The organism is Pontiella desulfatans, assembly GCF_900890425.1.
In the GTDB taxonomy this organism is placed as follows: Bacteria; Verrucomicrobiota; Kiritimatiellia; order Kiritimatiellales; family Pontiellaceae; genus Pontiella; species Pontiella desulfatans.
The window spans coordinates 1,210,669-1,268,339 of the sequence record NZ_CAAHFG010000003.1 but is presented as its reverse complement, the minus strand read 5'-3'; the positions used below and the strand labels follow the sequence as shown (position 1 = coordinate 1,268,339).

Annotated in this window: 46 protein-coding genes (2 of these 46 only partly in view); 12 read left to right on the top strand and 34 right to left on the bottom strand. The window is 58.2% G+C overall.

Annotated elements, in window-relative coordinates:
- The 4 genes from E9954_RS25660 to E9954_RS25645 all read right to left on the bottom strand — a co-directional run.
- A protein-coding gene (locus tag E9954_RS25660; protein WP_136082117.1) for a recombinase family protein crosses the window boundary here: on the bottom strand, positions 1-26 show its 5' portion. 1,480 nt of this gene lie to the left of the window's left edge; the window shows 26 of its 1,506 coding nt (coding positions 1-26); its start codon is at positions 24-26; its stop codon lies off the left edge, out of view.
- Positions 27-106: 80 nt separating this feature from the next.
- Positions 107-610, bottom strand: coding sequence for a sigma factor-like helix-turn-helix DNA-binding protein (locus E9954_RS25655; protein WP_136082116.1), 504 nt, complete (start codon positions 608-610; stop codon positions 107-109).
- A gap of 57 nt (positions 611-667) precedes the next feature.
- Positions 668-1,177 carry a hypothetical protein gene (locus E9954_RS25650; protein ID WP_136082115.1) on the bottom strand — a complete coding sequence of 170 codons (510 nt, stop codon included), beginning with the start codon at positions 1,175-1,177 and terminating at the stop codon, positions 668-670.
- On the bottom strand, positions 1,174-2,598 hold the full coding sequence (locus E9954_RS25645) for a tyrosine-type recombinase/integrase (RefSeq protein ID WP_136082114.1): 1,425 nt from the start codon (positions 2,596-2,598) through the stop codon (positions 1,174-1,176). Before E9954_RS25645 ends, E9954_RS25650 begins: the two co-directional genes overlap by 4 nt.
- A 642-nt stretch (positions 2,599-3,240) precedes the next feature.
- Here E9954_RS25645 and E9954_RS25640 point away from each other — a divergent pair.
- The 3 genes from E9954_RS25640 to E9954_RS25630 are packed head-to-tail and all read left to right on the top strand — an operon-like array spanning position 3,241 to position 6,414.
- Entirely contained in the window at positions 3,241-4,698 is a 1,458-nt protein-coding gene (locus E9954_RS25640; protein WP_222847315.1) for a B12-binding domain-containing radical SAM protein, read from the top strand.
- Between the two features lie 58 nt (positions 4,699-4,756).
- Entirely contained in the window at positions 4,757-5,677 is a 921-nt protein-coding gene (locus tag E9954_RS25635) for a sensor histidine kinase (protein ID WP_136082112.1), read from the top strand.
- Entirely contained in the window at positions 5,674-6,414 is a 741-nt protein-coding gene (locus E9954_RS25630) for a response regulator transcription factor (protein ID WP_136082111.1), read from the top strand. The genes E9954_RS25635 and E9954_RS25630 overlap by 4 nt, the downstream gene beginning before the upstream one ends.
- A 94-nt stretch (positions 6,415-6,508) precedes the next feature.
- Here the strand turns inward: E9954_RS25630 and E9954_RS33550 are convergent, their stop codons facing one another.
- The 3 genes from E9954_RS33550 to E9954_RS25620 form a co-directional block, all read right to left on the bottom strand.
- Complete coding sequence (locus tag E9954_RS33550; RefSeq protein ID WP_281281267.1) at positions 6,509-6,634, bottom strand: hypothetical protein; 126 nt, start codon at positions 6,632-6,634, stop codon at positions 6,509-6,511.
- A 107-nt stretch (positions 6,635-6,741) separates the two neighbouring features.
- Entirely contained in the window at positions 6,742-8,208 is a 1,467-nt protein-coding gene (locus tag E9954_RS25625; protein ID WP_136082110.1) for a glycoside hydrolase family 130 protein, read from the bottom strand.
- Positions 8,205-10,496 carry a glycosyltransferase family 4 protein gene (locus E9954_RS25620; RefSeq protein WP_136082109.1) on the bottom strand — a complete coding sequence of 764 codons (2,292 nt, stop codon included), beginning with the start codon at positions 10,494-10,496 and terminating at the stop codon, positions 8,205-8,207. Before E9954_RS25620 ends, E9954_RS25625 begins: the two co-directional genes overlap by 4 nt.
- Before the next feature lie 264 nt (positions 10,497-10,760).
- On the opposite strand from E9954_RS25620, the gene E9954_RS32770 reads away from it, so the two are divergent.
- Positions 10,761-11,030, top strand: a complete 270-nt coding sequence (locus E9954_RS32770; RefSeq protein ID WP_168442601.1) for a hypothetical protein — start codon at positions 10,761-10,763, stop codon at positions 11,028-11,030.
- Positions 11,018-11,113 (top strand): winged helix-turn-helix domain-containing protein, encoded by a 96-nt coding sequence (locus E9954_RS33950; RefSeq protein ID WP_168442600.1) that lies wholly within the window; start codon positions 11,018-11,020, stop codon positions 11,111-11,113. Before E9954_RS32770 ends, E9954_RS33950 begins: the two co-directional genes overlap by 13 nt.
- A 40-nt stretch (positions 11,114-11,153) precedes the next feature.
- Here the strand turns inward: E9954_RS33950 and E9954_RS25610 are convergent, their stop codons facing one another.
- From E9954_RS25610 to clpB, 7 genes are all read right to left on the bottom strand, one after another.
- The gene (locus E9954_RS25610; RefSeq protein WP_136082107.1) at positions 11,154-12,605 is read right to left on the bottom strand and encodes a glycosyl hydrolase family 57; all 1,452 of its coding nucleotides are present in this window, start codon (positions 12,603-12,605) and stop codon (positions 11,154-11,156) included.
- A gap of 28 nt (positions 12,606-12,633) precedes the next feature.
- Positions 12,634-14,292 carry a phosphoenolpyruvate--protein phosphotransferase gene (gene ptsP / locus E9954_RS25605; protein ID WP_136082106.1) on the bottom strand — a complete coding sequence of 553 codons (1,659 nt, stop codon included), beginning with the start codon at positions 14,290-14,292 and terminating at the stop codon, positions 12,634-12,636.
- A gap of 443 nt (positions 14,293-14,735) precedes the next feature.
- Positions 14,736-16,535, bottom strand: a complete 1,800-nt coding sequence (gene aspS, locus E9954_RS25600; RefSeq protein ID WP_136082105.1) for an aspartate--tRNA ligase — start codon at positions 16,533-16,535, stop codon at positions 14,736-14,738.
- A gap of 58 nt (positions 16,536-16,593) precedes the next feature.
- A complete protein-coding gene (hisS, locus tag E9954_RS25595; RefSeq protein ID WP_136082104.1) occupies positions 16,594-17,835 on the bottom strand; it encodes a histidine--tRNA ligase in 1,242 nt (413 codons plus the stop codon).
- 165 nt (positions 17,836-18,000) lie between these two features.
- Complete coding sequence (locus E9954_RS25590) at positions 18,001-18,282, bottom strand: HU family DNA-binding protein (protein ID WP_130594406.1); 282 nt, start codon at positions 18,280-18,282, stop codon at positions 18,001-18,003.
- A gap of 222 nt (positions 18,283-18,504) precedes the next feature.
- Positions 18,505-19,149, bottom strand: coding sequence for an efflux RND transporter periplasmic adaptor subunit (locus E9954_RS25585; protein WP_136082103.1), 645 nt, complete (start codon positions 19,147-19,149; stop codon positions 18,505-18,507).
- 289 nt (positions 19,150-19,438) lie between these two features.
- Positions 19,439-22,018: an ATP-dependent chaperone ClpB gene (gene clpB / locus E9954_RS25580; RefSeq protein WP_136082102.1), complete on the bottom strand. Its 2,580-nt coding sequence runs from the start codon at positions 22,016-22,018 to the stop codon at positions 19,439-19,441.
- A 216-nt stretch (positions 22,019-22,234) separates the two neighbouring features.
- On the opposite strand from clpB, the gene dhiT reads away from it, so the two are divergent.
- From dhiT to E9954_RS25565, 3 genes are read left to right on the top strand one after another with little or no spacing between them, the layout of a single operon-like run.
- A complete protein-coding gene (gene dhiT, locus E9954_RS25575) occupies positions 22,235-22,504 on the top strand; it encodes a type II toxin-antitoxin system toxin DhiT (protein ID WP_136082101.1) in 270 nt (89 codons plus the stop codon).
- 6 nt (positions 22,505-22,510) lie between these two features.
- Positions 22,511-22,756: a DUF2442 domain-containing protein gene (locus E9954_RS25570; RefSeq protein WP_136082100.1), complete on the top strand. Its 246-nt coding sequence runs from the start codon at positions 22,511-22,513 to the stop codon at positions 22,754-22,756.
- Positions 22,757-22,758: 2 nt separating this feature from the next.
- Positions 22,759-23,799, top strand: a complete 1,041-nt coding sequence (locus tag E9954_RS25565) for a sodium:calcium antiporter (protein WP_136082099.1) — start codon at positions 22,759-22,761, stop codon at positions 23,797-23,799.
- Positions 23,800-24,273: 474 nt separating this feature from the next.
- Here E9954_RS25565 and ahcY read toward each other — a convergent pair whose 3' ends face one another.
- Positions 24,274-25,713 (bottom strand): adenosylhomocysteinase, encoded by a 1,440-nt coding sequence (ahcY, locus tag E9954_RS25560; protein ID WP_136082098.1) that lies wholly within the window; start codon positions 25,711-25,713, stop codon positions 24,274-24,276.
- 104 nt (positions 25,714-25,817) lie between these two features.
- Entirely contained in the window at positions 25,818-26,741 is a 924-nt protein-coding gene (locus E9954_RS25555; protein WP_136082097.1) for an ArsR/SmtB family transcription factor, read from the bottom strand.
- Positions 26,742-26,969: 228 nt separating this feature from the next.
- Between E9954_RS25555 and E9954_RS25550 the strand changes: the two genes are divergently transcribed.
- Complete coding sequence (locus E9954_RS25550; protein ID WP_168442599.1) at positions 26,970-27,773, top strand: M50 family metallopeptidase; 804 nt, start codon at positions 26,970-26,972, stop codon at positions 27,771-27,773.
- Here the strand turns inward: E9954_RS25550 and E9954_RS25545 are convergent.
- The 12 genes from E9954_RS25545 to E9954_RS25490 form a co-directional block, all read right to left on the bottom strand.
- On the bottom strand, positions 27,759-28,136 hold the full coding sequence (locus tag E9954_RS25545; RefSeq protein WP_136082095.1) for a hypothetical protein: 378 nt from the start codon (positions 28,134-28,136) through the stop codon (positions 27,759-27,761). The two genes, E9954_RS25550 and E9954_RS25545, sit on opposite strands and share 15 nt — an antisense overlap.
- A 60-nt stretch (positions 28,137-28,196) precedes the next feature.
- Positions 28,197-29,567 carry a 3-deoxy-D-manno-octulosonic acid transferase gene (locus tag E9954_RS25540; RefSeq protein ID WP_136082094.1) on the bottom strand — a complete coding sequence of 457 codons (1,371 nt, stop codon included), beginning with the start codon at positions 29,565-29,567 and terminating at the stop codon, positions 28,197-28,199.
- Between the two features lie 97 nt (positions 29,568-29,664).
- Positions 29,665-30,885 carry an LL-diaminopimelate aminotransferase gene (locus tag E9954_RS25535; protein WP_136082093.1) on the bottom strand — a complete coding sequence of 407 codons (1,221 nt, stop codon included), beginning with the start codon at positions 30,883-30,885 and terminating at the stop codon, positions 29,665-29,667.
- A 13-nt stretch (positions 30,886-30,898) separates the two neighbouring features.
- Positions 30,899-31,246 carry a hypothetical protein gene (locus E9954_RS25530; protein WP_136082092.1) on the bottom strand — a complete coding sequence of 116 codons (348 nt, stop codon included), beginning with the start codon at positions 31,244-31,246 and terminating at the stop codon, positions 30,899-30,901.
- A 93-nt stretch (positions 31,247-31,339) separates the two neighbouring features.
- On the bottom strand, positions 31,340-32,107 hold the full coding sequence (locus E9954_RS25525) for a hypothetical protein (protein ID WP_136082091.1): 768 nt from the start codon (positions 32,105-32,107) through the stop codon (positions 31,340-31,342).
- 87 nt (positions 32,108-32,194) lie between these two features.
- Positions 32,195-33,154, bottom strand: a complete 960-nt coding sequence (locus E9954_RS25520) for a ThuA domain-containing protein (RefSeq protein ID WP_136082090.1) — start codon at positions 33,152-33,154, stop codon at positions 32,195-32,197.
- A gap of 83 nt (positions 33,155-33,237) precedes the next feature.
- A complete protein-coding gene (locus E9954_RS25515) occupies positions 33,238-33,927 on the bottom strand; it encodes a PHP domain-containing protein (protein ID WP_136082089.1) in 690 nt (229 codons plus the stop codon).
- 9 nt (positions 33,928-33,936) lie between these two features.
- Positions 33,937-34,281: an iron-sulfur binding hydrogenase gene (locus E9954_RS25510; RefSeq protein ID WP_136082088.1), complete on the bottom strand. Its 345-nt coding sequence runs from the start codon at positions 34,279-34,281 to the stop codon at positions 33,937-33,939.
- Positions 34,271-35,200, bottom strand: a complete 930-nt coding sequence (locus E9954_RS25505; RefSeq protein ID WP_136082087.1) for a CBS domain-containing protein — start codon at positions 35,198-35,200, stop codon at positions 34,271-34,273. The genes E9954_RS25510 and E9954_RS25505 overlap by 11 nt, the downstream gene beginning before the upstream one ends.
- Positions 35,200-35,538, bottom strand: coding sequence for a hypothetical protein (locus tag E9954_RS25500; RefSeq protein WP_136082086.1), 339 nt, complete (start codon positions 35,536-35,538; stop codon positions 35,200-35,202). Before E9954_RS25500 ends, E9954_RS25505 begins: the two co-directional genes overlap by 1 nt.
- An 83-nt stretch (positions 35,539-35,621) precedes the next feature.
- Entirely contained in the window at positions 35,622-37,133 is a 1,512-nt protein-coding gene (locus E9954_RS25495) for a sulfatase family protein (RefSeq protein WP_136082085.1), read from the bottom strand.
- A 68-nt stretch (positions 37,134-37,201) separates the two neighbouring features.
- Positions 37,202-43,942 carry an alpha-2-macroglobulin family protein gene (locus E9954_RS25490; RefSeq protein WP_136082084.1) on the bottom strand — a complete coding sequence of 2,247 codons (6,741 nt, stop codon included), beginning with the start codon at positions 43,940-43,942 and terminating at the stop codon, positions 37,202-37,204.
- A gap of 124 nt (positions 43,943-44,066) precedes the next feature.
- Between E9954_RS25490 and E9954_RS25485 the strand changes: the two genes are divergently transcribed.
- Positions 44,067-44,741: a YceH family protein gene (locus tag E9954_RS25485; RefSeq protein ID WP_136082083.1), complete on the top strand. Its 675-nt coding sequence runs from the start codon at positions 44,067-44,069 to the stop codon at positions 44,739-44,741.
- A 10-nt stretch (positions 44,742-44,751) separates the two neighbouring features.
- On the opposite strand, the gene E9954_RS25480 is transcribed toward E9954_RS25485, so the two are convergent.
- The 6 genes from E9954_RS25480 to E9954_RS25455 all read right to left on the bottom strand — a co-directional run bounded on the left by E9954_RS25480 (position 44,752) and on the right by E9954_RS25455 (position 54,640).
- Positions 44,752-45,381 (bottom strand): bifunctional 4-hydroxy-2-oxoglutarate aldolase/2-dehydro-3-deoxy-phosphogluconate aldolase, encoded by a 630-nt coding sequence (locus E9954_RS25480; protein ID WP_222847314.1) that lies wholly within the window; start codon positions 45,379-45,381, stop codon positions 44,752-44,754.
- A gap of 53 nt (positions 45,382-45,434) precedes the next feature.
- The gene (locus E9954_RS25475; protein ID WP_136082082.1) at positions 45,435-46,535 is read right to left on the bottom strand and encodes a sugar kinase; all 1,101 of its coding nucleotides are present in this window, start codon (positions 46,533-46,535) and stop codon (positions 45,435-45,437) included.
- A 114-nt stretch (positions 46,536-46,649) separates the two neighbouring features.
- Positions 46,650-47,777 (bottom strand): substrate-binding domain-containing protein, encoded by a 1,128-nt coding sequence (locus tag E9954_RS25470; RefSeq protein ID WP_136082081.1) that lies wholly within the window; start codon positions 47,775-47,777, stop codon positions 46,650-46,652.
- Between the two features lie 56 nt (positions 47,778-47,833).
- Positions 47,834-49,201, bottom strand: a complete 1,368-nt coding sequence (locus E9954_RS25465; protein ID WP_136082080.1) for a hypothetical protein — start codon at positions 49,199-49,201, stop codon at positions 47,834-47,836.
- A 320-nt stretch (positions 49,202-49,521) separates the two neighbouring features.
- Entirely contained in the window at positions 49,522-53,046 is a 3,525-nt protein-coding gene (gene nifJ / locus E9954_RS25460; protein WP_136082079.1) for a pyruvate:ferredoxin (flavodoxin) oxidoreductase, read from the bottom strand.
- A gap of 250 nt (positions 53,047-53,296) precedes the next feature.
- Positions 53,297-54,640 (bottom strand): PEGA domain-containing protein, encoded by a 1,344-nt coding sequence (locus E9954_RS25455; protein WP_136082078.1) that lies wholly within the window; start codon positions 54,638-54,640, stop codon positions 53,297-53,299.
- A 260-nt stretch (positions 54,641-54,900) separates the two neighbouring features.
- Between E9954_RS25455 and E9954_RS25450 the strand changes: the two genes are divergently transcribed.
- A complete protein-coding gene (locus tag E9954_RS25450; protein WP_136082077.1) occupies positions 54,901-55,851 on the top strand; it encodes a PhoH family protein in 951 nt (316 codons plus the stop codon).
- A gap of 22 nt (positions 55,852-55,873) precedes the next feature.
- Positions 55,874-57,671: the 5' portion of an HD family phosphohydrolase gene (locus tag E9954_RS25445; RefSeq protein WP_136082076.1), read on the top strand. The gene runs 506 nt beyond the window's last position; the window shows 1,798 of its 2,304 coding nt (coding positions 1-1,798); its start codon is at positions 55,874-55,876; its stop codon lies beyond the right edge, outside the window.

The following is a 57,671-nucleotide window of genomic DNA, read 5'->3' as shown; positions in this document are numbered from 1 at the left end:
CTCTTTCCAGAGTTGAACCAGTCCATGCCGACGCTCCCTGCCGGGTGAAGAAACCACACCCCTCTACCTATAGGAAAAAAATACAGGCACTTTTGGGGCGGAAATCTTATTTTTCTTCAGAAAAAATTTCCCGGGCCTCCCGCACAAGGGTGTTGATCAGCTCCCGGGCGCGACGCCGGGTGATGCCCGAATCGAGCAATTTATCGAAGAGCGAAAGGATGCGAGTGCGGGGATCGCCTCGCCCCTCACGAGCCACGGCCTCCTTGTGGATCAACTTGCGCAGTCTGCGGAAAGCGCCGCCGACAAGCCGCCCATTCCGAAGCTTGCCCATTAGATGCTGCTGCACCGTTTGCTGGGTGATTCCGAGTTCTTCCGCGATTTCCACCTGCGTGAGACCATCGAGACAATATAGCCGCACCACCTGTTGCTGGCGGCGGGAAAGAAGCACCAGAAAATGAACCGCCACCAACCGCACGATGTGTTCACCCTCCAGCCGTTCCCCCACCTCCTCTGGCGACTCCGCCCATTGCCACAACCGAAAAGCCTCCTGTTCCCATTGCTCCGGGGTAAGATGCTTTTCCTTATAGGGATCTTCCAAGTCATGTGCCATGCACCAGTAGGGTTGGCGAAAAAGCTATGAATCTTCCTCGGAAAGTTTGGAGTTTTTTTAGAGCAGGGACGCCCACTTTAGGGCCGCTCCCACAATCGGGAGTTCCTGCCGGATGCGTGCCTTGACGCCGTCGAGTGTTTTGGAATAGCGCCGCAGCTCGCGAAGGGCGGAAGCCCCCATTTCCGAAGATTGGAAAAGCTCTTTGTCGCGGTCGCTAAAATCGAGGCAGGGCTGAACGGTTGCGCAATCGACCGGATGCCCCAGGTCGTGACTGGACAGCAGTAACCGCGTCGGGCCGGATTTCATAATGCACATGTTTTCAAACCAGAGATCACCGTCATGCAGGGAATCGACTTTCAACAGCTCCAGCAGTTTCTTTTCCTTTGAGAGTAGCGACTTGATTTCTTTGTCGGGCACGGAACAAATGGACAGGTAGATCAGCTTTTCAACCAGCACGGCATAACCCACGGGATAGTCCTTGCAGACCGGCAATCCAAACTTTTTCTGGAGCGTCATCACATATGGAACGCTCTTCCCCACCCTCTTCGCCAGCTCGTTGAGTTTCATGACACTTCCCGCAGAACGGTTGAATCGTACCACTGCTTGGCGCTGGCAATCAACTGAATGGCTTCTTTGAGCTGTTTGCTGTATTTCGGGCTGCGGACGACGCCCAGCAGCTTTAGCGCCTTTTCCAGTTGCTTCGCGGGGCCGGGATCGATCTCGTATTCCATCGGCGGCTCGGCAAGCTGCTTGCCGTTGCCCTGCATCAGCAGTTGGGGCATGGCCTGAACAAGGCGTTCTTTGAAGACATCGTCACCGGGCTGGAAATAGTGCTTGAAGACGACTTCGGTGGTTTTGTGGCCGGTGACCTTCTGCACCAGCTCCAGGGGCACACCGGCAGACAGGGCGAGTGTCACCCAGGTGACGCGGAAGCTGTGGAAGTCGCGGATGGATGCCCGGCGCAGGCCGGTTTCCCGGGCGGCATGCACTTTTCCCTTGATGACGTCGTCCTCGCTATCCTTCTTATCCTTGAATCCGGCAGCCTTGAGTACCTGCCGCACCCGCCAGGTGATGCCGTCGGGATTGTCGCGGTACATGGCGGCCTGCTCGGGAAAGACATACTCGCCCTTTTTCGGCAGTGCGGCCAGCTCGTCGGAGAGCAGCGGGAAGATCGGGATCTTTACCGTCTGTCCGGTTTTGGAGGTCTTGACGGTAAGGAAGCCGTTCCTGAGATCGACATCCTTCCATTGTAGCAGACAGCAGTCACCCCGGCGCATGGCGGTGCAGATGCCGGTGATCATTACAGGCCGAATGAAGTCATGTTCCAGGGATTTTTCGATGATGACCTTCAGCTCTTCCGGCGAGAAGGGTTCGCGGAAAATGGTTTCGGACTCCTTGGACGGGATGCCGTTGAAGGGATTGGGTGCCCCCTCCGGCAACAGCTTCTGGAAGGTGGTACGCAGGAGTTTGAGCGTGTCGTTCCAAGTTTTTGGCGACAGCTTGCGCTCTTCCTCTGCCTGCATGAAGGCCCGGGCCATGTTTTTGGTCACCTGCCCGATGTCCTGGATGTTTTTGTTGTGCCCCATGGCGTAGGCGGCAAAGTTGTCCAGTACGGCGGTGCACTGCTTGACATAGCGCGCGCTGGGCTGGCGCTTGCGGGGGATTCGCCTCCACTCTTTGGAAATGTCCCCAAGGAGGATCGAGCTAAGGGCCTCGCCGGTCTGCATCTCGTAGATTTTTTCAACGATCCTAACGGCATTCTTTTTGCCTTTTGCCTCTGCAACGATCTGATCAAGCTTGGCCTGAGCCGTGGCACGGGATCGCTCGAAGGCCCGGTCGCCCTCGTCACCAGCCTTTAATGAGGCTGGCGGTTCGCCGGCAATCTTGACACCGAGGTTCACGGCATGGCGCTTGCCATTCAGCTTATATGTGCCGTACCAAATCTTGCGCCAACTCCCGTCTCTGCCTTTTCTGATTTCCAAGCCCATAACCGCCTCCTATCCCTTCGATTTGACGGTATGAACCATATTAGAAAAGTACTGACAGCACAAGCCCTAAATACAAACACAAGTACAAACACAACGCTGGTAATTTTCATTTTTTGCCATATTTCTCCGTGTTTTTCGTATTACCATTCAGGCTCATAACCTGAAGGTCCTCGGTTCAAATCCGAGCCCCGCTACCAACTTTGAAGGCCGGAACACACGTTCCGGCCTTTATTTTTGCACCTTTCGTGAGTTCCTCCCATTTTTACAACCTCCGTGAGGACTCCTGACATTTCCTGCTAAAAACTGCTAATCCGGGGAACAAACGGGGAACTTTTTACGGTTAGGCCTCAAAAAGAGAGTATTTACTAAGCATGGTGATACCTCCTACTTAAAGCCGGGAAATCAAATGGGCTTTTCAGAGTACAACCATTCACGGGCTGTCCCCGCAGTGGGTTTGACCACGGAGGCGTCAAAGAAAGCAAAGGGCGGTGCGACTGAAGCGCAGATGGACACGGATGAACGCAGATTTTAATCGTTGGAAAAAATCCCGCCATGACAAAACCATGACATAGCTTCGGCATATTTCAGACGAATAGGAAAAGGAAAGGATTTCCAACCATGAATATTTTAATGATATGCCCAATGTTCCCTGACACATTCTGGAGTTTCAAACATGCCCTCAGTTTCGTCGGCAAGCAAGCCACCTTCCCTCCGCTCGGGCTGCTGACGGTGGCGGGATTGCTGCCTGCGCAATGGGATAGGCGGTTGGTAGACCTGAATGTCCGCAAGCTACGCGAGAGCGACTTGGCCTGGGCAGACTACGCCTTCATCACCGGCATGGTGGTCCAGAAGACGTCCGCCCGCGAGATGGTGGCACGTTGCCATGAAGCCGGCCTGAAGGTTGTGGCCGGCGGTCCGCTCTTCACTATGGAACATGAGGAGTTCGACGATGTCGATCATTTTATCCTGAACGAAGCGGAGATCACCCTGCCGCACTTCCTAAAGGATCTGGCGGAAGGCCGACCCCGGCGCGTCTACTCGACCACGGATTTTGCGGAGCTCGGCGATACCCCCCTCCCCGCGTGGGAACTGGTCGACATGAAGCGCTACCAGGCCATGGAGATCCAGTATTCGCGCGGATGCCCGTTCAACTGCGATTTCTGCAATATCACTTCATTGCTCGGTCGCCGCGTACGAACCAAGAGTACGGAACAGGTCATCGCCGAGCTGGACGCGCTCTACGCCGGCGGCTGGCGACGAGGCAAGGTCTTCTTTGTGGATGACAACTTTATCGGCAACAAGCGGCACCTCAAGTCGGAGCTGCTGCCCCGCCTGATTGCATGGCGGAACGACCGGCCGGGCATCACATTCCAGACCGAGGCGTCGATCAACCTGGCGGATGACCAGGAACTGATGGATCTGATGGTGGCGGCCGGTTTTGATATTGTCTTTATCGGAATCGAAACGCCCGACAACGCCGCTCTGGCCGAGTGCAACAAGACGCAGAACGAGCACCGCGATCTGGTACAGGACGTAAATAAAATCCAACGTGCCGGCCTGCAGGTCCAGGGCGGCTTCATCGTCGGCTTTGACAGCGACAAGCCGTCCGTGTTTCACCGGCAGATCGAGTTCATTCAGAAGAGCGGCATCGTAACGGCCATGGTCGGCCTCCTGCAGGCGCCGCAGGGAACCCAGCTTTATCAACGAATGGAAAAGGCCGGCCGCTTGCGCGGCTCGAGCTCGGGCGACAATGTCGAGGGGACGACCAACATCGTACCGCTGATGGATTTCGACCGGTTGCTCAAGGGCTACAAGACCATTCTGAACCATATCTATGCCCCGCGCCATTATTATGAACGAATCAGAACAATGCTCAGCGAATACCGGCCGCCGAAAGGCGGGTATCTGCCGACCCGCTCCGATCTGATGGCCCTGCTTCGTTCCTTTTACCGGCTGGGGATCCTGGGCAAGGAGCGCGTGCAATACTGGAAGCTCCTGCTCTGGACTTCATTCCATAGGCCTACCCTCTTTCCGCTGGCAGTCACCCTGGCCATCTCAGGCTATCACTGCCGGAAAGTTTGCGAACTGCATGTGCATTGAGCGCCAGCACGATTTCGGGGATTGAAACTCCGGCGGATGTGCTTCAATAATAGGCGCGATGAAGCACTTCAGACTTAACCTGGATCTCACCAGTGTAATCGCCATTCTTGCGGCCGGCGTGCTACTGCCGGTTATGCTCTCGACGGCGGTCGGGATCGTTTCGATCATCCTGGCAAAAGATAGCGATGGCATCATCACGGGAGTGCTGATCATATCGTTCACGGCCACGGCGGCCGGCTGCGGCTTGCTGGCACTGGTGTTTATGGGGAAAAAAGCCCGTCTGGCCCGCCAGCAGGCGGATTTCATCGCAAATGTTTCCCACGAGCTACGCACGCCGCTCAGCGCCATCCGGCTCTACGCCCAGACCCTGGAGTCGGGCAAGCTGGCCGACGATCCCGAACAGACCGCCCAATGCGTCGCAACCATCCTGCGCGAAACCACATGGTTGAATGCACTGATCGACAGGCTGTTGACCTGGCGCGCCGCATCAAAAGACGTGCTGGAACTCTCCCTGGAAACGCAGCCCGTGGCCGAAGCCGTATACGACGCAATTGATCGGTTCAACTCCATGGTTTCGCCCGATGAACTTACCCTCTCGGTTTCCATAGAGACCCGGCGTTGCGTGCGGCATGACGCCAAGGCCCTGAACTCTGTTGTCCTGAACCTGCTCATGAACGCGTACAAATACACCGGCATTCAGAAACAGATCCGTGTCAGCGTACAAGACAGGGACAACCACGTGATGATCGAAGTGCAGGACAACGGAATCGGCCTGACGGCCGCCGAGGCGAAGCACATCTTCCAGCCGTTCTATCGGGCGGTGCGAAGAGACAAAGGAGAAACGGGCGGTGTCGGGCTTGGCCTGGCCATCGCCCGGCACCTGATCGGGCAGCACAACGGCACCCTTTCCGTCGGCAGCCGAAAGGATGAAGGCTCCACCTTCACCATAACCCTTCCCGCCGCGGAGAATATTTCATGAGTAAAGACGCTGCCAACAGCAAAAGCCGCAAGGATACCATCCTGGTTGTCGAAGACGACCGCGCCCTGCGAAATGGCCTGGCGATGAATCTCGAACTTCACGGCTACCATGTACTCACGGCCTCGGACGGAGAAAAGGGCATGCAGCTGGCCTTCGACGCACGGCCGGAACTGATCGTGCTGGACATCATGCTTCCGGGCTGGACCGGGCTGGACATTCTTGAAGAACTCCGGAAGCGGAACGAGAACGTGCCCGTCCTGATCCTGTCGGCCCGCAATACCACCGCGGACAAGGTGACGGGGCTTGATCTTGGCGCAGATGATTACATGGCCAAACCGTTCGATCTTCCCGAGCTCATCGCCCGCATCGAAGTGATGCTGAGAAGGCAACGTTCCGAAGAACGGGACCGGCCGGTCCTGTCGGCCGGAGAACTCACCATCGACCAGGCGGCAAGAACCGTTGAAGTGTGCGGTGCAAACACAAGCCTCTCCGCCAAAGAGTTCGATATTCTGTGCCTGCTCGCCGAGTCGCCCGGGAAGGTATTCTCCCGGGAAACCATCCTTGAACGGGTGTGGGGCTGGGACTACGACGGCACGGCGCGGACGGTCGATAATTTTGTAGCCAGCCTTAGAAAAAAGCTGGAAACAGATCGCCCCGTCCGGGCACGCATATGCACCGTGCCCAGAGTGGGCTACAAGATCGAGGTTCAGCTGCGCGACGGTGCTTCCGAAGACTGAACCGCTTGAGCACCCGTTGCTTTAGTGGAAGTCGTCGTTCCGCAACCTGCCTTTTCATTATGGCTTAAGCTTTGTTGACCGGCAAAGGCCGGTATTACATCGAACTGGAGTTCTTGCTCCGGGCCTTTTCTTTCTTTACCTGCCGTTTTTCCTTGAGGCTCAGCTTGGGTTCCTTCTGTTTTTCCCGCTGGCCTTTATCTTTCTTTCCTTTTTCGCCCATGTCCATTCCTCCGTTGCTATGTTGTGTTCGATGCTGAAGTTCAGCGAAAAACCTCCGCGGCAACATCGTATGAAATCTTTTCTACACGCTGGTTATGCGCTTCTTAATCAACTCACATCGGATTGCAGGGCTTCCAAGAGGTCGTCAACCTGGAGGGTGGCGATGACAGAGGCGGTGTCGCTGAGGGCAAACGGAAGGATAAGTTCGCGCCCGTGAAGCAGGGAACCGCAGCTATAAACCACGTTGGGTACATAGCCTTCCCGTTCATTATCTTCGGGAGAAAGCAGGGGGTGCTTCAGACGTCCGATGACCTGCGTGGGATCGTTCAGGGCGAGCAAGACGGCGCCAATGCAGTATTTACGCATGGGGCCGACCCCATGGGTGATGACCAGCCAGCCGGCTTCTGTTTCGATCGGCGATCCGCAGTTGCCTATTTTTACGGACTCCCACATTTCCGCGGGTCGCAGGATGATTTGGGGATCGTTCCAGTGGTGGGCGCTCTCGGAAAACATGATGAACAGGTTTTCATCATCCTGCCGCGAGAGCATGGCGTAGAGGCCATTGATGCGGCGCGGAAACAACGCCATGCCTTTGTTCTGTACGGCGTTGCCATTCAGCGTCCGGATACGGAAATGCAGGAAATCTTCGGTCTCAATGAGCTGCGGCAGAATATCCCGGCCGTTGTAGGCGGTGTAGGTGGCGTAATACATGGCCGATCCATCGTCATCGACGAAGCGGACAAAACGGGCGTCTTCAATCCCGTTGGTTTCGTTGGAAGAGACGGGAAAGATAATGCGTTCACTTATTGCAATCGCATCTGAAAACCGCAGTTCATAGTTGGAGTCGGCCAGCCATTGGATGTGCTCGAGTGTGCGCTGCAGGTGGCGGGTGGCGGGATTGGCCTCGTGGCGGACGGTGCCGACCTGCTGCTTTAAGTCGCTTCGGGTGAAGTGTTCCCCCAGGGGTTCCATAACGGCGGCGACATATTTATCGTCGAAACCCATTTCCTGAAGTTTGATAATGAAGGATTCCTTCTCATAGCGGGGGTCGGGAACGATCTCCGGAACGGTGACATAGCGGGAAACCGGATCGAGTGTGATATGCCCATCCGATGAAAGCGTACCCGCCCGGAACTCGATGGACGAGATATGACCTTCTCCGGTTGCGCGCAGACTCATGATAAATCGCAGTCCCCCCGCAGGGGCAGCGCTTTGGTCGGGATGCGGCACGATGGAGGGATTGAAGAGGGCGGCAGACTCCAACGCGTATTCACCGGAAAAAAGAGCGCCGATGAGCAGTTGCCGGTTGAGCGAAAGCGGTTTGTTCGGCACCACATGTTTGCGTACTTTCTCGTAGTGGGCATGCAACAGCGATTCAATGTCGAAGTGCCGATCCTGGAATCCTGCACGTATTCCATTCAGCTGCGTGTGGACGTCGTCTTCTGTGAGGGCCAGTGCGCGATGAATGATGGTCTTGATGAGATGAACATTGGATGGGATGAAGGAACGCAGGATGACGCGTGCGCTATCAGGATGCAGTGTGATTTCATGGCGGTAATTCAGAACCGTATTCATCGAGTGGATTCTCCGACTGGGGGTTCGCTGATCAAGTGTTCTGCATAGTTCATTTCGGCGAGGGAAAGGTGAAAGGCCAAGGTGGATTCCGCCCCCTGATTCTCGCTGATACGGTCGGCGTGCAGTCCATCGCTGCAACCGCCGGTTTTGGAATCATACAATGGAATGCCCAGGTCGTTGCGGCCCAGGAACCATTCGAAGGTTCGTTTTGCCTCTGCGGACCACATGGGATCCCGGGTGGCACGAAAGGCTTCATGGCATGCGGAGATCATGGCCTGGGTCTCAACCGGCTGCTGGTCAAAGTCGGCCCGTGCGCCATTGCGTACATAGAAGCCATTGCTGCCGATGGGCCGGAAGCAGCCGGATGGTGCCTTGTGAATCGAAACCAGCCAGCGCAGCGACTTCAAACCGATTTCAAAGGCTTCTTTATTGGGCATCCACTGGCCGCTCAGGATGAGTGCCTGGCATAGACGTGCGTTATCGTAGGTAAGGCCCGGCTCGAACCAGGGCCATTCCTCGGTTGCGCATTGGTGCCAGAGTGTGATGAGTTTTTTGGTTAAGATTTCACGCATCGCGCTGATTTTCGGGTCATCGTTTGAGCGGCGCAGATATTCATGAATTCCAAGCAGAGTGAATGCCCAGGCCCGCGGGGAAGTAAACGATTCGACCACCGACAATCCGCGCTCGAAGAGCTGGGCGGCAAGCCGGCTGTTCCCGTCGTTGCGTGAGCGGCCTGCGCCGGTGCCCATGGCCCACAGCGCACGTCCATGGCTGTCTTCGCTCCCGGCCTCTTCCAGCCACACCCGCCCATGGCTCATAAAATTGCGGAACCGGCCGGTCTTGTAATCCAGGGCGGCCGCACAGAACGCAAGATAGCTGGCGGCAAGATTTTCAAGCGTTTTGATGCAAGAGCGATCCGCAATTTCATCGAGCAGGGTGCAGAGAATATAGGCGCGGGCATTGTCGTCGGTACAGTAGCCTTCGTGAAAGTTCGGCACATTGAAAATGGCATGCTGGAAGATGCCGGTGCCGTCGCTCATGCGCACGAGGTGATCGAGCCGCAGTTCCGGCAGGTCGTAGGGGCGGTTGCCGAGTGTCCATCCTGCAAACGCCGTACGGGGCGAGACCTTCCGGTCCGCGCACGCATGCTGAAACGATTCCAGATAGCGCTGTGCGACAGAAGGCCAGAGCATATCCCGGCCCATTGCATACGCCTCGTGCCGGATTTTTACCAGTCGTTCCGGATCGTTGAGCAGGCCGCATACCCCTTCGGCAATGGCCTGGGGATCCTTAAACGGAACGAGAACCCCGCGCCCTTTCTCCAGCAGTTCCTGTGCATGCCAGTAGGGCGTGGAGACCACCGCTTTTCCCGAGCCGAAGACATAGGCCAGCGTGCCGGACGTAATCTGGGCTTCGTTGAGATAGGGCGTCAGATAGATGTCGGTTGCGCCAATGAACTCCTTCAGGTCATCGAGCGAGACAAAGCGGTTGTAGAAAATGACGTTTTCCTTCACACCGAGATCTTCGGCAAGCCGTTCGAGGCTCAGGCGATAGCGTTCGCCCTCGTGTGCCAACAGGTTCGGGTGCGTGGCGCCCAGGACAAGGTACACCACGTTCGGATGGGTTGGCACAATTTTAGAAAGCGCTTCAATGGCATGTTCAATGCCTTTGCCCGGCCCAATCAGCCCGAACGTAAGAAGGACCTCGCGGCCTTCCACGCCGAATTGCGCTTTGTAGAACGTTGATTCAATAAACGGCAGGTCGGGGATGCCATGCGCGATGATGTCGATCTTGTCATCGGGAATGTCGTAGGTGTCGCGCAGAATCTCCGCGCCCTTCCGGGCCATGACGATCAGCCGATCACTGCGCGCCGCAAGTTCCATCATCACTTTGCGCTGCGAGGAGGTCGGGGTTTGGAGAACCGTGTGCAGGGTGGTCACGACCGGCATGTGCACTTCTTTCAATAACGCCAGTAAATGGCTGCCCGCCGACCCGCCATAGATACCGAATTCATGCTGAACACAGAGCACATCCGCGTTGTTGAAGTTCAGGAAATCCGCCGCGCGCCGATAGGAATCGAGTTCTTTTTCCTGTAGTTCGAAGCGTACACGGGCCGAATAGTCATAGCCTTCTATACGATCATTAACGGCTCCCACGAAACAGTCGGAGTCCGGTGCTGCGGCGGCGATTGCCTCGCAAAGATCATTTGTGAAGGTTGCGATGCCGCACAGCCGGGGCAAATAGTCGCCTAGGAAGGCAATACGTTGTGATTGGGAATCCTCACTCACGGTAAACCTTCTCTCGTTTTGTATAGACACCCTACAACCAATCTCCAAATAGGCAACACATACTTTCTTATCCAAGGTAGCGACGCCACAACAGAACTAAACTGAACGATGGTTCACGTTTGTGCGGTGAATCATAGCCAGCCGCCACGCTGCCGTGGATCTCATGATGCGAGTTTCGCACTTTGATTCCAGTCGGGGGATAACTATACTCCGTGTGTAGCCGACAAAGGATTCGGCCCAGAGAAAAATTCAAGGAAGCATGATATGACACATGTACTGATTCTCTACATCGTTCAGAACAGTGGGCACCATACGGCGGCCCGCTATCTGGAGGCCGCATTCCGCCAGCAGCGCCCTGACATCGAAACACGATGTGTCAACCTTCTGGCACATACGCATCCCAAGTGGGGGAAAACCATCGAACGCACGTACATGACCACCATCCGCCGGACGCCGGAACTGAGGGAAGCACTCTACGACAACTTCTGGGTCGAGCTGCTGACGCGACGGTCGACAACTTCGTGGCCGGCCTGAGGAAGAAACTCGGGACGGGGCGGCACGAACGGGCACAGATACGCACCGTACCCCGGGTTGGCTACAAGCTTGAGGTTCAATAACCCGGCAGTGCTTCCGGGCCTTGAATCACCGGATCACCCCCTATCGACTTCGATGTCCGCCCTGAAAATCGTGCCGAATGATTTCCATGGTACGCCGGCAAAGTTCTTTGCCGTATTCGGTCCAGCGGCCTTCGCCCCAATAGCGGTAGCAACTGGTCTGCGAAATGAGCAGATGGAAGAGCGCGTTGCGGTAGCGTTCTTCACGCGGATCCGTGCCGGCCGCTTTTTCAGCAAACGCGGCGCTGGCTTTTTCCATGGGACCGAGCACATGGTCGTATCCGCGGATCCATGAAATGTTGTTCATCCAGCTGCCGCCTTCCATGTGGAAGCGGTCATTTTCGAGTTGCAGCTCCTTAATGGCCTCTTGCACGCGTTCGGCTCCGGCTCCGATCCCGATTCGGTTCCAGATCTCCTGCTGCATGATCGGTTGAACGGCAGGAAGTGATGCCCTGGTGACTCCGGATTGAAACAGGAGTTCGAGGTATTCAGTTCCGTTCAACGGCGGGGTGTCCGTTCCGCCGGCTTCGGCCATCACCGCCTTAAACTTATCCGGGAACTCGTTCATCATGACGCCGCCATTTTCGCCATCACCGATCTGTGAGACCAGGGGCGGTATACCGATGCCTCTGATTTCGATGGGCGAAAGACCCTGCGCTTCGTAGCGGGGCTGCATTTGCGCCACCAGCTTGGTGTCGCTGCCCTGTGTTTTGATAAGGACTATGATCTCCAGAGCTTCGCCCTCCGAATTGCGTACCACCAGCCGATGGGGCAAATGGGGCCGGCGAACCCCCTCGCCGGTCGTTTCCTCCTCTATGGTATGCTCCTGAACAAGCACCCATTCGTAGCCGCACTCCAGCAGTGTTTTTACAAACTCGTAGGCGACATCGGGATGGTTGGGCAACGCCATTTCGGGCGGAGAAAATCCGCGGACGCGGCTCAGCGCCTCGGCTCCGAAGAGCGAGAGAAAATGCTGTTGCCAGGCTTCGACGTGGAGCCTGAAATCCTGCACGGGTGTAGACGGTATCACGGGATGGCCCCAGCCTGTGCCAAGCCATTCAACACAGTGGCGGTAACGGGGATCGGTCGTGATGTGCCGCAGGGCATCGATTACGTCATCCGCACCCATCTGTTCCAGCCCGTACAACAGGCATCCCGAATAATCGAGCATGATTCTCGGCTCGCAGCCCTGGGTCACCAGTTCCGGGATGAACTCGCCCATGCGCTTGTAACACCAGCGGAACACGGGGGCGTTATGATTGTCTCCACTACCCTGGTGCTCCATCATGTACTGCAGGTGGCCGATCACTCCGGCGGTGCGCAGGTCATCGCCATCCCCGGGCACCAAGGGCTGGTGCATATGGAGGGCGCTGGCGAATCCGCTTCGTATTGAGCGGATATCGATATGGATCTCCCTGGCCGGAACGGGATCGCGCAGGGCCCGGGCGGCCTTGGTTTCTTTTTCCCGCCCGCAGATATCAGGTAGTGGTTTCATGTTTTATCGTGACGAAGATCCCTGTCTTCTACCCTCTTTTATTCGCGGGCTTCCCGCACGTGGATTTTCGGATGGCTTCTTTGACCATCGGAACCAATGCCGGAGCGACGCTCAACGTTCTGATGCCGCACTGCAGAAGCCTGGGAATATGCTCTGGCCGTCCGGCCAGCTCGCCGCACACAGAGAGGGGCATTTCCGGAACGTCTTCGTGCGTGGCCTGCATCAGCCTGAAGATGACATCCGAAGCATCGTCGAAGTACTGCTCCACCGCCGCATTTTCCCGGTCGGCGGCAAACGCATATTGAGTCAGGTCGTTTGTGCCGAAACTCAGGAAGTCCACGTGCGGTGCCAGCTTCCGGGCCGAAAGCGCCGCGGCCGGCGTTTCGATCATGGCTCCGAGCCTGGGCAGCGGAGAGATATCCAGCTCCGCCCCGAGTTCGGTCAGGCACTTCTTCACCACGGCAACATCTTCGGGCAGCGTAACCATGGGCACCAAAACACGAACATCGAATTCCCGGGAGAGTTCCAGTACAGCCCGCAAATGTGTTTTAAGGAGCTCGGGATATTCACGCAGCAAGCGAATGCCCCGGCGACCCAGTGAGGGATTTGATTCCGCCAGAAACCGGATGAAGGGCAAGGGCTTGTCGGCACCGATATCCAGCAGGCGGACAATAACGGGGCGCCCCTTGGCCGCTTCCAGCGTCCAGCGCATTTCGTTGAGGAGCTCATCGGTACCGGGGGGCATAACGCATCCGAGGTAGGCCTGCTCCATGCGGTACAAACCCACGCCTTTTGCCCCATTCAACATGGCTTTCTTAGTGTCCTCGTTGCAGCAGACATTGGCGAGTACGGAGACCGTGATGCCATCCTTTGTAGTCGCCGGGATCGCCGCGCGTTCCCGGGCATAGGCGTAGGAACGTTCTTTGTCCTCAACTTTTTTCCGGAAGATCTCTTTCTGCTGCTCCCGGGGATGGAACGTGACTGTTCCAGTGTCCGCATCCACCAGAGCCCATGCGCCATTGGAAGCGGTGCTCAGCAGGTTGGGGAGTTTCGAAATACACGGCAGGCCCATTTCGCGGGCAAATAGAGCCGCATGAGAGGCGACACTTCCATGTTCCAGAAGAACGGCTGCGATGGAGCGACTTGCGAGAAACACGGTGTCGGATGGCAGCAAACGCGAAACAGCAAGCACACAGCCATGGGGGATCCGATCCAATGGATGAACCGTAATTCCCGCAAGGGCATTACGCAGGCGGATCGCGACATCGTGCATGTCGTCGCTTTTATCCCGCGCAATCTGCGATTCCATCAAGAGAAACCGTTTTTCCCAACGCAGAAACACTGTCTTCACGGCGCTGCCGGCACTGATCAGATTCTCAGCGATCTCCCTTCTCAGTTCCTCCCGCAAGGAAGGATCATTCGCCATGAGCTGATGGGCCTCGAAAACACCGGAAAGCCTTGTATCGATTTCCTTCTCCACACGCGTTGCCAAAGCGAGAAGATCATTCGAAATACTCGCGGTAGCGGCATCAAGCCGCGAAAACTCTTCTTCGACACCGCCTTGGCCTACCGGTTCCGGGGTGTCGATGGGACCGAGGAGAGTGTGCTGCAAATGGATCGCTCCCTCGGCCAGTCCCGGTGATACCGGGATTCCTTCGAGTATCAATGTCTGCGCTTTGTCAGTCATGTGGCCTCCTTTCGCATATGGCCAAGCCGCTCTTTGTCTGAAAACTACTCCAAGGCTAGTTTATTACAATGCTTATTCCCCGGGATTAAAGACGACTTCAAGACGCAGAAAATGAAGCACCCGATGGCAGGATGATTTAAAGGACTACTTGGTTTGTACCCCCCCAACCCCAAACCCCGGCTAAATCTGATTATCTAAACCAAGTCGGAATAACCGCGTGATGCTATGCAAACGCGGGCTGCGCCGGACGAGGTGGCGCGCTGGGGACACCCGCCCTACCCGATGCGGACGAAACGAAGCTGGAAGCATCGTCTACATCCGGTGCGGGTGACTGTATATACGCCAGCAGAGCGGAAAAGGTTACAGTTGGGAGAAAGAACCGCACAGCCACAAAAAAAACCGCCCGGTTCATCGGGCGGTTTTTTGATTTCCGAAGGTTGGAACTATTCCCCGGCTTCTTCGGTTTCCTTTTCAACCTTTTTCGGCAGTTTGATCTGCAGGTGCAGATCGCGGATCTGGTTGAACTCCACCTCGCCGGGGGCGCCCATGAGCAGATCCTGCGCCTTCTGGTTCATCGGGAATGCGATGACCTCGCGAATGTTCGGCTCGTCGGCCAGCAGCATGATGATGCGGTCGACCCCCGGGGCGATGCCGGCGTGCGGCGGCGCGCCATACTGGAAGGCCTTGTAGAGGGCGGGAAACTTGGACTCGACCACGGATTTGTCGTAGCCGGCGATGTCGAACGCCTTGATCATCATTTCCGGGCTGTGGTTACGAACCGCGCCGGAGGAGAGCTCGGTGCCGTTGCAGACGATGTCGTACTGGTAGGCGAGGATTTCGAGCGGGTCCTTGTTGAGCAGGTCGTCCATTCCACCCTGCGGCATGGAGAACGGGTTGTGCGAGAATTCCACCTTGCCTTCGTCGTCGAGTTCGTACATCGGGAAGTCGACGATCCAGCAGAATTTAAATACGCCGGGATCGATGAGTTCGAGACGCTTGCCGAGTTCGTCGCGCACGTGCGCGCCAATGGAAGTGGCTTCCTTGGCCTTATCGGCAATGAAGAACATGACGTCGCCGTCGCCCACGCCGCCGAGTTCCTTGAGTTGCTCCATGGTTTCGTCGGAGAGGAACTTTGCGATCGGGCTCTGGACTTCGCCGTCGATCCAGCGCAGGTAGCCGAGGCCCTTGGAGCCGACGCCCTGGGCAAACTTGATCATGTCGTCGAAGAACTTGCGCGATTTGTCGGCGCAGCCCTTGGCGGCAATGGTCTTGACGACGCCGCCGGAGGCAACCACGCCGGCAAAGGCCTTGAAATCGCAGTTGCGGAACAGCTCGGAGGCATCCTGCATGATGAGCGGGTTGCGCAGGTCGGGTTTGTCGGTTCCGTACAGATCCATTGCTTCCATGTAGGGCAGGCGCTTGAACGGAATATCGTCGATCTTCTTATCGGAAAACTCGCTGAAGATCTGGTGCAGGACTTTTTCGTTCACCTCGAACACGTCGTCCTGGGTGGCGAAGGCCATTTCCATATCGAGCTGGTAGAATTCGCCGGGGGAGCGGTCGGCCCGCGCGTCTTCGTCGCGGAAGCACGGGGCAATCTGGAAATAGCGGTCGAAGCCGGAGGTCATGAGCAGCTGCTTGAACTGCTGCGGGGCCTGCGGCAGCGCGTAGAACTTGCCGGGGTGGACGCGGCTGGGCACGAGATAGTCGCGGGCGCCTTCGGGGGAGCTGTTGGTGAGGATCGGCGTCTGGATTTCCATGAAGCCTTCGCCGGTCATCAGTTGGCGCATGCGGGAAATCACCTTGGAGCGCAGGATAATGTTGTTGTGCAGCGTTTCGCGGCGCAGGTCGAGGAAGCGGTATTCGAGGCGCAGCGTTTCGTTGCACTCTTCTTCCTTGGCCACCTGGAACGGGACCACCTTGGCTTCGCCGAGGGTTTCCATTTCCTTGGCGACCACTTCGATGTCGCCGGTGGCGAGCTTCGGGTTGATGGCATCCGGAATACGGTCGACCACCTGGCCGGTGAAGCAAATGGTGGACTCAACGCGCCAATGCTCGACGCCCTTGTAGAAGGGCTGGGAAGGATCGACCACGATCTGGGTCAGGCCATAGTGGTCGCGCAGGTCGATGAAAACAATGCCGCCGTGGTCGCGGACGCTGTTGACCCAGCCGGAAAGCTTTACGATTTCGTGGACGTTCTCTTTTCTGAGTTCGCCGCAATTGTGTGTTCTATATCTGTGCATGTGATTCTCCTAATTCGTAACGGGTAATGCGTAATGAACAATGCGGATCCTGTATGGATTACGCAGTGCGCAAGACGTCCTCCAAGCTCTGTTCTACCTGCGTTCCTTCGGCCATGTCCTTAACGACAACAATACCCTTTGCAATTTCATCTTCGCCGCGAATGATCACCTTTTCGGCACCGGAGCGGTCGGCCTTGCGCATCTGCGCCTTCATGCTTTTGGCGGCGAGTTCCATGCCGCAGCGGACGCCCTTGGCGCGCAGCCCGGCGGCCAGTTTCATGTTTTCAACCAGGGCCGCTTCGCCGAGCGAAACCAACCAGATGCCGCATGCGGGAGCAAACTGTTCGCCGGTAATGCCGCAGGCTTCCAGCGCCATGATGGCGCGCTCGAAACCCACCGCGAAACCAACGCCGGGAATGGCCTTTTTCCCAAGGGCAATTTCGTAGCGCCCACCGCCCGCCAGCGCATCCTGCGCACCGAGCGCGGAGTGGCTGATTTCCCAGACGGTGTGCACGTAGTAGTCGAGCCCACGGATCAACTTGGGGTTGACCACCACTTCGATGCCCATGGCCGCCAACGCGTCGACCACCTGCTTTAGATAGTTGCGCGAGGAATCGCTCATGAATTCGATGGCCGAGGGAATCTGGTCGACGATCTTCTGGCAGTTTTCGTTTTTGCAGTCGATAACGCGCAGGACGTTTTCGTCGATCCGGCGCTGGCAGTCTTCGCACAGCTCCTTTTCAAACGGACGGAGCGCATCGCGCAGCCCGTCGGCGACCGGCTTGCGGTCGGAGGGTTCGCCGCGCGTGCTGACCTGGATCTTGGAGCCGGTTAGCCCCCAGGAATCGAGCAGGGCCTTCTGGAGCGCAATGCACTCGGCATCGGCCAGCGGATTCGGTTCGCCGGTGGCTTCGACGCCGAGCTGGTGGAACTGGCGCTTGCGGCCGGCCTGCGGGCGCTCGTAGCGGAACATCGGGGCAATATAGAAGACGCGGGCGCCGAGGCCCTCCTCGCCGCGCCCCGCCAAATGGCGGATGGTTCCAGCCGTGCCTTCCGGCCGCATGGCCAGCTCGTGCTTGCTGGGTTTGAAGGAATACATCTCCTTCTTGACCACGTCGGTGGTGTCGCCGAGCGAGCGCTGGTAGACGGAAAGCTTTTCAAGCACGGGCGTGCGCAACTCTTCGTAGCCGTAGCTGTTGAAGACCGAGCGCGCACGCTCCTCCATCATGCGCCAGAGATAAATCTCCGGCGCCTGGATGTCGGACATGCCCTGCAGGGGCTGGAATTCGTTACTTGCCATTTGATTGAAATCCTAAATTCTAATTTCCAAATCCTAAACAAATCTCAAAAACCAAGCGTCAAAATCAAAAACACTCTGTTTCCTGCCTTTGGAATTTCCAACTTGAATTTGTTTAGTGGTTCGGAATTGGGATTTATCGTTTCCCGCTTGGCGTCGCCAAACGGGTTATTCGCCGGTGATACGCTCGCGCATGATTTTTCCGGGCTTGAACTTAACCACTTTACGGGCCGGAATGGTGACCACGTTTTCAGGCTTGTTCGGATTGCGGCCGATGCGCTGCTTGCGTTCGCGGACTTCGAAAACACCGAAATTGCGGAACTCGACGGTATCGTCGTTTTCGAGGGCTTCCACGATGTAGTCGAGGCTCTTCTGGATAACGGCGTAAACATCCTGCTGGATCAGGCCGGTTTCGTCCGCGATGCGCATTACCAAATCTCTTTTCGTCATTTATATATCTCCTTGAGTTTTAGACGTTTCAATAAAAGGAAAACCGATTTTCCGAAAAATGAACCACGGATATTATTCAGCGGTGTTGATCGGTCAAGCTAATCCGATGATATTTATGGATTTGTGAAACAAACCAGGGTCGAAATCCGTAAAGTCCAAGATCGCCCCACCGGTCTTTGCCCCGTGGGCATTAGCCCAAAAAACCTTCAACCTGCACAGCGCCTAACGCGCCAGAACATGGATCGCCAAAAAGATCCAGAAAGCAAAGAAGCTGAAGATGGCCAGACTTTTGTTGAAGAGGTAGAAATGGTCCTTGGGATCAAGCACCATGATGGTGTCGCCCGCCTTGACCATCGAATGGGTGTGCGCCCTGATTTCCTTGACCTTGCCCTTGGTTGGCGAAAGCAACTCGCCGGCATCCAGGGCCTTTCGCAGCTCGGTCACGCTGGCAAGAGCCACTTCCTCGGCGGACTTGGCTTCGGCGACCCCTGCTTCCAGCTCGGAAATACCATTGTCGGACGCCCCGTTTTTCACGGCGTTTTTATGGGCCATCTGGCGCATGGCAAACTTTTTCTTGGCGGCGGTATAGGTATTCTTGGCCTCTTCGTAATCCGCACTGATGCGGTCGAGCCGCAAGCTGGCCAACACCTGCTTTTCTCCAATGCTATCGCCCTCCTGCACGTTGACCCTGCCCACCGAACCATCCGTTTCGAACGCAACCTCGATGGCCAGGGGATGCTTTTTCAGCACCTTGGGCGAAGGATACCAGGCGTCCTTTACCGCCCAGAGACAGAGGAAAAAGAATATCCCGGCAAGCACGAGGAAATCATTTGTGCCCTTAATGTTGTATCTTCTTTTTGCCGGCATGCCCTGCTCCCACTAAATTCAAAGCGCCTAGGTTTACAAACACCCCAAGACTTGTCCACCATCAAATTGTTAGAACGACACCACGGCCCGGCGGCATTCGGCCCATTGCAGCGGCCTGCCGTTGCAAGGGGTTACACTGGAATCCATTGCGATTCGAGTGTGCCGCGCGAGGTGGCGGTTCATTTTGGGGATGGGTTGGCGCGATGTTTTGACGATTCCTTGCCGGGCTGGATCAAGGTCTGTCGTCAAGCTGCATCGCTGCCCGTGTTTTTTCCCACTACTGCCCCGGTCATTGGTCGATCTTCAGGGCACCGTTCTCCACATCGATATGCGCACTCGCCCCTTCGGACAACTGACCGGAAATGATGGCTCTCGAGATCGGCGTTTCCAGCTGCTGCTGGATGAAACGCTTCAAGGGCCGGGCTCCGTAGACGGGATCATAGCCTTCCCTGGCAATGAAATGCTCGGCGTCCTTGCCGATTTCAAGCCCAATGCCCTGACCGGCCAACCGGCGCCGGAGATCGGCGATCAGCAACTCCACCACACCGGTGATTTCGTCGAGCGTGAGCGGCTTGAAGAGAACCGTTTCATCGATCCGGTTGAGGAACTCCGGACGGAAATGGCTCCTGAGCGCCTTCATCACGCTTTCACGGGCGTCGGCGTCGATATGCCCATCGGAACCAATGCCTTCCAGCAGATGGGTTGAACCAATGTTGCTGGTCATGATGATGATCGTGTTCTTGAAATTGACCGTCCGCCCGTGCGAATCGGTCAGGCGTCCATCTTCCAGGATCTGGAGCAGGACATTGAACACGTCGGGGTGCGCCTTTTCAATTTCATCGAGCAGCACCACCGAATAGGGTTTGCGCCGCACCGCCTCGGTCAGCTGGCCGCCCTCCTCGAAACCGACATAGCCGGGAGGGGCGCCGACCAGGCGCGAAACCGTGTGCTTTTCCATGTATTCGCTCATGTCGATCCGCACCATGTTGGTTTCCGAATCGAACAGCTCCCACGCCAGCGTACGCGCCAGCTCGGTCTTGCCCACCCCGGTCGGCCCGAGGAACAGGAACGAACCGATCGGCCGGTTCGGATTCTTGATTCCGGCACGGGCACGGAGAACGGCATCGGCAACGGCTTGAACCGCCTCGTCCTGGCCGATCACCCGCTCGTGCAAAACATCGTCGAGCTTCAACAGCTTTTCGCGCTCGCCTTCGAGCAGCTTGGTCAACGGAATACCCACCCAACGGGAAATCACCTCGGCAATCTCCTCCTCGGTCACTTCTTCGCGCAACAGGGTTCCTGCCTTACGATCCGCCATTGCGGCTTCGGCCTCCGCCAAATGCTTCACAATGTCCGGAATGGTTCCGTGGCGGAGCTTGGCGACGCGCTCGAGGTCATAGTCCCGCTCCGCCTTTTCGGCCTCCTGCTTGGCTAATTCCAGCCCTTCGCGCAGCTCGCGCACCTTTTCAATTCCGCCCTTCTCGTTTTCCCATTGCGCCTTCATGGCATCGGCGTCGGTGCGCAGGTCGGCCAGTTCCTTTCGCAGCGCCTCCAGACGCTCTTTGCTGGCCTTGTCCTTTTCCTTCTTCAGCGCCGTTTCCTCAATCTCCAGGCGCATCACCTTGCGGGTGATTTCGTCCAGCTCGGTCGGCATCGAGTCGATTTCCGTGCGGATGGTTGCGCAGGCCTCGTCCATCAGGTCGATCGCCTTGTCCGGCAGGAAGCGGTCGGAAATATAGCGGTCCGAAAGCACGGCCGAGGAAACCAATGCCGCATCCTGGATGCGTACGCCGTGGTGCACCTCGAAGCGTTCCTTCAAGCCACGCAGGATCGAAATCGTATCCTCCACGCTCGGAACATCCACCAGCACCGGCTGGAACCGGCGCTCCAGCGCGGAATCCTTTTCAATGTATTTACGGTGTTCGTCGAGCGTCGTGGCGCCAATGCAGTGCAGCTCGCCACGCGCGAGCATCGGCTTGAGCATGTTGCCGGCATCGGACGACCCCTCGGTCCTGCCCGCGCCCACGATCGTATGCAACTCGTCGATAAACAGGATAATCCGCCCCTCGGAAGCCTTGATTTCATGCAGTACGGCCTTCAGGCGCTCCTCGAACTCGCCGCGGTATTTCGCGCCGGCCATCAGCGCCGTCATGTCCAGTGCCCAGATCGACTTTTCCTTCAACCCCTCCGGAACGTCGCCGCGCACGATGCGCTGGGCCAGCCCTTCAACGATCGCGGTCTTGCCCACACCCGGCTCGCCGATCAGCACTGGATTGTTCTTCGTCTTTCGCGAAAGGATCCGGATCACCGAGCGGATCTCGACATCGCGCCCAATCACCGGATCCATCTTGCCGGAACGGGCCACCGCAACGAGATCCTGGCCATATTTCTCCAGCGCCTCGTACTGCCCTTCCGGGTTATCGGACGTCACCCGCTGGTTTCCGCGCACCTTTTCCAACGCCTTCAGCACCGCGTTGCGGTCGATTCCATGATCCTTGAGCAGCCGAACCTCGTCGGCAAAGACCAGCAGCAAATGCTCCACCGAGACAAACTCGTCCTTGAGCTTCCGGGCTTCGTCGGCCGCCTTGACCAACAACTGATTCAAGCGCTGGGTCACATAGACCTTGCCGGCCTCCGTCGCCCCTTGAACACTCGGCCGCTTCTCCAGCTCCTGCTCCAGTTGCGCGGTGACCACCGGCACCGAAGCCCCCATGCTTTCGATCAGGCGAGGAACCAGCCCACCCTCCTGCTCCATCAACGCGAAAAGCACGTGTTCGGCATCCACCTCACGATGACCATACCGCAACGCCTTCACCTGCGCCTGCTGCAGCGCCTCCTGAACCTTCTGGGTCGTCTTGTTCATATCCATAATATGGGCTCCATTAAAAAAATCCAATGGGCCTATTGCACCGACCGTGCCAACGCAAAAACCAACCTTTTTACGCACATCGGAGTTGCCGCTCCCACCAAACCGGGACAATTCGACGGCACACCGCGACAAACTGTCGCAGAACAAAGGATAAGGAATTGATTGCAAACCACACTGTTCAGTAGAGTATTGGGCAAACGCAGGAAGGAGAGTGCCGTGCCAGTCATATCAATGTTTTATGGAATCATCGTCCATATGTATTTCATGGACAACCGACGACATAAGAAGCCTCACATCCATGTCTCATATCAGGAGCAGGAAGCGGTGATTGCCCTCCCCGATGGAGAAACCCTGGAAGGCAACCTGCCTGCCAACAAATTGAAACTGGTTCTGGCTTGGATGGAAATCCACCGCGATGAACTGATGGCCGACTGGGAATTGGCCGCCAAAGGTCAACAACCATATAAGATCGATCCATTGAGATAAGAAAACATGAATCCACGAATCAAAAGCGTCACCCCAACCGACCAATACACCCTTGAACTCGTTTTTACCAATGGAGAGGAAGGCGTCTACGATTGCTCCCCCCTTCTGGACTTTGGTGTTTTCATTGAACTGCAGGACAAAGGCTACTTCAAGCAAGCCTCGGTTCAGTACGGAACGGTGGTCTGGCCACATGAACAGGACATCTGCCCCGACACCCTATATGAAGATTCCAAGAAAACCACTTGCGCCTAACGATGCAATTCTTTGAACAATTGATAGGCACGCAAACCGGACTGGTGCTGGCGTTTGTGGCCACCGCCACCGTGGTGGTTCTGGCCGGTATCCGGCTGAGCATCTATGGCGATGCGCTGGGCGACCGCACCGGGCTGGGCAACGGATTGGTGGGGCTGGTCTTCCTCGCCGGGGTGACCAGCCTGCCGGAACTCGTGGTTTCGCTGACCTCGGTGCTCAACGCAACCGAACTCGCCCAAGGCGCCGACCTGGCGACCGGCAACATGCTGGGTTCGAATGTTTTCAACCTGCTGATCCTGGCCTTCATGGCCCTGCTGTTCCCGGCCAAGTTCAAGCCGCAGGAAATGGACGACCCGCACACGGACTCCGCCCTCTACGGGTTGCTCATGCTGGGCCTTTTTTCGATCGCCTATCTGGCTTCGAACTGGGGCAACTGGCTCGTGCCTGGACTGGACTGCACCGTGCCGGTGCTTGCCCTGCCCGTTGCCTATTCCTTCATTCTGCTGCGCGAGCATAGGCAGCATCAGGAAGCCGACGAGCCGCACCTGCCGCAAGAAACCGAACTCACCCAAACCCCCGCACTCCACTTCTACAGCATACTGCTCGGCCTGTGCGGCTTGATCATCATCGGCGGCATCATCCTTTCCATCCTCGGCTCCCGCATGGCATTGCCTCCGGAACAGGGCGGCTTCGGGATGGAAGCCAGCCTGATCGGCACCCTCTTCCTTGCCATCTCCACCAGCCTGCCGGAACTTGTGATTTCATTCGCCAGCATCCGCATGGGCTTCCTCGACATGGCCGTTGGAAACGTGCTCGGCAGCAACATGTTCAACCTGCTGATCATCTTCGTGGCCGATATCGCCATGCGCAAGGAAAGCCTGCTGGAACACGCCTCGCCGAGCCATTGGACAAGCGTTGCACTCATCCTGCTATTGACCTTCCTCGGCGGCGCCCTGCTCCGCACGCGTTCGCGCAAGGCCGCCACCCCCGTCGCAGTCATCATGATCGGGCTCTACATCGCCGCCATGCTGCTTTTCATGTAGAACGGTGCCCCGCGCTAATGGCATTGACTTAAGGGGCTTTTGCGCTGAAGGCGCTATACATTTTAGCCTTGGACGCAGTCCAAGGTTTGACGGAGCAACAAAAAGAAGTTTGTCCTGAAGGGACAACACAACCGATTGTTTGTGCTGTCCCTTCAGGACAGGTGAATTTGGTAAACGAAACTCATGGGGCGTTGCCCCATGCTAAATTGTATAGCGCTTTCAGCGCATGCGAACGTGCTTAATACCCAATTAAACAGATTTGTTTTTTACCACAGAGGTCACCGAGACACAGAGCAATTGAACATTCCCGCTCCTGTGTGCTTCGTGTCCTCTGTGGTGAGACCATTCAAGTTAAGTTCATATAAGTCAGCACCATTAGTGCCCCGCGCCGTTTCCCGTCCTTGGAGTCGGCAAACGCAAAAGGCCGAAGGCCTGTGAAGACCTTCGACCTTTGACTTTCGCGCATTCGACCGATTAGTAGCGGTAGTGCTCCGGCTTGAACGGACCGTTCTTCGGAATGCCGAGATACTTCGCCTGCTTGGCGGTGAGCACATCCAGCTTCACACCGATCTTTTCGAGATGTAGGCGGGCAACCTCCTCGTCGAGAAACTTCGGCAACGTGTAGACGCCGACCGGATATTTGCCGGGGTTGCAGTAGAGTTCCATCTGCGCCAGCACCTGGTTGGTGAAGCTGTTCGACATCACGAAGCTCGGGTGGCCGGTCGCGCAACCCAGGTTCACCAGGCGGCCTTCGGCCAGCAGGATAATGCTGTTGCCCTTCGGCATCGTGATCTTATCGACCTGCGGCTTGATGTTCGTCCACTTGTATTTCTTCATCTTCTCCACCTGGATCTCGGAATCGAAGTGGCCAATGTTGCAGACGATCGCCATGTCCTTCATCTTCTTCATGTGGCGCTCGGTGATGACATCGCAGTTGCCGGTGGTGGTCACGAAGATGTCGCCGATCAACGCGGCGTCGTCCATGTTCATGACTTCATAGCCTTCCATCGCGGCCTGCAGGGCGCAGATCGGATCGATTTCGGTAACGATCACGCGGGCGCCCTGGCCAACGAGGGACTGCGCACAGCCCTTGCCCACGTCGCCATAACCGGCCACCACGGCAACCTTGCCGGAAAGCATGACGTCGGTCGCACGCATGATGGAGTCGACGAGCGAGTGGCGGCAGCCGTATAGGTTGTCGAACTTGGACTTGGTGACGGAATCGTTGACGTTGAAGGCGGGGAAGAGCAATTCGCCTGCGGCTTCAAGCTGGTAGAGGCGATGAACGCCCGTGGTGGTTTCTTCGGACACGCCGAGGATATCCTTGGCGATGCGCGAGAAACGGGTCGGGTCCTTTTTCAGGGCCTTCTTGAGCTGGGCCAGGAACACGGCTTCCTCTTCGCTGCCCGGCTTCTTGTCGAGAATGGTCGGATCCTTTTCAGCCTTCACACCCAGCTGGACAAACATCGTGGCGTCACCGCCATCGTCGAGAATCACGTTCGGGCCCTTTCCGTTGCCCCAGTCGAGGATACGGTCGGTGTATTCCCAATACTCTTCCAGCGTTTCGCCCTTCACCGCGAAAACCGGCGTGCCCGTCTTGGCAATGGCCGCCGCCGCGTGATCCTGCGTGGAAAAAATATTGCAGCTCGCCCAACGCACCTTGGCGCCGAGTTCCTGCAGGGTTTCGATCAGCATCGCCGTCTGGATCGTCATGTGGAGCGATCCCGTGATGCGCGCGCCCTTCAGCGGCTTTTCCTGGCCATACTTTTCGCGCAACGCCATCAGGCCCGGCATCTCGTATTCAGCCAGCTCCATCTCCTTGCGACCGAAACCGGCCAGCGAGATATCCGCGATCACATAATCCTGCACTTTTTTCTTCGTAGCCTTCTTGGCCGTCTTCTTTTTTGCTGCCATTGGAACTCTCCTGTGTAGTTAATCTTTCAACACCTAGAACGCAAAGATCGAGAAGGAGTACCCCACTGGCTTTGCGCACTTTGCGCTCTTCTGCTAAATAAATACTATTGTTTTTTCCCGACCACGATCAGCACTGAAAGATCGGGGGTCGACCCCGGCAGCGAATCGATCACGCTGGGTTCGAGCCCGGCATGTCCCAGCCACTCCCGGATTTCAATCGGATCAAAGCCAAGCCATTGATCCGCCCACTCCTCGCGCGTCCACTCGTGCTCATGCCGAACAAGGTCGAGGATCACCAGTTGCCCTCCCCGCTTCAGCCCCCGCGATGCGGCACTAATCACCTGCTCCGGATTGGAGGTGTGGTGCAAGGCCTGGCTCAGGAAGATCGCATCGAACTCCGGCTCGTTGAACTCCAGCTCCTCCAGAATGCCGACCCGTAGTTCCAACCGCTCCGAAAGATTGCCCGCGCCCGCCTTTTCCGAAACCAGCTTGAGCATTTTTTCCGATTGGTCGAACGCCACCACCTTTTTGGCAAAGCGGGCCAGCAACAAGGCCAGCGCCCCCTCGCCGCAACCGAGGTCGGCCACCGTCTGCCCGGAAAACCCGGCGGCCAGCCCGGCGGCCAGCGCCTGCCAGCCCCCGCCCGGTTCCGTGAGCGAGCCATAGCGGCCGGCAATTTCATCGAAAAACTCGCGGCTCTTCTTGCGGCGCAGATCCAACACCCGCTCAACGGCGGCCGCATCGCGATTGGCCACCGAAATTTCCTGCAAACGGTCGTTCAGGATCCTCGCAAAAGCCGCATCGCGAAACAGCTCGCCCCGGTTGTAATAGACCGAAGTCCCATCCCGGCGCGCGGCAACCAGCCCCGCTTCGCGCATCGGCTTCAGATGCCGGCTCACGGTCGATTGCGGCATTTCCAGCGCCTGGACAAGCTCCGCCACCGAAAGTTCCGCCTGATCAACCGATCGCAGAATCCGTAAACGGCCCTCGTCCGCCAACGCCTTGAAAATGTCGAGAATGTCACTCATTATCCATATATCCGAATTTCCGGATAAAAGGATAATTACCTCCTCCTGTCAACGTCGATAAGTGAAAATCATACGCACTGTCTCTCACAGTTCGCGAACTGTCGTTAACTTTTCACCCCTGCGCAGGCGTGCAACACCCCTCCCCATCGCGTAAAACATGGAGGATTCGGCTTGTTTTTGAACCCGGAAGCCATGACCGTGTCGAATTCACGAAATTCAAGGCATCACATGAAAATGGTTAACAACGCGCTATCGGTCGGCTCCGTGCTGGGCATTCCGATCCGGCTACACATCTCTCTTCTCATCGCCGTCGGTGTTATTTCCTTCATGGCGCTGGCAGCAGGAATCAATCCGTTGGTTGTTCCAATTCTGGCCATCGGGCTGTTCGGAAGCGTGGCATTGCATGAGCTGGGGCATTCGGTCGTGGCTCGGGCGAAGGGCAGCTATATCCAGGAAATCGTGCTCTATCCGTTCGGTGGTGCGGCGAAGATTTCGAACCTCTCGCGGAACCCGGTCGACGAAATCCTGGTTGCGGCCGCCGGCCCCGCCGTCAGCCTAGTGCTGGCCCTGCTGCTGCTCCCCTACGGACTGACCTACGACCTTGGCCGACTGAACATGGCGCTTTTTTTCTTCAACATCCTGCCGGTGTTCCCGATGGATGGCGGCCGGGTGCTGAGGGCGGCATTAACGATCAAGCACGGTCGGCTGAACGCCACCCGGACGGCGGCCCAGGTGGCGAAATATTTCTGTGGCCTGTTTGTGATCATCGGCCTGTTCGGCTTGCCGGTGCAGCTTTTCGGCTTCATTGGCCCGTTCCGGCCGAGCCTGATGCTGGCCTTCATCGGAGGCTATATCTACATGGCCGGCCAGCAGGAGCTGCGGATGGTCCTGCTGGAAAACCAGGCCAACCGGTTCAGTGGCTTCAGCGATGGGCAGATTGAGGTCGAAGTCAGCCCGCCGCCCTACGCGAATCGCGGAAACAGCGGCTTTGAATCGTTGCGTTCCAGATGGAAAAACCTATTCCGAGGCTGAATCGGCCGGTGGGCCCGGTTGGGCGGCGCCCGGATGCTCGGGAATGCTGCGCTGGTATTTCAGGTATTCGTTCTTGGTTTCCTCTGAACGAACAATGTATTCCATGATCACGAATTGCCAGATCCCAATGACCGCGAGAACCACGACAATGAGGATGCCCATGGTTCCCCAGAAATATTTTTCGTTGTCGGATTTCCGGGAGAGATGCAACAACCGGCGCAGACCGGAATTCTTGCTGCGGCGCTTGCGCGACTTGTCGTCGAACGCCCGGTGGGATGTGCTGCGGCGCTTCCGCCTTTTATTGGGCGGCTTGTTTCCGATCGGCATCGCTTCTCGGTTTTTGTAGATATCGGTATCTGACATGTTGGTTCCGTATTGATTTAAAGAGCGATTAAGGTAGCGGAATCATCGATGCGCGTCCACCTATTCCCCACCCAAAAGCTTGACCGTCCGTTCAATGACTCCCTGGTTATCGGCCACCACCTTGGCCGCGCGCTGGCCGAGCGCTTCGCGGGAGGCGGAATCCTTGATCAACCTTCCGATTTCAGCCTCCAAGGTTTCGGCATCGGGCACCTGGACTACCGCGTTGCACTTGAGGAACGTGGGCATTACCGCCGGAAAGTTTTCCATGTTGGGGCCCACCACAACCGCCTTGCCATACATGGCAGGTTCGATGGGATTCTGCCCCCCATGCTCCTTCAGGCTCTTGCCCACGAAAATGATATCGGCCACGGAATAGAAATTGCGCAGTTCGCCGGTGGTATCCACAAACAACACGTCGGGCTGAACAACCCCCTCAAACTCGTCGATCCGGCTGCGGCGCACATACCCGAGCCCCTGCTCCTCGAAACACAGAACCACTTCGTCCGCCCGTTCGACATGCCGCGGAACGATCACCAGGAACAGGTCGGGATGCCCGGCCTTTAGCCGTTTGTACAATTCACACAGAACCGCCTCTTCGCCGGGCCAGGTTGAACCGCCCAGCAGGACAACGGCACCCTCTGGAACATGGATCTTTTCCATGACCGCGCGCGCCACCTGTTCGCCGGCGGCATCGCCTTCCGCGACATCGAACTTGACCGTGCCCATACGGTGTACGTTTTGCTTCGGGGCCCCAATGCCAATCAATCGCCCGGCATCGACATCACCTTGGACGCAGATCGGATCAATGCGCCGCAGCACATCGGCCGTTAGCGACCTGAGTTTGCGGTAGCCGTTGTACGACCGCTCCGACATACGGCCGTTGATTAGGGAAACCGGAACTCCGCGGTTGTCGGCCAAACGGATCAGGTTGGGCCAAAACTCCCCTTCCACCAAAACAATCCGGAGCGGATCAACGATCCGAAGCACCTTCTTGATGATGACGGGGAGATCGACCGGGAAATAGAACAGCACATCGCGCCCATCGATCTCCTTGCGACCAATGGCATGCGCCGTCGAGGTGGTCGTACTCAGCGCAAAACTGGTTTCCGGATGCGCTTCGCGGTAGGCCTTGATGAACTTCAACGCCACATAGATTTCACCCACGCTCACGGCGTGCACCCAAATGCGGCGCTCCTCGCGCAACCGGGCCTTGGTTCTGCGCCCAAAATGCCCCACCCGTTGCTCGAAATGCTCCCAATAGCCCCCCCGGCGGATCATCCGCATCAGGAATTTCGGCAGCATGAAAAGAAACACCACCGGAAACAATAGGTTGTAGAGAATCCAAAGCATCGCGGCATCATACGTAAATTGGCGTTCAACGAAACCAAAAACCGAGCGGGATCCCCCTTCCCGGCCACCAAGGTATATCATCCAACCACCACGATCGTGGTAGTTGGATGATATACCTTGAGGGCAGAAGAAAGGCGGGATGGACTGCCACCCCGCCTTCCGTCGAATCCGGCCGGGTCTAGAATTTGAGGTCGGCCTTTTTGAGGCGGGCCGCGAGTTCGTTGAGCACGCGCTCGTCGTCGTCTTCCCCGGCGGATTCGAACACCGCGCCGAAGCGGACGAACGGGCCGGTGTTGTCCCACGGCACGGTGGAGATGCCGTAGTTCTCGATCAGGAACAGCGATGCTTCCTCGGCATTGGCGAATTCAATTTCGCCCGCGCCTTTCGGCGCCTTGAGATACATGAAGAAGGTGCCGCCGGGCATCTTGGCATCGAAACCGACGTCCTTCAGGACTTCGGCCATCTTGCGCAGCCGCTTTTCATAGTGGTCGCGAATTCCATTGGCCAGGCTGATATCGGCAATGCCTGCGCAGGCGGCCTTCTGGATCGCCTTGAACTGGCCGCTGTCGCAGTTGTCCTTGATGGTGGCCAAGGCATTGACCGCCCACTCGGCGCCGCAGAAAAAGGCGAGGCGCCAGCCGGTCATGTTGTAGGCCTTGGACATGGAGTGGAGCTCCAGCGTGCATTCCTTGGCGCCCGGGCGCTGCAGCAGCGAGGTGCGCTCGCCGTCGTAGACCAGCGTGGAATAAGGCGCATCCTGGATGATCAGGATATTGTGCTTCTTCGCAAAGGCCACGAGTTCATCGTAGAACTCCGGCGTGGCGACGGCTCCGGTCGGGTTGTTCGGATAGTTGATGTAGAACAACTTGCAGCGGTTGGCCAGGGCCGGGTCGATCCGGGAAAGATCGGGAAGGAAGGCGTTCTCTTCCAGCAACGGGATATCGACGACTTCCGCGCCGAGATATTTGGAGTGCGTGGCCATCACGGGATAGCCCGGCACGGTCTGGAAGACGACATCGCCGGGATTAACGAAGGCCAGCGGCAGCATGGCTAGCGCGGGCTTGGTGCCGATGCTATGGTTGATTTCGGTGGCCGGATCGAGTTCGACGCCGAAGAATTCCTTCATGTATTGGGCGGCGGCCTGCTTGAACTCGGGGCCGCCGTTGTCGGCGTAGCCACGGTTTTCGGGCTTGTCGCACTCGATTTTCAGGGCATCGCGAATCGGGGCCGGCGCCATCTGGTCGGGTTCGCCCACACCGAAATCGAGGATTTCGAGATCGGGGTGCAGCGCACGGGCCTTGGCCTTGGCGCGCTTGATTTTTTCGAACTTGTAGATTTCGGTCGATTTACCGAACTGGGTTCCGCCGATGCGGTCGGCAAAAAGTTGCTCATGGTTCATTTCTGTATCTCCTTTATTTAAAACGATCCCTCACGGGCGTGATCAACCGGTCGAGTTCCCGGTTGATGGAATCGGCATCGAACTTTTGAAGATCGATGGATCGCGAGGCGTTGACGTAGATTCCATTTTCAATGGTGGGGTTTTCGCGATAGAGGCCCATCACCAGCTTTTCGCCCAAAATATCGACGGAAAAATAGGCCAGGTCGACCACGAGGCCGCCCGAGGTCTGGTATTCCTTCGAATAAACATATTGCAGGTTGCGCGCATATTCGCCTCGGATCGAAAACTGATCCTCCGTACGCCGATGCTTGAATCCACGCTTCTGCATGGCTGATTTAATGATGCCTCCACCCACTAGCATGAAATGCTCCTCTCCAACTGACCGGAATCCGCTACAAAAGCGCCAATCATTGGAAAACAGCGTTGCGAGTCAAGGCAATTCAGGAAAGGGATGCTACTTTGCCGTTGAAATGACGAGATTGTCGATGACGGCGAGGCCTTGTTGGTCGCGCGAAACATGGAACCCCGCGTTGACGCGCGGCAAATTCCACATGGCTTTGGTGACCTTGTCCTTGCCTTTGCTCGCAAACTTGAGGGTTGCCAGCGTCTTGCCCTTGGTGTCGACGATCTCGACCGAGGCGTCGAACCGATCGGGCTCCTCCAGCTTTTTAACGACGAGCTTGAACTTGAACCAGTCGGACAACAACACATCGCTCGCCGGACGAATCAGCAGGTTCTCGCCATAAATCTTGGTGGAGGCTTCATCGGGCATGGCGCCGCTGAGTTTCCAATCGCCGCTGGGCAGGGTTTGGAGGGTAATCCCCCATCGGGCCTTTTCGCTCAGCAGCGAGTTGCCGATCATGAATTCGAGCACCGGTAAATCCCGGGTGGGTTCCGTTGCGGTTTGGCCCAGCCTGAAATCAAACTCGACCGTGAGCGTGCTGCCGGGCAGCCAGCGCACCGGCTCGCCGGTTACACAACGGATCGGGGTGTCGGATTTCTGCAAAACAAGCGCCTTGTCGCCGGCAACGCCATGCGCCCCGACCACATCCATCACCGACAGCGGGGAGGAATCCTTGACCTTGTTGTAGACGTTCCACTCTTGCTGGCCATCGATCGGGCCGTCATCGAAATCGTTGAAGTCGTATTCAACCGACTCCGCCAGGCCAACCGATGCCACTGCGGTAAAAATCATCAAAAAGCGGTGCAAACCCATCCTCATCCATTCCCTCGCTAAACCTTGAGCTCTAATTCAGGCCCGTATTGTAGCAAGACGGTTGCCAACTTTGGGATCCCGGCCAACCGGAACCTATTTCTTGAGCTCGAACTTCCGCGCGGAGACGTTTTCCGCCGTCGGGAAATCGGAGGGCACCGGCTGGGTCACCTTGCCGGAGGCCGCCCATTCGCAACCGCGCTTGAACGAAACAATGAAGCCCACCCCTTCGAGCGCCGGCGTATCGTGCCCCAGCGTGGTGTGGAAAACACGGCCCTTCCCATAGTCGATCACCATCAGCATCGGCTGGTGCTGCCCTTTGCGCTCCTCCACCAGACAATCCTCACCCGTGGCCAGGATCGTCATGTTTTCGGCCGGGCCGCGCAGCTTGGCGTAGCACTCGTCCTCGGAGGTCAGCCAAACCTTCGGCATCCCCTTCGTAATCGGGTGTTCCGGCTCGCGGACCGTTACCGGGAACTCATGCCTTTTGCCATGCGTGCCGCCGTTGCCCGGGGAGAGGTCGCGGATGATTTCACCTTGGTCGTTGTAGTAGACAAACGGGCCGTCCTTCTCGTTGCGACCGCCCCATCCCCCGACACCGATCATCTTGTTGAACTCCTTCCAAAGCGGCCAGGCGTTGTCGGCGGCATGCACGGAAACAAATCCGCCGCCCGCCTGCATGTAATCCTCCAGCGCCTTGCGGGTTTCCTCCGGCCAATCGGCCGCCTTCCATCCAAAGTTGGAGACCACAACATCATAGCCCTTGAACGTTGGCTTGAATTCGGGATCGGCCTGGGGATTTTTCGTGGCCTCGTTCGGGAAATCCCCAGCCAACGGAAGAAATGCCTTCTCGCGTTCCGACTTCCAGATGAAGCGGGTGCGGTCGATATCGACCTCGAACAGACCGGTTTCCTCAAGATATTGCTTCATCATGATGGTCGATTTCGGCCAGACGACATGGTTGTTCTGGCCATCCACAATCAACGCCTTGAGCTTGGCGTCGGCCGACAATGAAACAAGGGCGAAACTAACGATGCACAGCATTACGGTCTTCATGGTGGGTTCCTTCCATTGGAAATTCAAACAGGGTTGCAGAATGGACAGGAAAAACCCCGCACTCAATGAAAAACAGGCAGGAATCAGCCTCGCGCCAAAAAGGTACGGATGTTCTCCACGGTCAGGGCATCGATCTCAAACTCCGTAAAGGCTTTGCCGATGGTACCGAGTTCATGCGAGTCCGAGTTGCGGACGATGGGATAGTCCAGCGCCAGGGCGGGATCGCCGTAGGCGGTCAGCTCGACGGCATCGAAGGGTTCATCCGGCAGGAAACCGAGCTGAGAAATAATTCCGTAGACCTGCCGGTCAATGTGGGCCGGGATGAAAAGCCCACCCAGCGCATGCACCTGTTTAAGCAGGGCGCTGACATCGTAGCCCGATGCGCTGATCAGGAATTTTTCGGCAAAACCAAGGATTTCCTCGTTTTCGTCGATGATCGGTTGGTCGCCGAACCGTTCGGGCTGGTTCATGACATCGGGCAGGCTGTCGTAGACGAGCGCCCCGAGTTGCATGGCGCTATCGAGCTGATCGAACAGGCAAAGCACATGCGCCTCCTCGACCGTGGTGACCTCCAGGCCATAGAGGCACGCCATGCCGTGCCGTTCGCAGATTTCCGCAAACCCGGGCAGGTTGAAGGCGCAGTTATGATCCGAAAGCGCAATGGCGTTCAACCCCGCATTCTTCGCCTTTTGCACAATCGAAACCGGCGACATTTCCAGCGACGCACAGGGCGACAGGCAACTGTGGATGTGGAAATCCGACCGATAATGCATTGCCGTCTCCTAGCGAGCGGGGCAGCCGCCGATGTGCTGGGCAATGAGTGCGGAGGTGTTGAACTGGTTTTCAGCCGTCTGGAAAATGGCAATGCCTTCGTTGCGCGCGGCCTCGAGCATGTCGTCGGCCACGGGACGGTTGTTGCAGATGATGATGGCCACCACGCCGGCCAACGAAGAAACCGCAACGGTGTTCTTGTGCGCTTGGATCGTAATCAAGACGGATCCTTCTTCGGCATTGCCCATCACATCGCTGAGCAGGTCGGACGTGTAGCCGGCTTGAACTTCAACATCGGAAAACTCGTCCTGCAGGCAGGTAAACGGTTCCAGGGATTCGATTTCGCTAATCTTCATTCACATTCTCCGGTTTCAAATTGATGATGGCCTGCACCATGGTTCCCATGCCCACGGCGGACTCGATGGCAAACTCGTCGGACACCCGCTTGACATTGGGCAATCCCATGCCGGCCCCGAACCCTTGCGAACGGATCCATTCGTTGGCGGTGGAATAGCCTTCCGTCATCGCCTTCTCGGTGTCCTCAATCCCCGGGCCGCGGTCGTGCGAGGAAATCTTGACGCGATCCGTGTTGATGTCGAAACCAAGCATGCCGCCGATCGAATGGGCCACCAGGTTGATTTCCAGCTCATAGCTGGCCACCGCCACGCGCCGCACAACCTTGGGCGGAATTCCGCGCTCCTTCAGGAATTTCTTAATCTCGCTGGAGGCCTTGCCCCCGTTTTCGAAGTCGTAGCGATGCAACTGGTACACCTTGTTCAACCGTAGTGCATCCGGCTCGTCCGGATGTTCATGCTGCTGCTCCATTTCGCGCAACTGGCGCGACAACTCCCGAATCAGGGCGTGGTTGATGTTGCGGAAAGTGAGGATGCCGGTCAGTTCGTTTTTCTTGTTCACCACGGGGAATTGGCGGAAGGAAAATTTACCGAAAGCGGAAATCGCGAAGGAGAGCGGCATTTCCTCGGCGAGGGTCTGCACCTCGCCCACCATCCATTTGGTTACCCCCTCCTCCATGGCGCCCTGTTCCAGCGCATTCATCAGGTCGTTCATCGTAATAATGCCGACCACGCGTTTGTTGTCCACCACGGGAACCCCGGTGATGGAGTTGTTTTTCATGATGGTCTGCACATCGCGCATCGTGCAGTTGCGCGACACCGCGAAAACCTTGCTGGTCATCACCTCGCTGATGCGCAGGCCGTAGATGAGTTCCTGAACCCGCAACGACGACTGGAGCGGTTCTTTTTGCTCGCCGTCCATCAAGGCTCCATGATCCGGCCCAGCCGGACGCACGATTCATATTTCGGGAAACGGGTGCAGAGCAAGGCGACTTCCTGATCCTTGGCCAGCTCGATCATGCCTTCGGTCACTGTCTTGTTGTTGGCAATAATCACGGCCTCGGATCCTACGATTCCCGCCGATCGGATGGACTGCTCCGTCGAAAGCGAGGTCATAAGCAACAGTTCGTCGCGGTCGCTCATCAAGACATCGCTCATCAAATCCGAAGCGAAGACCGTTTCGATATTGATCCGTTCCCAACCCGTAGGGCCATAGACGAGCTCAGCCTCAAGAGTATCTGCAATACGTATTAGTTCCATCGTTCTCCAAAATGAGGGGGTTGTTCAAGTGAAGGGGCATAGAAACCGTTTTCGTCCGCCGGTTCAACCGAAATATCATCCCCCTATTTCTGCTGCTTCTTTCCTCCGGCATTCTGGGGAGGAGGTTCGTCGGGCACCTGGTATTGCTTTTTCAGGGCTTCGAGCTCCTTTTTCTGGCGTTGGATCTGCGCCTTGTTTTCCGGGTGCCCAAAGACGTTCTTCATCTCCGCCGGGTCGTTCTGGAGGTCGAACAGCTCCCACTCCTCGCCGCCGGGAACATCCACGCCGTAATATCGGATCAACTTCCAACGGCCATCGAAGATGCCTTCGTGGCGGCGGACGCTGTGGACGGCCGGATATTCGTAGTAGTGATAGTAGAGCGAATCGCGCCAATCCTCCGGCGTCTCGCCCTTGAACAGCGGCACGAGGCTCTTGCCCTGCATGCCGGAGGGGATCGGCGCGCCGGCCAGCTCGAGGAAGGTTTCGGCAAAGTCGATGTTTTGCACCAGGTCGGTATTGACCGAACCCGGCTTGATCTTGCCCGGCCACTTGGCCACAAGCGGGGTGCGGAACGATTCCTCATACATGAAGCGTTTGTCGAACCAGCCATGCTCGCCCATGTAGAAGCCCTGGTCGGAGGAATACATCACGATCGTGTTGTCGGCCAGCCCCTGCTCCTCCAAGGCCTGGAGCACTTTCCCAACGCTCTCATCAACCGCCCAGGTGCAGCGCAGGTAGTCCTTCATGTAGGTCTGGTATTTCCACTTCACGAGCGCCTTGCCTTCCGGCTGGTTTTCGGCAAACCACTTTTGTCTCTCCACATAGCGCGGATTCCCGGCGAAACGCTTTCCCTCGGCCTTCAGATCGGTATCCAGCTTCATGGTCTTGGCGATGCTCATGTCTTGCTGGCTGGCGGCGGTGCCGCGGTTGGCATAGTCGTCGAACAGATTGGCCGGCTCGGGAATCTCGATGCCCTCGAACATCGACATGTGGCGGTCGGCCGGATCCCAGTTGCGGTGCGGCGCCTTGTGGTGAACCATCAGCATGAACGGTTTGTCCTTCTCCCGCTCGTTCTCCAACCAGTTCAGCGCACGCTCGGTGATGACGTCCGTCACATAGCGGCCGGGATAGGTGGTCTTGCCCTGTTCGGTAATGAAGTCGGGATCGTGGTATTTACCCTGCCCCGGCAACACCTCCCAATAATCGAAGCCCTGCATTTTGCCGTTCAGGTGGATCTTGCCGACCATCACCGTTTGATACCCGTTCTTCTGCAGAATCTTCTGGAACTGCTGCTGGTCGTGGTTGAACGCGTCGCGGTTGTCATACTTGCCGTTCATGTGGGAATGCTTGCCCGTCAGCAGCGTCGCCCGGCTCGGCGCACAGATCGAATTGCCGACATAGGCGCGATCAAACCGCATGCCTTCCTTTGCAATCTTGTCGATGTTCGGCGACAGGTTCAGATCCTTCAACCGCCCGCCATACGCCCCGATCGTCTGGTACGAATGATCGTCCGAAAAGATCCACACAATATTCGGACGCTCCGCCGCAGCGATGCCCGCCAACACAACAACACCCGCAATAATTCCCTTGGTCATGGTTTTCCCTTTCACTTGCCCGATCATTCTACAGTACTTATTAAACGGCGCCTGACACCGATTTCAGGCTATCTTTCCACCGAAAGCTTGGCCTCGTTGGAATTGGCCGCCTGGTCGGGCGCATACATCAGCTCCACGGTGGCCGGCAAGGCGCCCACCCGTCCCGCATGTTCCGCGCGGATGCGGTAGGTGATCGTCGATGTTCCTTTCGGCAACGTCGACACATAACTCGATACCCGCTCGTCGTGCAGCTCCTGATAGTGGCGCAGCTTCCCCTGGCGATACCCACTCTCGGTTTCTTGGCATTCAAATCCAGACGGCTTAAAATCCTGCACCAGCACATATTCCAGCTCCTGCGCGGCCTCCAGCTCCAGCACCACCTCGAGGGTTTGCCCCGCCTTGAGCACTGCATCAGCCTCTAGCGGTTCCCCAATGCGCTCGCCACTTTGCCAATCCACCCGGTGGTAGGCTCGCGAGACCGAAACCAGGTCGCATGTTTCAGCTGCAATCGGATTCTCGCGGGTGCGGTAGCTCCACGTTGCATCGTAGAACAGCGGTGAGTCCCCTTTGGTTTCCAACACCAGTTCGTTGCGCCCCGGCGTCAATCCCGACTCCTGAGCCTGCCCGTTCAGTAGCACGTCGTATTGCGCATCCGTTGCGGCGCTCCGGTTGTTGACGACAAACTCGCAAAGCGCTTCCACGCAGATGGCGGTGTCGCGCGTCGATTTCCAGTGGTCGCCATGTTGGCGATTGATCAACAGCCACCGCGCAACACCGGCGGTCTTTTCGCCCTGCGGTTCCATGCGGTTCAGCAGCTTCAAATACCACGCCATCATCTCGACCTGGTCGTTGTGCCACAGCCACCAACGGTCGTTTTCAGCCCGTAGCCAATAGGTTCCCAGCCCGGCATCATGCTCAACATATTGCCCGATGAAGCGCAGCAAGTCGTCGCGCCCCGCCTTGTCGCCACCCAGCTCCAGCGCATAGGCCAACAGCAGCTTGCCGTAGAGCGAAAGCTCCGCAACGTTCGCCTTGAGGAACGGCGCAAACCTCGGAACAACCTCCTTCGCCGTCGCTAGGTCGCGGCCTTTCAGGAACGCGGCCGGGTCAACCTCAGCCAGCACCACGGCCATGAAGGCATCGGCCTGGGTCAGCGTCTCTTCCCGCCGCTGGTGCCACGGCGGAACCATCAACTGCTTCACATGCGCCACCATCCTGTCCGACGCCTTGCGGATATCGCCCGCCTCCACGTCCAGTCCGTCCACCTGCGAAGCGCGATGCAGGCCGCGCAACACCCACGCGCTCACCATGGGATCGTGGTCGCTATAGCCCGAACCAATCTCCCAGCTCCACCAACCGTTCCAATGCTGCACCTCCAACAACTTATTGATCCCCGCCTGCGCCCGCTGGATAATTTCATCGCGCTCGAACACGGCCTGCCGCCCGGCGGGCATCGCGACCGAAAGATCCTCCATCTCCAGCCCCAGCCGATCCAGCGTCTGCAACACCACCAGCGACGGCAGGAAGCGGTTCAGCGTCTGTTCCACGCAGCCGTGCGGATAGTCGGCGAGATACGGCAACGCCGTCGCCACCGACTCCAGCATATTGGGTGTACAGTTGAGGCTGAACTCCAGGGAGCCGGGTTCGATGGCCTCCGGCACTTCGATCACCACCCGCTCCTCATGCCGATCCCCGGCCAGCACCCCGCTACGCCCGCCGCGCTTGAGCATGCCGTGCGGCAACACCGGAACCGGGCGTGCCATGGCGTCGGAAACGTTCCCCGCCACCGACGAAACCGTTACCATCGCCGAGCCTTCCACTTCGGCCTTGAGCGTCCAGCCCAACATCCGCTCTTCGCCGGGCATCAATTCGCCAACATTCTTCATTGCATCGGAAGCAAGGGCGGCCGCCCCACCCTCGACCGCGCAGGACGCCGCAGCATCCAGGCTGTTGGTCGAGTGATTGCGAAGCGATCCGGTGATTTCCACGTCGTCGCCCTCCACCACGAAGCGCGGCGTGTTGAGCTGGAGCACAAAGTCCTTGGCACATTTGACGCTCGTTGATCCGCTCGCGGCAAAGTTCGTATGCATCGCCCATGCCATGATCTTCCACTCCGTCAGGCTGTCGGGCAGCGCAAACTCGACGCTCGCCTTCCCATCCGCATCCGTCTCCACCAGCGCGTTCCAATAGACCGCGTCGCGGAAGTCGGAACGGATCGACATGGGCGCTTCCTTCTCCTCGGCAATCATATAACTCACCTTGGGCTTCGTTATTTCAGGAGAACTCGCTGCGTCCAGTGAGGCAAAAACACTGGAACCGCCGGAGTCCCCGAACAGGTCGTCGGCACCACCATAACCGCCGGCCATACTGTCGGACTCGGCGGCGAGCCATGCCCTGTTCCAGCGGTTGGGCGCAAGGTTTTGCATAACCCACCACTCCACCTCCGCGCCCATTTCGCGCGGCCAGCCCAAATCCATGGAGAGGCTCGACCAATAGGCATTCGCCCACGGCGAGAACAGCGCACTGTAGATGCTGCGCCATCGGTTGGAAAACGAATCGAGCGTCGCGTTGTAGACCGTGACCGCCACAGCGCACGGTTTGCCCGTGCCATCGGTGGTCGTGGCGCGGATGTCGAGTTTGACGGTTTCGCCGGGGCGGTAGGTTTCCCTGTCGGTCGCGAGCTCCACCTCGCCCGCCCGCCTGCCGTGCTCCACCACGGGGATGCGGCAGCTCGCCAGGTGCATCTTTCCCTCGGCAACGGTCATGACCGCGCATTGTATGCGCCCGCCCTCGCCCGGTTCAAGCGGCAGTTCGATCCGCTTGCTGGCCTCGTCCATAAAGAGCACCTTCGGCAGCGAAAAAGTATCGCGCCCGGCCACCCGTTCGAAGAAATAGACCCAGCGCCCAGGCTGGTCGACCTGCACCAACACCGTCGCCGTTCCGCCCGCATGGTAGACGCCCTTTTCGCGGACAAGGCGGATGGGGGTTTCCCCTCCCAGCCCAGCCCCCATGTCGCCGCGAACCAAGAACCGGAACGGCCTTGAATCCAGTTCGCCTTCGGCCACGGCCTTCGCTTCGTACAGCCCCGGCGCCAACGCGCCGAGCTCCACGCGGCCATCCGCAAACGGTTGCTTGGCCACAGCCACCCGGTTCGTTCCCTCCAGGCGACTCAGCGCCAGCTCGACACCATCGACCGGTTCTTTCGTTTCCAGCAAGCAAACCGGGCGCTCGCCCGCTTCATAAAACGCCTTGTCGAGATGAACGCAGAGCCGCGCTTCCTGCAGCTTGTTGAAAAAGTATTCCGTTGCCCGGTAGCGCTTGTGCGCAGCATCGCGCACGTTGGCCGAAACCTCGAACATGCCGGAACCGGCCAGTGCCTTTTCGCCGCCCTCGTATTCCGAGAGGTCGATGACCAGCCGCCCCGTTTCATCCATCTGCGCCTCGACCCGCTCGTGGAACCATTGACTGTTGCGGCGGTGGGACTCCTCCGCTTCAAACTGCCCGCCGTGCCACCAGTATCCCGCATGCCAGAGGCGGTCGAACTCCGCCTCCGGATACCACGGCGAAGGATCGAACGAGCCGCACTCGATCGTCGCCATCGCGAAGCCCCCGGCAACCGGCTGCCCGTAGGCATAGTCCGCCCCGATCTCGATCCGCCCGTCATCGAGCTGCCGGATGGAAACCTCGAATTCCGGCGCGCGGTATTCCTCCACCTTCACCGTTCCGAGGGAAAGACCGTGCTCCGATGTTTCGTCCCGGACGGAATAATCCCCCAACGGCGCTTCATCGGGAATCTCGAAGCTGGCCTGGCTTCCGCCATATTGATCCGCTTCCCACGAGCCATCCGGCTCGACCGGAAGTACCATGCGCGAACGCTTCTGGCTAATCTCAATCGGATAGGCATTCGTTTCCGCACCCCGCCACAACTTGATGTGCCCGTGGTCGCCGGGGCGGTAGACGGGGCGGTCGGTAGCGACGAACGTATCTTGGGCGGAACTCTTCGAGTGGGTATATCCGCGCCGGTCGGAGGAATCGGATTCGGCCACAAAGGGGTGGCCGCCGGAGAGGTTGGCCAGCACCTGGATATCCCGATCCTTTTTCGTGAGCAGGCGTTCTTCCAGGACATGGCACCCGTTTTCGGCGGTGCGCCCTTCGAGGTGCTGCTTCACGGTGTAGGCATCGTCGACCAAATCCCCATCGCGGTTGGAGTGCCGCCCGCCGAAGAGACGGAGGAAATGGATCGGCGCATCGGCGCGCGGTTCGCCGGTTTGCGGATCGCACATGAGGTAGAGGGTGTGCGCGTTGGTGGCGGGGCTGTCGGCGAGCTTGGCCGAATAGACCATGGTGTCGAGCACGTTGAGCTGCGCTTCGGCGGTGTTGCCGCCCGCGATGCGGGTGCGCACGAGGTAGCTCCCGGCCTCCAGCGGCGGGAAGGCGATGCGCTCCCGGCGGTCGCGGTGGTCGGGGTGCGGATCGAGTTCAACCGTAAAGCGCTCAACCTCGCGCAACGCGCCGGGGGCATCGAAGCCGCCACATTTGCGGAACCAGTCGGGATTCCCTTGCAAAAGCGAAAGCTCGCTGTATTTCACGTCGCCCGCCTTCAGCCGCTCCAGCAGGTTGGTTCCGGCGTTGATGCGGAAAACCGACACCTCGACCGCCGAGCCGTTACGGTATGAAAAGCTGATCTCCGGTGCCACCCCGGCCGCTGCCGGCGGGCAGCGTTTCACCGTGCCCTGGCTGGCGCGGATGGAACGGACGGCGTTGGTGTTGCCCGCGATTTCAAAATAGCCCGCCGCGCGTTCGAGCTGGCACCGGCTCTGGCAGAGCGAGGCCAAAACCGCCGCGACCTTTTTGTTGCCGCCGTCGGCCAGCTGCTGGAAGACCGGGATGAAGGCATAGTCGTCCGGCAATGCGACCACCTCGGGTTCCTCGTCCACCCAAACCGCGGTTTCGTTGTCGGCCATGGCAGCGAGCACATCCATGTGGGGTTCGCCCATGTTCAACGGCATTTCCAACTGCTGCCCGGCCACCAGCATGGCGAAGAGCGCGAGCGACGTCCCGGCGGCGTCCTGGCCTTCGATCATCTGCGCGCCCTGCGCAATTAGCCAGCGGGCAAGCTCGCCGTCGGTGGCGGCGGCATCGTGCGAGGCCGGCACGGCGTGGAAAACCGGGCGGCGCGAAAGCCCGGCGCCGAGGCGGTAGCCCAGGACATCGTGCTCGGAGTAATCGGTGGTCTTGAGCTGGAGCATGTGGGGCTGTTCGTCGCGCTGGGCGATGATGATTTCGAGATAGTGATTGTGGAACAGCTTTGTTTGGGCAGGCGTTGCTCCCTGCATCGCCCCGTGGGCGCGCGCCATCAGGCCGAGGGCTTTCCAACGGGCAAGCGCCTTGTTTTTGTACCCGGAGCCCGGCGCAAAATGGTAGCCCATGGCGGCGGCGTGCAGGGTTTTCCAGTCGGCGGGGTTCGCCTTCACCAGCTCCTGGAGGAACGGATCGATCTCCTCTTTGAGCTTGAGTTCGTCCTTGCTCTCCACGGCGACCTGCATCCATTCAACGTAGTTCGCCGAGGAACCGGGGATGGCCTGGAGCAGCGCGGCGTTTTCGGCAAACACCGCCGCGTGGTCGACGAGCGGCTTCTGCTCCTTGAGCCGGCGGTCATAGCCGTTTTCCATGGCGAGCCGATACCAGCGCATGGCTTCGTCCATATCCTCGTCCACGCCATCGGCCTTTTCGTAGCGATAGACCATCGCCACCATGGCCAGGGCATAGCCCTGCTCCGCCGATTTCAGGATCCATTCGGCGGCCACTTTGGGATTCTTTTCCACCCCCTCACCCTTGGCATAGCGCAACCCCAGACCGTACTGCGCCTTGGCATAGCCCTGCTCCGCCGCAAGCCGATACCACTTGACAGCCTCCTCCATGCTCTTTTCAACGCCCCGCCCATCCCGATAATAGGTGGCTAAATAGTACTGCGCCTTGGCGCTTTCCTTTTCGGCGGCCTGGCGGAACCAGCGCGCGGCGTCTTCGTATTGCTTTAGGTTGTGGGCGTGCAATGCAAGGTTGTATTGCGCCATCGCCTGGCTACCGGCATTGATCTTCCGGTTCCAGTCCGGGGCGAGTGCCTTCACCTTGTCGGAACCTTCGGCGTTCATCACATGAAGCTTTCGACGGGCATCCTTGTCGCCCTGACCGGCGGCCTTGGCAAACCACTCCATCGCCAACTCGCGATCCTCCGCAACGCCCGCGCCCTTCAGGTAGTGGATACCCAGATTATACTGCCCGCGCGCATGCCCCTGCTCGGCGGCGGCCCGGTTCCACTTGAAGGCACCTTCCATATCCATTTCGGTGCCCATGCCCATCCGCAGGCACTGGGCGAGGTTGGCCTGGGCGCTGGCGTTGCCCTGCTCGGCGGCCAGGTGGAACCAGCGGACGGCCTCGGGATAGTTACCGAGGATACGGTTGCGGTTGCCGAGGTTAAACTGCGCCCGCTCGTGGCCCTGCTCCGCGGCCTTGAGGAACCATTCGGCGCCCTTCGCCTTGTCCTGCTCCACGCCGCGCCCGAGGCGGTAGCAGTTGCCGAGATGGAACTGGGCATTCGCATTGCCCTGCCCGGCGGCCTGCCGATAGAGTTCCACTGCCTTCGTGAGATTGGTTTCCACACCGTCGCCGGTGGCATAGCGCCACCCCAGCTGGCCTTGCGCCTCCGCCTCGCCACGCTGTGCGCGTTTTTCCAACGATTGCAACTCGGTTGATCGGCATCCCGCCAAGACCAATAGAACCGCACCAAGAATCCCCGACACCCTGTTCATGACCACCCCCTGATTGAATTAACCCATTCAGCATACGCCAACTCCAGAACGTTTCAACCTACTCCGTACTTTGCTTTTTCATGGGAGTTGCTTTAGCATGCATTCAATACATACGGAGGATGCCATGGAGTTTGAACTTAGCCCGATTGAAGAACGCGTGTTGGGATGCCTGATTGAGAAGGAGATGTCGACGCCGGATTATTATCCCCTCACCCTCAATGCGCTGGTGGCCGCCTGCAACCAGAAGAACAACCGCAATCCCGTGATGGAGCTCGATACGGCCACCGTGGAGCACACGCTCTTCGAACTGCGCATGGAGCACAAGCTCGCCGTCGAGGTCTCGGCATCGGGGAGCCGCGTGATGAAATACCGGCATAACATTGCCGACCACTGGAGCTTTTCGCTCTCGCAGATGGCCATCATCTGCGAACTGCTCATCCGCGGCCCGCAAACCCCGGGCGACCTGCGCGCCCATTGCTCGCGCCTGCATACGCTGGCGGATTCGAGCGAGGTGGAGCACATCCTCGAACAGCTGAAAAACAACGAGGAAGGCTGCTTCGTGGTGCAGTTGCCGCGCCAACCGGGCAAGCGCGAGCGCCGCTGGGCGCATCTCTTTGGCGGTAGCGAAATCGAGATCCCCGAGGAAGAACCGGAACCGATGGCGCCCGTGGCCGAAATGCAAACCGGCCCGAGCCGGCTCGAACGCATCCAGACCCTGGAAGACGAAGTCGCCGACCTCCGTCAGGAAATCGGCGACTTGAAAGCGGCCTTCGAACAATTCAAGACCGCGTTTGAATAGGGGGCGAAGCCTATGCTTCGCTTGCCTTGGCCAGGGCTTCCTTGACCTGCTGGGTGATGGTGCCCCAATCCTTGTCGGCAATCTGCTGCTTGGTGGCGAGCCACGAGCCGCCGATGGCACTGACGATCGGCATAGAAAGCCATTCCAGCATATTATCGAGGTTCACGCCGCCGGTGGGGCAAAACTTAACGCCGAGCGGCCCATAGGGAGCCGCTAGATTTTTGAGCATGTTCACGCCGCCCGCCGCGCCGGCCGGGAAAAACTTGAGCATCTTGCAGCCGAGCGACAAGCCCTGCTCGATTTCCGAAGGCGTCATGACGCCCGGAATGAAGAGCGTGTCGTTCGCCTGGAAAAACTTGACGGTGTCGGGATTGAGGCCCGGAGCGAGACCGAAGCTGACGCCGGTATCGATGCACATCTTGGCCTGGTCTTCGGTCACCACGGTACCGGCTCCCAGCAACATTTCCGGCAACGCCTTCTTGATGTTGGCCAGCGCCTGCGGTGCGGCCGCCGTGCGGCAGGTTACCTCGATGACGTCCATGCCACCGGCCAGCAGGGCTTCCGCCAGCGGCACGGCATCGTTGGCATCGTCGATCACAATCACCGGAATCACCGGGCGTTTTAACAATTCATTCAACATTTTTTTCTCCATTTGCAGTACGGGCGACATGCATGTCGCCCCTACAATTTTCCCTACCGGTCCACTCGCGCGCCGGCACCGGCGACGATCTTTTCAACTTCCGCGAGCGACGCCATGGTGGTGTCGCCGGGCGTGGTCATGGCAAGCGCACCGTGCGCCGCGCCATATTCAATGGCCTTGGCCGCATCCTGCAGAATCATCAGGCCATAGATGAAGCCGGAGGCAAAGCTGTCGCCGCCGCCCACGCGATCCATGATTTCCAGATCCGGCCGATGGGCCGATGTGTAGAACTCGCCATCGACCCAGCACATGGCGCCCCAGTCGTTGACGGTTGCCGTCTTTACGCCGCGCATGGTGGTGGCGGTGGCCTTGAAGTTCGGGAATTCGGCCACGGCCTTGGTGATCATCTGCTGGAATGCGCCAACCTCGAGGTCGGTCAGGTTGTCGTCCGCCCCTTCGATCTCGAAACCCAGACACGCGGTGAAGTCCTCTTCGTTGCCGATCATGACATCGACATACTTGGCGATCTCGCGGTTGATTTCCCGGCACTTTTCCAAACCGCCGAACCCCTTCCAGAGCGAGGGGCGGTAGTTGAGGTCGTAGGAGACGATGGTGCCATGTTTCTTGGCAATCCTTGCCGCTTCGATCACCACCTCGCCGGTGGTTTCGGAAAGCGCCGCGAAGATGCCGCCCGTGTGGAGCCAGCGGACACCGAGCGTGCCGAAGATATATTCCCAATCGATGTCGCCGGCCTTCAGCTGCGAGGCCGCCGTGTTGCCGCGGTCGGAACAACCGACTGCGCCACGGATGCCGAAGCCGCGCTCGGTAAAGTTCAGGCCGTTGCGCACGGTGCGGCCGATGCCGTCGTAGTCCATCCATTTGATCAGCGAGGTGTCCACCCCGCCCTGCAGGATGAAATCCTCCATCAGCAGGCCGACTTCGTTCTTCGCAAAGGCGGTCACCACGCCGGCGCGCTGGCCGAAGCAGCGGCGCAGTCCGCGGGCCACGTTGTATTCGCCGCCGCCTTCCCAAGCCTGGAATTGGCGCGCCGTGCGGATGCGGCCTTCGCCCGGATCAAGGCGAAGCATCACCTCGCCCAATGAAAGAATGTCATAGCGGCAATCCGCAGCCGCCTTTGGTTCAAGTTTCGCCATGGTGTCTCTCCTGTGTTTTAAAATGCGGAGAGCACCTTAGCGAATCGTCACCATTTGTGAATACGTATTTCACGCACAATAACGGCCATTATGCGAAGAATAGGGCGAGAGAGGTCAGTCGGTGAAGCGGTATTTTTTGCGGTAGGCGGAAGGTGTGGTGGCGGTTTCCCGCTTAAAGGCCTGGTTGAAGCGCTCGCGGGTGGTGTAGCCGCAGGCTTCGGAAAGATCTTCGATGAGCATGTCGGTTTCCTTGAGCAGACGGCAGGCCCGCTGGATGCGTTCGCGGCGGATGGAATCGTGTACGGAGATCTGCAACAACGAACGGAAGCGGTTTTCCAGTGTGCGGCGCCCCGCATGCGCCGCACGGGCGACGTCATCGACCAAGATTGGGTTGTGCGCATTTTCCCGAATGAACTTCAATGCCTCGGCAACGGCCTGGTCGGTTACCGCAGTCAGATCGGTCGAGTGGCGCTCGACGATCTTTTCAGGAGAGATGCGGATGGGTTCTGCCGGATCGTCCCCACCCTTCATCAACTGCTCCAGCATCTGCGCCGCCTGCCAACCGACGCGGGCGGCGCCGAGCTCGATGCTCGACATTTGCGGGTGCAGCATCTCGCAGGCGAACCGGCCGTTGTTCACTCCGAGCACCGAAACGTCCTCCGGCACCCGCAGGCCGGCATCGACGCAGGCATCGATCACGATGCGGCCGACCGGGTCTTCCGTGGCGAGCACCCCCACGGGGCCGTCGCCCTCCAGCAACGCAATCTGTTCGGCAATATTCTGGATGGCCTGCCGCGACTTCAGTTCGAGGCACTGGAAGCCCTTCTCTGAAAGTGCTGAGATGAAGGCTTCGTATTTCAGGGTGGCATCGCCGAACACCTTGCGCCCGGTGATGGCAAAACGGCGAATGCCCTTGCCGATGAAAAACTCCGCGGCCATGCGGCCGATTTCGTGGTTATCGACCACGACCGAACTCCGGGGCAGCTCGGCGAAACGGCCGAAAATGTTGACCGCCGCGATGCCGCGCTTGCGAAGCGCGGAAACCGCTGGCTGGTCGAGCATGCCGATGACGCCATCGCCCTTCCATTTTTTCAGGTCGGCCAACGACACCTCGGGAGCGCCGTGCGGGGCATAGAAACGCCAGTTGCCCTGCTGGAAGCCATAGCGCGCCACCCCCTCGGCCACGGCGCGGACGAAGGGGTTGGCATAGTCCATGGCCAAGGCGATTTCAAACCGTTTCATGCCTGTTTATGGCATGGATCGGGGTCGGACTTCCAGCGGCATCCTTCGCCGGCATGCTAGTGGGACGAGACGTAGTTCTGGATCTCATCCATCCCGGCGACCGTCTGGTATTGCCCGCGGCAAAGGCTGGTCAGTTTCTTGAAGTTGCCGACGGCGCGGTCGCTCGGCTCCCCGTTCGCCTTGACGAACTGAACCACGTTGAATGAAAAATCGACCTTGCCCTTTTTCGGATTCTTGCCAAGGCCGCTCTTTGACTGGAGCACATCTGGCCTATGCTTGTCTTTCATCATCACCATGGCCTCGGCGAATTCCTGCGGCTTGAAGTAGTAGTATTCCGGAGTCGGGGGTCGCTGGATGCCCGGGAAATATTCGTTCTGGATGCCCCAGCGCCCGCCGGAGACCACCTTGGGCGGTTGCCCTTCGGCCTTACGCCGCTTGTTTTCCTCTTCGAGCAGCCGATAACCCTCCTTGACCTTTTCATCCCACTTCTTGCCGGCCGAGGTGGTGGCGATCCACTCCTCCACCGAAGGCACCTCGGAGATGGCCACACGCTGATGGCTCCAATCGTTGCTTAGCAAAAAGACGGTGTCGGCCTGCTGGAGCATGGAAAGCATGCAGGCCTTGTACCACGCATCCCCGCCCCATTTACCACCATAGATGGGGCCGTTTTTCTTGATCGGCTCCGCAAATTTTCCGATGCGCAAGTCCTCCTTGTGGTGCGATCCCTCCGAACCGAGGGTCTTGATGCCGTATAGCCCCGACTTGGCGGAATCGGCCGCCGAGTTCAACGGATCTAGCCAGGCCTTGGCCTTGGCCGCATTGGCGGAGTTTGCGGAAACCAGCGTCGGGAACAACGTCCGTTCCCCCCCGCCAAACACGCAAATATTGAACAGCGCCGTGGGAGGGAGCTCCTCCACAATCCGGATGAGCTCGTTCTTGATGATAGTGTAGGCGGGGATCCCGCCCATTTCGTCGATCAGCATGTGGTTGCCGGTGTCGAGAATCAGGAAAATCTTTTCGCCCTTGCCCTTGATCCCGAAAATTTCGATCTCGGGCATGGAGAAGCCAACGCCGCCGCCCCCGCCGAGCGAATCGCCGACACCGCTGCCCATGCCGCCTTTGACGCCGGTGATTTCCGGCATCTTGATGTCGGGCATGGTCTGGTTCATCTTTGGCTGCACCACGATGCGCTTGCGCAACTTTGGCTTCTGGGACTTCTTTTTCTTAACATTGACCGGAACCTGCAGCTTCTTGATCGGCATTTTCGGTCGCTTCACGTGCTTGGTCTCGAAGGCCTGTTCCTCCTTCGTGATCACCGTCACCGCCACGAACGTGAACGCGATAACGATCAATATGGCATGTATGCCCAGGCTGATCAGTGCGGCACTTGACTTGGCATGGTTGGCAAAAAAGCGTTTTTTCATTTCCTTGTTCCTGTTCGTTCCGGCAAAAAACTAAACAGTAGCCTATCTTAGCCACTACATGGTCGGCTCATACCCACCAATGCTTTTTGATATACATGATTTCGCCATGGGAAAACGTCATACACGATAGGGATACGCCTGCCGAACCCTTTTTCTTTGAGTCGATCAACACAGTAGCAAACACCCCGGGGAATCCATCCGGTTTTTTGCGCAATCACAATCCAGCAATTGCGCACATGCAACACCTCGCGAGCTCTATGCCCGGGCACAAAAAAAACCCGCCGTTGCGGGCGGGCTTTTTTTGTGAAGCGGAGCTTCGGCTACATGATTTCGCCGAGCTTTTTCATGAAGTTCCAGCGCTTGCTGGCATCTTCTTCCGCGAGCTTGAACAGCTCTTCCGCTTCGTTCGGAGCGGTTTTCAGCAGCGTCGTGTAACGACGCTCGTTGCGGATGAAGGCCTGGAAGTCGCCGGTCGGGTCCTTGGCTTCCCACGTGAACTTCTTGCCTTCTTCGCCGGCCGGGTTGAAGCGGTAGAGCGGCCAGTAGCCACATTCCACGGCGTTCTTCGCAATGGTCTGCGTCTTCATCATGTCGATGCCGTGCGCAATGCAGGGGGCGTACGCCAAGATGATGGACGGGCCGTTGTAGTTGACCGCTTCCTGGATGGCCTTCTGCGTCTGCATGCGGTTTGCACCCATGGAGATCTGGGCCACGTAAACCATTCCGTAGCTCATGCACATGAAGCCGAGGTTCTTCTTGCCGGCACGCATGCCGTCGGTGGCAAACTTAGCCACGGCGCCGATCGGAGTGGACTTGGAAGCCTGACCGCCGGTGTTGGAGTAGACTTCGGTGTCGACAACGAGGATGTTGACGTTTTTGCCGGAAGCCACCACGTGGTCGAGTCCGCCATAACCGATGTCGTAGGCCCAGCCGTCGCCGCCGAAGATCCAGACGGCCTTATCGACGAAGTAGTCCTGCAGCTCGATGACTTTGCGGACGACCGGGGCGGCTTCGGCGGAGGCTTCGGCCAGTGCGCCCTGAAGAAGAATCTTCACTGCGTTCTGTGCCGCGACCGCTTCGTCGCTGAGGTCGTTGTCCACACAGATTCCGATCGCCTTGTTCAGGGCGGCCGTCAGGTCTGCGGTGGTTCCGAGTTCGAGCAACTGGGCAACATACTGGCGCAGCAGCGCACGGTTGTTGTCGACCGCGAGGCGGAAGCCCATTCCGTATTCGGCGTTGTCTTCGAAGAGCGAGTTCGCCCAGGAAGGACCGCGGCCCTCTTTGGTTTTGCTGTACGGGATGGTCGGGAAGGTGCCGCCATAAATGGAGGAGCAACCCGTGGCGTTCGCAACGATCATGTGCTCACCGCAGATCTGCGTGACGAGCTTGACGTACGGGGTTTCGCCGCAACCGGCGCAGGCGCCGGAAAACTCGAACAGAGGCTTCTTGAACTGCAGGCCCTTGACGGTCGCCGGATTCGCTCCGTCGAGAACGTTGTCGGGCAGCGCGTCGAAGAAGTAGGTGTTTTCCACTTCGCCCGCTTCCTTCTCGTCGTCGAGCGTGGTGAACTCAAGCGCCTTGGTTTTTGCAGGGCAGGTTTCAACACAGACGCCGCAACCGGTGCAGTCTTCGACATAGACCTGGATCTTGTAGTCGAGATCCTTGTCGTTCTTGGTCTTGGACTTGACGGTGGTGAAGGTTTCCGGAGCAGAAGCCAGCTCGGCAGGATCGATCTGCTTTGCACGGATAACCGCGTGCGGGCACGCCATGACGCACTGGTTGCACTGGATGCAGTTTTCGCTGAGCCATTTCGGAACGCGCGGCCCGATGCAGCGCTTTTCGATTTTCGATGTGCCGGTCGGCAGGGTGCCGTCGAACGTCATCTTGGAAACCGGAACGTCATCGCCCCTCATCATCATGGTCGGCAGGATCACGTCTTTCATGAAACCGCAGGCGTCGGCAGGAATCAGGTCCGGCAGCACGTAGGACTTGGTGATCTCGGAAGGAACCTCGACCTTTTCGATCGCGGCGGCGGAAGCATCGATGGCTTTCCAGTTCATCTCCACGATGTCCATGCCTTTGCGCTCGAAGGTCTTCTTGGCGTAGTCCTTGATGAGCTGGATGGCTTCGTCTTCCGGCAGCACGCCGGACAGCTTGAAGTATACCGTCTGCATGACCGTGTTGATGCGTCCGCCGAGGCCGACTTCCATGGCGATCTTCAGCGCGTTGACGTTGTAGAAGTTGATCTTGCGATCGATGATGATCTGCTGCTCTTCCTTGGTGAGGTGCTCGAACACTTCCGAGGTCGGGATTTCCGAGTTGAGCACGAACGTACCGCCTTCGGCAATCGCGCCGAGCATGTCGTAGCGGCCGATGTAGGAAACGTTGTGGCAGGCCACATAGCCGGCATGCTGGATGAGGTACGGGTAGTTGACGCTGCTTTCGCCGAAACGAAGGTGCGAAACCGTGACACCGCCGGACTTCTTGGAGTCATACACGAAGTAGGCCTGCGCCGTCATGTCGGTGTTGTCGCCGATGATCTTGATGGTGTTTTTACACGCGCCTACCGTACCGTCGGAACCGAAGCCCCAGAAGACGGAGGACTTCACGTCGGTCGGCTCGATGTTGAACTCGCCCCCCACCGGAATGGAGAGGTTGGTCACGTCGTCGTTGATGCCCACGGTGAAGCCGTGCCATGCACCGTTGTCGGCGTGATCGTATACGGCCTTGACCATGCGGGGCGGGAACTCCTTGGAGGAGAGGCCGTAGCGGCCGCCGATGACGGTGCAGTCGCGGTCCTTGAGCGCGGCGATGGTGTCGAAGTAGAGCGGCTCGCCGGTTGCACCGGGCTCTTTGGTGCGGTCGAGCACGATGATCTTCTTCGCGGTTTCGGGAATGCAGTCCACGAAGGCTTTCGCGGAGAACGGACGATAAAGGCGCACCTTGACGAGACCGAGTTTTTCGCCCTGCTCGTTGAGCTTTTCGATGGTCTGCTCGATGGTATCGCAGGCGGAGCCCATGGCGATGACGACCTTCTCGGCATCGGCTGCACCGACGTAGTCGAACAGGTTGTATTTGCGGCCGAACTTAGCGGCGAACTTGTCCATGTATTCCTGGACGATTTCCGGAATGGCGTCGTAGTACTTGTTGGAGGTTTCGCGGCCCTGGAAGTATACGTCCGGGTTCTGCGCGGCAACCTTCAGCCTCGGGTTTTCCGGCTTGAGGGCGCGGGCGCGGAAGCGTTCGATGTATTCCGGCTCGATCAGGTCGTTGAGATCTGCGTAGTCGATCATTTCGACCTTCTGCAGCTCGTGGGAGGTGCGGAAGCCATCGAAGAAGTTCAGGAACGGGATCTGTGCCTTGAGCGTGGAGAGGTGGGCGATCGTGGCCATGTCCATCGTTTCCTGGATGGAGCTGGCGGCCGTCATGGCCCAACCGGTGTTGCGAACGGACATGACGTCGGAGTGGTCGCCGAAAATAGAGAGCGACTGCGCCGCGAGAGAACGGGCGGAGACGTGGAAAACCGTCGGCAACATTTCGCCGGCGATCTTATACATATTAGGGATCATCAGCAGAAGACCCTGGGAAGCGGTGAAGGTGGTGGTCAGGGCGCCTGCGCTCAGGGAACCATGGACTGCACCGGCCGCACCGGCTTCGGACTGCATTTCACAAACATCGACTTCCTTGCCGAAGAGGTTTTTCTTGCCTTGGCTGGCCCACTCTTCCGAATATTCGCCCATGTTGGATGAAGGCGTGATCGGATAGATCGCTGCGATGTCGGAAAACGCGTACGCGATGTGCGCGGCCGCGGTATTACCATCAATGGTAACCATTTTCTTGCTCATGGTTTATCTACTCCTTGGTTTAAGCATCCCATTAGTTGAAAAAGTACGAAAAATGTCACTATTTCCATTTCTAGCACCGGGTCTCCCCGTAAAAGTTCCGCATAATCCCAGAACTCGATTGAATTGAAAGTTTTTTTGAGAGGAAAATTCCCCGTTTTCAAACGCAAAACACCTATTGGAACTCAGTCCCAATAGGTGTTTTCACAAAAAGAGCCCCGATGCGGGGCCCGTGGTTCTAAAAGGGCATTGGCTAAAAGGATGAAGGGGTATTCAACAAGGGGTCGCTGACCGTGACATTCCTAGCTGATTCATCCTTCGCCAATGCAAAGGTTACGTTGTCGGCCGAGTCGGGCGCGACGGTGACAATCTTGGTCTTGAAGCCATCGAGTTGGAGTTCGAACGTGCGCTCGCCACGCAAGCGCTGCTCCAAGGGGGTTTCGCCGATGAACTCGGCGCCACCGGGGCGGTAAACCTTCGCACCGGAGGGTTCGCTGTCGATCAAGACGGTTTTCTCCATGGCGGAGATGGCCTCGCGCAACGGCACCACCACTTCGCGGTTGGATTCGGAGGAAAGCATGAAGGGTTTGATATCGAAACCCTGCTTGTGCATTTCGAAAGCGGTATCCTTCTCGACCAACACTTCCACGGGCGTGGTTCCCAGCAGTTCCACTCCGCCCGAACGATAGAGCTGGGCACCGACAGGATTACTCTTGATGACCACGTAGGGTTTCAACTCGAGCGAGACATTCACCGAGCGCGGGGAATCCGGGGCAATCGTGATCTTCTTGCCATAATGGCGGTCGTAGCTGATTTCCAGATCCATGTCCTCCTTCACCAGCTGGCGGAACGGGGTTTTGCCGAGAGCAACGCCTCGATGAACCACGGTTGCGCCTTCCGGCTCGCTGTAGACGATAACGATCGGTTCGCGCTCCATCTTCAAGACGTGGGGACTGGTGGTTTCCGCGTCGATGGCAAAGGGCATATCGTAGTATCCCTCCTTGCAAAGCCTCAGCACTTGTTTTTCCGTTGCGGAAATGGCGATCGGGGTCGTTCCCACCTTCTTGCCATCGGCCGTGTAGACTTCGGCATTCCGGGGGTTGCTTTCCACGATGACCATATCGGTACGCTCGAGATCGATCACCACGTCGCCCTCGGGTTCTTCGGGAACCGTGAATAGCTGATCGGCATACCCCGGCGCTTTTACGGTAAAGGTGCGATGGGGCTTTTTGTAGTCGAGACGGTACGGTGTGCGGCCCACGCGCCCCACCCCTTCGACAAACAGCTCGGCGCCTTCCGGCTTGCTGACCAGCAGCACCATGTTGCGTTTCGCGAGAACCACGGTGATGTTGTCGGGATCGATGGGCGAAAGAACGACCGTTTTGGAAAAGTACCCTTCCTTGCGGACAATCAGCTCCTTGTTGCTGGCAACCAGGTTCACTTTGAGCGGCGTCTTCCCGATGAGTTTATCGTTATCCTTGTAATATACCCTCGCCTGCGACGGCGTACTGTCCATGGTTACGGGAGCGCATCCGGAAATCGCCATGACGATGGCCAGGCCAGCAGCGAAGCTCGTACTCAGTTGTGTGTTTTTCATTTTACCATACCCCTTGATATTCTATTCACTTGGTCAAAACAACCGCCAAGGATAAAGCAACCCCCGTGCCAACACGGCGGAAGCCACTACTTTTTTTTCCATTTTTCACAGGCAGGAATCGTATTGACGCACTCCTGCAAATCCCATTAAGTTCCAAGCAATGATTATTCCGACGAAACGGACGCCTACCCTGGACTAGGCACGCAAATCGCCACCCTCCGGGCCAAACCAAGCCCCTCGGAGACCACCCCACGTATCCCATGCACGAGAACACCATCCATTTCGACAATGCCAGCGAAGCCCGCGAAATCGGCGGGGCCATCGACGGGTTCTCTGCACAAATCGAGAGTGAAAACGATCTCGAACTGGTGGTGCGCGACCAAGTCGTTCTCATTAGGGGCCCGGAGGAAAGCGTCTCCAGAATCAGCGAATTCATCGAAGAATTGCGAAAGGCGCGGAACCGCGCCCCGCTGAATGGGCAAGTGGTGGACTATGCCTACGATGCGTTCAAGCGCGGAGAAAACAAGGTGTTCGAAAAACTGGCCAGCATCCGCATCGATGTGAACCCCCGCAAAACCGCTGTCTTCCCTAAGACGCTCGGGCAGCAGATCTACCTCGACGCCATGCAGTACAACCCGATCACCTTCGGCATCGGGCCGGCCGGCACCGGGAAGACCTACCTGGCCATGGCCAAGGCGGTTTCCGCCCTGCTCAGGGACGATGTCAGCCGCATTGTCCTCACGCGCCCGGCCATAGAAGCCGGCGAAAACCTCGGCTTCCTCCCCGGCGACTTCCAGCAGAAGGTTGCCCCCTACCTCCGCCCGCTATACGACGCGCTGCACGACATGATTCCTGCCGAAACCATCGAAACCTACATTGAGCGCGGCATCATCGAGGTGGCCCCGCTGGCCTATATGCGCGGCCGCACCCTCAACCATGCCTTCGTCATTCTCGACGAGGCGCAGAACACCACTCCGCAGCAAATGCTCATGTTCCTCACCCGGCTGGGATTCGATTCCAAATGCGCCATCACCGGCGACCTGACCCAGATCGACCTTCCGAACCGCAGCATCTCAGGGTTGGTCGAAGCCCGATCCATCCTGAACAACATCAAGGGGCTGGCCATTGTCGAGCTAACCGAACGCGACGTCGTACGCCACCCGCTGGTTCAGAAAGTGATCGAAGCCTACCAGGCAAAGCGGGCTTCCTAGCCCGCCGAAACGGAGAAATCCCGTGAAGACGAAAAAATCAAAAAAGAGGCAAAAAGGCATCGCCGAACGCAAGACCGAGGTCTCGCGGAAGAAGGATGTCCCCTATAAGTCCGTCGGTCTCGGCATCCTGCTGTGGCTGATGGTCACGTGGCTGTTCTTCGGCCACGGCATCGTGCGCACGCCGACGCTGTCCAAGGGCCAGAAGGTGCCCTCCACCATCACCGCCTCCGTCGATTTCGAATGCGAGAACCTATCCGACACCGATCTTGCGCGCACCCGCGCGGCCGCCGCCGTCCCACCGGTATTCACGATCGACCCCGCCCCGGCACAGGACGCGCTCAAGATCATGGGCGAACTCTTCAATCGCCTCGGTGCCTACACCGCCGCCTCCACCAACGACCAGCCAAGCATCGCCAGCTCCATGGACGACCTGCTCATCAACTCCCCGGTCGATGCCCTCTCCCTCATCGCCGCCGTGCCCTCGAACGCGGTTGCGGAAACCAAGGCCATCCTGACCAAGGGCATCCAGCAGGTCATGAAAACCGGCATTCTTCCGGACGAATACCGCATCACGCTCTTCAGCAACGATCCCGAACACCGACTCACGATCTCGACAGATGCCGACCCCGCCGGCAAAACGGTGAACCAGAAAAACCTCTATTCCGCCCATCAAGCCGTCCGGGCAATCACCTCAACGATCGAGGAGGAACCGCGGCGCGAACTCCTCGACCGGATGCTCCCCATGGTCGTGGTCGACAACCTGGAATACGACAAGGACGCCACCGTCGCAGCGGGGAGGCTGGAAGCCTCGAAAGTCGAGGCGAGCCTCCAGCTCTATCCCGCCGGCACCATCATTGCCCGTGCCGGCGACGAGGTGAACGACCAGATCCTGCTCTTGATCAAATTCCACGAGGAGCAGCGCATCGCCGATCAGGACGCGCTGGAACAAGCCCTCGAAATCCTCGGCAACGGCATCCTGTTGCTCGCCGGCCTCATCTGCACCGCCGTCATCCTGCGCGTCGGGAATGCAACACTCGTTCGCGAGCCCGAAAAACTGCTGCTCATGGTATTGCTCTCGCTGGCCACCCTGGGCATGGCGCGCCTGCTCACCTATCTGGCCAGCCATTTCGACCCGATCGCGCCCATGATGGTCTACCTCGTTCCCCACGCCCTGGCCATCCTGCTCACCGGCATCCTGCTGGGCGGCAGCGCCGCCATCTGCCTTGGCTTCTGGTGCAGCTTCGCCACCGCCGTGCTGTTCGACCAAGCATTCGACGTGTTCGCCCTTGGCATGATAATCACGGTCACGGCCGCCAGCTCGGCGCGCAACATCCACCGCCGCTCCAGCCTCTTCCGCGCCGGGTTGTGGGTCTGCGCCGTCAAAACACTTTACGTGCTCATCATTGCCATTCTCAACCAACCCGATTTGGCGACGCTCGGCTGGCAGGTTGCCGCCGCCATCAGTTCCGGGATGATCGCCACCATCCTCACCATGCTGTTGATCCCCGTTTTCGAGAAGGCCTTCAAGATCACCACCGACATCACCCTGCTCGAACTCTCCGACATGGGGCATCCGTTGCTCCAGAAAATGGCCATGCAGGCGCCGGGCACCTACCACCACTCCCTCATGGTGGCCACCCTCGCCCAGAACGCCGCGGAGGCCATCGGCGCCAATTCGCTGCTCACGCGCGTTTGCGCCTACTACCACGACATCGGGAAAATGGCCAAGCCCGAGTTCTTCACCGAAAACATCCAGCACAAGGAAAACCCGCACGACGAACTCTCGCCCCACATGAGCGCACTCGTGATTTCCTCGCACG

What these genes read in the sequence shown, in the direction of transcription:
- E9954_RS25655 (WP_136082116.1), bottom strand. Translation starts at nt 610, where the DNA reads ATGGCACATGACTTGGAAGATCCCTATAAGGAAAAGCATCTTACCCCG.
- E9954_RS25650 (WP_136082115.1), bottom strand. Translation starts at nt 1,177, where the DNA reads ATGAAACTCAACGAGCTGGCGAAGAGGGTGGGGAAGAGCGTTCCATAT.
- E9954_RS25645 (WP_136082114.1), bottom strand. Translation starts at nt 2,598, where the DNA reads ATGGGCTTGGAAATCAGAAAAGGCAGAGACGGGAGTTGGCGCAAGATT.
- E9954_RS25640 (WP_222847315.1), top strand. Translation starts at nt 3,241, where the DNA reads ATGTTCCCTGACACATTCTGGAGTTTCAAACATGCCCTCAGTTTCGTC.
- E9954_RS25635 (WP_136082112.1), top strand. Translation starts at nt 4,757, where the DNA reads ATGAAGCACTTCAGACTTAACCTGGATCTCACCAGTGTAATCGCCATT.
- E9954_RS25630 (WP_136082111.1), top strand. Translation starts at nt 5,674, where the DNA reads ATGAGTAAAGACGCTGCCAACAGCAAAAGCCGCAAGGATACCATCCTG.
- E9954_RS33550 (WP_281281267.1), bottom strand. Translation starts at nt 6,634, where the DNA reads ATGGGCGAAAAAGGAAAGAAAGATAAAGGCCAGCGGGAAAAACAGAAG.
- E9954_RS25625 (WP_136082110.1), bottom strand. Translation starts at nt 8,208, where the DNA reads ATGAATACGGTTCTGAATTACCGCCATGAAATCACACTGCATCCTGAT.
- E9954_RS32770 (WP_168442601.1), top strand. Translation starts at nt 10,761, where the DNA reads ATGACACATGTACTGATTCTCTACATCGTTCAGAACAGTGGGCACCAT.
- E9954_RS25610 (WP_136082107.1), bottom strand. Translation starts at nt 12,605, where the DNA reads ATGAAACCACTACCTGATATCTGCGGGCGGGAAAAAGAAACCAAGGCC.
- ptsP (WP_136082106.1), bottom strand. Translation starts at nt 14,292, where the DNA reads ATGACTGACAAAGCGCAGACATTGATACTCGAAGGAATCCCGGTATCA.
- aspS (WP_136082105.1), bottom strand. Translation starts at nt 16,535, where the DNA reads ATGCACAGATATAGAACACACAATTGCGGCGAACTCAGAAAAGAGAAC.
- hisS (WP_136082104.1), bottom strand. Translation starts at nt 17,835, where the DNA reads ATGGCAAGTAACGAATTCCAGCCCCTGCAGGGCATGTCCGACATCCAG.
- E9954_RS25590 (WP_130594406.1), bottom strand. Translation starts at nt 18,282, where the DNA reads ATGACGAAAAGAGATTTGGTAATGCGCATCGCGGACGAAACCGGCCTG.
- E9954_RS25585 (WP_136082103.1), bottom strand. Translation starts at nt 19,149, where the DNA reads ATGCCGGCAAAAAGAAGATACAACATTAAGGGCACAAATGATTTCCTC.
- clpB (WP_136082102.1), bottom strand. Translation starts at nt 22,018, where the DNA reads ATGGATATGAACAAGACGACCCAGAAGGTTCAGGAGGCGCTGCAGCAG.
- E9954_RS25570 (WP_136082100.1), top strand. Translation starts at nt 22,511, where the DNA reads ATGAATCCACGAATCAAAAGCGTCACCCCAACCGACCAATACACCCTT.
- E9954_RS25565 (WP_136082099.1), top strand. Translation starts at nt 22,759, where the DNA reads ATGCAATTCTTTGAACAATTGATAGGCACGCAAACCGGACTGGTGCTG.
- ahcY (WP_136082098.1), bottom strand. Translation starts at nt 25,713, where the DNA reads ATGGCAGCAAAAAAGAAGACGGCCAAGAAGGCTACGAAGAAAAAAGTG.
- E9954_RS25555 (WP_136082097.1), bottom strand. Translation starts at nt 26,741, where the DNA reads ATGAGTGACATTCTCGACATTTTCAAGGCGTTGGCGGACGAGGGCCGT.
- E9954_RS25550 (WP_168442599.1), top strand. Translation starts at nt 26,970, where the DNA reads ATGAAAATGGTTAACAACGCGCTATCGGTCGGCTCCGTGCTGGGCATT.
- E9954_RS25545 (WP_136082095.1), bottom strand. Translation starts at nt 28,136, where the DNA reads ATGTCAGATACCGATATCTACAAAAACCGAGAAGCGATGCCGATCGGA.
- E9954_RS25540 (WP_136082094.1), bottom strand. Translation starts at nt 29,567, where the DNA reads ATGATATACCTTGGTGGCCGGGAAGGGGGATCCCGCTCGGTTTTTGGT.
- E9954_RS25535 (WP_136082093.1), bottom strand. Translation starts at nt 30,885, where the DNA reads ATGAACCATGAGCAACTTTTTGCCGACCGCATCGGCGGAACCCAGTTC.
- E9954_RS25530 (WP_136082092.1), bottom strand. Translation starts at nt 31,246, where the DNA reads ATGCTAGTGGGTGGAGGCATCATTAAATCAGCCATGCAGAAGCGTGGA.
- E9954_RS25525 (WP_136082091.1), bottom strand. Translation starts at nt 32,107, where the DNA reads ATGAGGATGGGTTTGCACCGCTTTTTGATGATTTTTACCGCAGTGGCA.
- E9954_RS25520 (WP_136082090.1), bottom strand. Translation starts at nt 33,154, where the DNA reads ATGAAGACCGTAATGCTGTGCATCGTTAGTTTCGCCCTTGTTTCATTG.
- E9954_RS25515 (WP_136082089.1), bottom strand. Translation starts at nt 33,927, where the DNA reads ATGCATTATCGGTCGGATTTCCACATCCACAGTTGCCTGTCGCCCTGT.
- E9954_RS25510 (WP_136082088.1), bottom strand. Translation starts at nt 34,281, where the DNA reads ATGAAGATTAGCGAAATCGAATCCCTGGAACCGTTTACCTGCCTGCAG.
- E9954_RS25505 (WP_136082087.1), bottom strand. Translation starts at nt 35,200, where the DNA reads ATGGACGGCGAGCAAAAAGAACCGCTCCAGTCGTCGTTGCGGGTTCAG.
- E9954_RS25500 (WP_136082086.1), bottom strand. Translation starts at nt 35,538, where the DNA reads ATGGAACTAATACGTATTGCAGATACTCTTGAGGCTGAGCTCGTCTAT.
- E9954_RS25495 (WP_136082085.1), bottom strand. Translation starts at nt 37,133, where the DNA reads ATGACCAAGGGAATTATTGCGGGTGTTGTTGTGTTGGCGGGCATCGCT.
- E9954_RS25490 (WP_136082084.1), bottom strand. Translation starts at nt 43,942, where the DNA reads ATGAACAGGGTGTCGGGGATTCTTGGTGCGGTTCTATTGGTCTTGGCG.
- E9954_RS25485 (WP_136082083.1), top strand. Translation starts at nt 44,067, where the DNA reads ATGGAGTTTGAACTTAGCCCGATTGAAGAACGCGTGTTGGGATGCCTG.
- E9954_RS25480 (WP_222847314.1), bottom strand. Translation starts at nt 45,381, where the DNA reads ATGTTGAATGAATTGTTAAAACGCCCGGTGATTCCGGTGATTGTGATC.
- E9954_RS25475 (WP_136082082.1), bottom strand. Translation starts at nt 46,535, where the DNA reads ATGGCGAAACTTGAACCAAAGGCGGCTGCGGATTGCCGCTATGACATT.
- E9954_RS25470 (WP_136082081.1), bottom strand. Translation starts at nt 47,777, where the DNA reads ATGAAACGGTTTGAAATCGCCTTGGCCATGGACTATGCCAACCCCTTC.
- E9954_RS25465 (WP_136082080.1), bottom strand. Translation starts at nt 49,201, where the DNA reads ATGAAAAAACGCTTTTTTGCCAACCATGCCAAGTCAAGTGCCGCACTG.
- nifJ (WP_136082079.1), bottom strand. Translation starts at nt 53,046, where the DNA reads ATGAGCAAGAAAATGGTTACCATTGATGGTAATACCGCGGCCGCGCAC.
- E9954_RS25455 (WP_136082078.1), bottom strand. Translation starts at nt 54,640, where the DNA reads ATGAAAAACACACAACTGAGTACGAGCTTCGCTGCTGGCCTGGCCATC.
- E9954_RS25450 (WP_136082077.1), top strand. Translation starts at nt 54,901, where the DNA reads ATGCACGAGAACACCATCCATTTCGACAATGCCAGCGAAGCCCGCGAA.